Here is a 57,671-nt window from a genome sequence, read left to right on the forward strand (position 1 = left end):
GGCCAGCAGCAGGCCCTGATCAACAGCCTGCTCGTCACGGTCCCCTGCGTCCTGGTGACCCTGGCCCTCGCCGCAATGGCCGCGTTCGCCCTCAGCCGCTACGAACTCCCGTTCCGACGCGCCCTGTTGCTGCTCATGCTCGGCGGCAACCTGCTGCCCCCGCAGATCCTGCTCATCCCCGTCTCCAAGCTCAGCGAGGTGATGGGCGTCTACGACACCCTGCCCGCGCTGATCGGCGTGCAGATCGGGTTCGGGGTCGGCTTCTACGTGTTCGTCCTGCACGGGTTCATGCGGTCCATCCCCGTGGAGATCCAGCAGGCGGCGGTCGTCGACGGAGCCGGGCCCTGGCAGATCTTCTGGCGGATCATCCTCCCGCTGACCCGCCCCGCCCTGGCCGCCCTCAGCGCGCTGTCCTTCACCTGGATCTTCAACGACCTGCTCTGGGCGATCACCGTGCTGCGCAGCGACACCAAGATGCCGATCACCGCCGCCCTCATCGGACTCCAGGGCCAGTACGTGTCGGAGTGGAACGTGATCGCCGCCGGATCGGTCATCGCCGCCGCGCCCACGGTCGCCGTCTTCCTGCGATTCCAGCGGCACTTCGTGGCCGGCCTCAACCTCGGAGCGGTCAAGTGACCTACCAGCGCTGGACCTTGCGGACGGAGCACACCAGCTACACCGTCCGCCTCTCCCCGGACGGGCCGTGGGCCGAACTCGACGCCTGGGGTCCGCTCGGCGTCGAGGACGGGCCCTCCGCCCTGGACTGGTCCCACCGCACCCACTTCATCACGCCCGCCGACGCGGCCCCGGCCGAGTACCTGCCGTCCGGGCTGCGGCCGTTCACCGGGGCCGAGCTCGTGGTCGGCGGTCCGGGCGCGGACCGCGGCGTGTGGTGGGAGTTCGACAGTGCGCAGGAGACGGAGGGATCTCTTCGGCTCGCCTTCGTGGACGAGCTGATCGGCCTGCGCACGGTCCTCTGCTACGAGACCGTCCCCGGCACCGACGTGCTCCTGCGCTGGGCCGAGTTCACCGCCACCACCGAACTCCGCCTGGAACGGCTCGACTCGGCCGCCGTCAACGTCCCCGTCAGCGGCGCGGCCCGGCTGACGTACCTCTCCGGTCAGTGGTCGCAGGAGTTCCAGCACACCCGACTCGACCTCACCAGGGGCACGTTCACCATCGGCAGCACGCAGGGTGTGGCAGGGCACGCGTACGCGCCCTGGCTCGCCGTCCAGGACGGCGACGCCGCCTACGGCGTCGCCCTCGAATGGCCCGGCAACTGGCACATCACGGCGGAGGCCGAGCCGGGCGGTGCGGTACGGGTCCGCGCCGGACGGGTCCCGCACGAGGGCGCCGTGCTCATGGCCGCGGGCCAAACCCTCGCCACTCCCCGCCTCGCCTGCGCGTTCAGCCCGGACGGACTCGACGGCCTGTCCCGGGTCTGGCACCGCTACGAGCGCCGCCTCTCCGGCGACCGGCTGCACCGCACCCGCAAGGTCCTCTACAACTCCTGGGAGGCCACCGGCTTCGACGTCGACGCGGCCGGGCAGCTGGAGCTGGCGAAGGCGGCCGCCGACATCGGGGCCGAGCTGTTCGTCGTGGACGACGGCTGGTTCACCGGCCGCGCCGACGACACCGGCGGCCTCGGCGACTGGTACCCGGACCCGGCGGCGTTCCCGCAGGGCTTCGACAGGTTCGTGGCGGACGTCCGGGCCCTCGGCCTGGACTTCGGCCTGTGGGTGGAGCCGGAAGCGGTCAGCCCCGGCAGCCGCCTGTACGCCGAACACCCCGAGTGGGTCCACCGCATCGAGGGCCGCCCGGCCCGGCTCGTCCGCAACCAGCTCCTCCTCGACCTGGGCCGGACCGACGTCCAGGACTTCGTCGTCGGCACCCTCGACCGGCTGCTCGGCGCCCACGGCATCGGCTACCTGAAGTGGGACATGAACCGCCCGCCCACCGAACGCGGCCGCCCCGGCACCGGCCCCGCCGCCCCGGCCGACCTGGACGCCGAGCACGTCGCCGGCTACCTGCGGGTCCTCGACCACCTGCGCGCCGCCCACCCCGACGTCACCGTCGAGGGCTGCGCCGGCGGCGGCGGACGGATCGAGCACGCCACCATCGCCCGCACCGACGTCGTCTGGCCCAGCGACAACACCGCGCCGATGGACCGGCTGCGCATCCAGCACGGCTTCCTGCACGCCCACGCGCCGCACGTCATGAGCTCCTGGGTCACCGACGCCCCCGGCATCTTCGACCCGCGCCCGCGCAGCCTCGCCTTCCGCTTCGTCAACGCCATGTGCGGAGTCCTCGGCATCGGCGCCGACCTGCGCGCCTGGAGCCCGGAGCAGCGCGCCGAGGCCGCCCGCTGGACCGCCCGGTACAAGGAGGTGCGGGACGTGGTCCACCACGGCGAGGCCCGGCTGCTCGGCACGCCGGACGACCCCACCTGCGGCGTGCAGTACGACGCCGGTGACCGGACCGTCGTCGCCGCGCTCTCCACCGGCCGCCTCGACGGCGCACCGCTGCTGCCCGGCCGCCCCGACCGGCTCCGGCTGCGCGGCCTGGACCCGGCGGCGCGGTACCGGGACACGGCCACCGGAGCGTCGTACAGCGGAGCCCATCTGCTCCACCACGGCCTGCCGTTCGCGTGGAGTGCCGAACACGACGCCGACCTGGTGGTGCTGAGCCGACGGTAGGCCGCATATGTTTCCAGCAGCTCACCCTCTAAGGAGCCCGATGGACCAGTCCGTACGACGGTACGGTGCCCGCTTCACCGGCCGCACCGCCGTGGTGACCGGCGCCGCCTCCGGCATCGGAGCCGCCACCGCCGCACGCCTCGCCGCGGAGGGTGCCGCCGTCGTGCTCGCCGACATCGCCGACGAACGCGGCCAGGCCGTGGTGGACGGGATCGAGAAGGACGGCGGCCGGGCCCGCTACGTGCACGCGGACGTCGCCGCCGAGGACGACTGGGCCCGGATCGTCACCGCCGCCCACGGCTTCGGCCCGGTCGACGTGCTCGTCAGCAACGCCTACACCGTCGAGGTCGTACCGGCCCACGAACTGACCCTGCCGTCCTGGCAGCGGCAGCTCGCCGTCAACCTCACCGGCGGCTTCCTCGGCGTCAAGGCGGTCCTGCCCGACCTGCGCGCCCGCCGCGGCGCCGTCGTCCTCACCTCGTCCGTGCACGCCCACGCGGGCATCCCCGGCCACCCCGCCTACGCCGCGGCCAAGGGCGGCCTGCTCTCCCTGTGCGGGCAGCTCGCCGTCGAGTACGGGCCCGAGGTCCGCGTCAACGCCGTGCTCCCCGGCCCGATCCTGACCGGGGCCTGGGACCGGGTGGAGCCCGCGGAACGGGAACGCAGCATCGCCGGAACGGCCGCCCGCCGCTTCGGCACCCCCGAGGAGGTGGCCGCCGCGATCGCGTTCCTCTGCGCCGAGGAGGCCTCCTACATCACCGGGTCGAGTCTCGTCGTGGACGGCGGCTGGAGCGTCGTGAAGGCCTCCGCATGATGCCCCTGGACCGGAACGTGGAAGAGAAAGGCTGTACGACATGACGCCCTACGCCCGCCGCGGTGTGCACGGCCAGACCGTGGAGGCCCTGGCGCGCCGCATCCTGGGCGGCGAGATCCCGGAAGGGGCCACGCTCGACCTGGTGGCGCTGCAGAGCGAACTCGACGTCAGCCTCACCGCCCTGCGCGAGTCCCTCAAGGTGCTCGCCGCCAAGGGCATGGTCGACGCCCGCCAGAAACGCGGCACCTTCGTACGGGCCCGCGCGGACTGGAACCTGCTCGACGCCGACGTGCTGCGCTGGCAGTTCGAGGGCGGCGGGACGACCGGTGCCGAAGGGTCGCTGCTGCGCAATCTCGCCGAGGTCCGCGCCATCATCGAGCCGGCCGCCGTCCGGCTCGCCGCCGAACGCCGCACCGAGGCCGACCTGCTGCTGCTGGAGACGGCCGTGGAGGCGATGGGACGGGAGGAGGCCGACCCGGGCCACGCCGTCGACGCCGACCTCGCCTTCCACCGCGCCCTGCTCGCCGCCACCCACAACGAGCTGCTCGAACGCATGGAGATGGTGATCGAGTCGGGACTCGCCCACCGCGACCGGATCGTGCACAGCTCCCCGCACAGCGAGGACCCCGTCCCCGCCCACCGCGCCGTCCTGGACGCGGTGCGCGACCGCGACCCGCAGGCGGCCGAGACGGCCATGCGGGCCCTGCTCGACCAGGCGGGCCGTGACCTGGCACGGCTGGACAGCCCCGAAGAGGGGACCGGGAGCAACGACACGGAAGGCAGTGGCGGCCGGTGAAGATCGAGCGGATAGAGACCTTCCTCGTCCCGCCGCGCTGGCTGTTCTGCCGCGTCGAGACCGACGACGGAGTGGTCGGCTGGGGCGAACCCGTCGTCGAGGGGCGCGCCGAGGTCGTCCGCGCGGCCGTGGACGTCCTCGCCGAATACCTGGTGGGGCAGGACCCGCTGCGCATCCAGGACCACTGGCAGGTGCTCACCAAGGGCGGCTTCTACCGGGGCGGCCCGGTGCTGTCGAGCGCCGTCGCGGGCCTCGACCAGGCCCTGTGGGACATCGCGGGCAAGACCTACGGCGCGCCCGTGCACGCCCTGCTGGGCGGTCCGGTGCGCGACCGGGTGCGGGTCTACGCGTGGGTCGGCGGCGACGAACCCGCCCAGCTGACCGAGCAGATAGCCGCCCAGGTGGCGGCGGGCTTCACCGCGGTGAAGATGAACGCCGCCGGGGCCACCTCGCCGCTGGCGACGGCCGCGGAGACGGCGGCCGTGGTGGCCAGGGTGAGCGCCGCCCGGGACGCCCTCGGCCCGGACCGGGACGTCGCCGTCGACTTCCACGGCCGCTTCACCGCCGCCAGCGCCCGCCGCGTCCTCACCGAACTCGCCCCGCTGCACCCGCTGTTCGTGGAGGAACCCGTCGTACCCGAACAGGGCCACCTGCTGCCCGGCCTGGTCACCGCGAGCCCGGTGCCGCTGGCCACCGGCGAACGCCTCTACTCCCGCGCCGAGTTCCTGCCCGTCCTCGCCGCCGGCATCGCGGTCGCCCAGCCGGACCTCTCGCACGCCGGCGGCATCTCCGAGGTGCACCGCATCGCCTCGCTCGCCGAGACCTACGGCGCCCAGCTCGCCCCGCACTGCCCGCTGGGGCCCATCGCCCTCGCGGCCAGCCTCCAAGTCGCCTTCGCCACCCCGAACTTCCTCATCCAGGAGCAGAGCCGGGGCATCCACTACAACAAGGAAGCCGACCTCCTCTCCTACCTCGTCGACCCCGAGCCCTTCCGGTTCGTGGACGGGCACGCGCACCGCGGTGACGCCCCCGGGCTCGGCATCACCCTCGACGAGGCGGCCGTCCGCGCGGCCGACCGCGCCGGGCACCGGTGGCGCAACCCGGTGTGGCGGCACGCCGACGGCTCCTTCGCGGAGTGGTGACCGTGCCCCTCGACGTCGTGACCGACCTCGCGCATGGCGGCCGCTGGACCTCGCTGCGGCACGGCGGCCGGGAATGGCTGTGGCGGCGCGCGAGCCCCGGACGCGACGGTGTCGCACCGGGCGACGCGTTCGTGGACGCGGGCGGGCTGGAGGAGTGCGTCCCGACCGTGCGCGGCACCCCCGACCACGGGGACGCGTGGTCCCGGCCCTGGACGCGCGACGGGGAAGGGGGCGGTGAGACGGTGCGCTGCGACCGCTTCGCCCTGACGCGCACGCTGCGAGGCACGGACGACGGTGTCGAGGCCGCCTACGTGCTCACGGCCGAGCCCGGTTTCCGCTTCCTCTGGGCCGCCCACGCGCTCCTCGACCTCTCCGAGGAGGCCCTCGTACGGGCCCGGGAGGGGGCGCCCACCCGGCTGTTCCCGGAGGCGGCACCCCTGCTGGGCCGGCCCTGGCCGGCCGGTGCCCCCTGGGTGGAGGGCGACTGGCCGGCCCCCGGGGGGCTGCGGCTCGACCGGTTCGGGCCGGACGACGGCACGGCGGTCGGAGCCGTGGTGGCCGGCGGCCGGTGCTGTGTGCACGACGGCGCGGACCGGCTCGGCCTCGCCGTCGAGGCGGCGGGTCAGCCGGTGTCGGTCGCCCTGTGGCGCAACCTCGGCGGCTTCCCCGCCGGCCGGCCCTACCGCAGTACGGGCGTGGAGCCGATGCTCGGCCGCGTCTTCGACCTGGCCGAGGCGGGCCCCGACGACGCCGCCCGCGTCCCCGCCTCGGGCGAGGTCCGCTGGCGGCTCACCGTCGGCGCCTCCTGCCCGTGCCCCCGCTGACCATGGAAGGAGCCCCGCTCGTGGATCTGCGAGCCGCCCTCGCCGCCCGTCGCCTGCTCGCCGTCGTGCGCGGCGGCGACCCGGACGCCGCCCTGCGCACCGTGCTGACCCTGGCCGAGGAGGGCATCGAACTGATCGAGGTGTCGCTCAGCGGCGCCGACGCCCTCGCCGTCATCGCGCGGGCCCACAAGGAACTCGGCCCCGGCCGCCCGTTGGGCGCCGGCACGGTGCTGACCGCCGCCGACGCGCACGCCGCCCACCGCGCGGGCGCCGCCTTCGCCGTCACCCCCGGTCTCGGCGCCGGTGCCGACACCGCGCGGGAGCTCGGCATGCCGGTCCTGGCCGGCGTGCTGACCCCCACCGACGTGATCGCGGCGCAGGCCCGTGACGCGGCCGCCCTGAAGCTCTTCCCGGCCGCCGAGGCCGGGGGAGCGGCGTATCTGAAGGCGCTGCGCGGACCGTTCCCCGACGCGGCGTTCGTCCCGGTCGGCGGCGTCGACGTGCCGGCCGCACGGGCCTACCTGGCCGCCGGGGCCACCGCGGTCGGCGTCGGCTCGCCCCTCGTCGGGGACGCGGCGGACGGCGGCAGCATCAGCGCGCTGCGCGACCGGGCCCGCGCGTTCCGGGCCGTCGTCCGGGAGGAGGGGCCCGCGTGACGGCTGCCTGGCGTCCGGCTCAGGGCCCCGTGGTCTGCCTCGGCGAGACCATGGCCGCCCTCGCCCCCGACCCGCCGCGGTCGCTGGCGGACGCCGGGAGGCTGCGGCTGTCCGTCGCGGGAGCCGAGTCGAACGTGGCCATGTACCTCGCGGACCACGGCGTCCCGGTCCACTGGCTCTCGGCCGTCGGCGACGATCCGCTGGGCCGCCGGGTGTGCGCCGCGGTCGCCGCCGCCGGGGTCGACGTGACGCGGGTGCGCACCGACCCGCACCGGCCCACCGGCCTCCTCCTCAAGGACCCGGGACCGGCCGGAACCCGCGTCCACTACTACCGCGCAGGCTCGGCGGCCTCGGCCCTCGGCCCCGGCCTGCTCGACGGCGAGCCGCTGCGCTCGGCCGCCCTCCTGCACCTCACCGGCATCACCCCCGCCCTCTCCGGCTCCTGCCGCGCCCTGGTGACGCGGGCCCTGGACACCCCCGCCGCCGAACGGCCGTACGCCGTCAGCTTCGACGTCAACCACCGTGCCGCGCTGTGGCCGGACGGCACCGCGCCGACGGTGCTGCGCGACCTCGCCGACCGGGCCGACATCGTCCTCGTGGGCCTGGACGAGGCCCAGCGGCTGTGGGGCGCGGACCTGACCGTCAGGGGCGTGCGGGACCTGCTGCCCGGCCCGCGGATCCTCGTCGTCAAGGACGGTGCCCGAGCCGCGACCGCCCTGACCGGGCAGGGCGCCTGCACGGTGCCCGCGCTGCGGACGGCCGTGGTGGAACCGGTCGGGGCGGGGGACGCCTTCGCGGCGGGCTTCCTGGCCGGGCTGCTGCGCGCGGAGCCGCTGCCCCGCGCCCTCCGGCTCGGTCACCTCACCGCCGTGTCCGCGCTCAGGGTGACGGGGGATCACGGGCCGCTGCCCGAGGCGGCGGACATCGACCGGCTCCTCGAACTCCCGGACCCGGACTGGCAGCGGTACCGGGCACCGAGTGGAAGTTAGTTAATCAAGGCGATGGAATAATCGATGGGCCGTCGCTAGACTCGCCAGCGCGATCGGCGGGTCCAGGGACGGCCCGTCCGGTCCGGCCGGGACGGCGTTTCCAGGACGTGGGGCGTCCGGCCCGGTGCGGTGAGTCTCCCTGCGATGTCGGCGTACGCCGGTGCCCGCGCGAGGATCGCGTTGGCATGAGCGTGTCATTCGCGTGTCATTCGCGCTGTTCGTGCGCCGAGAAGCAAGTGTCCCGCCCCCATCCGGACCGCGAGGCAGCGCGCGACCGTCCGGTCCCGCGCTGCCTCCGTTTCTCGTCAAGAGGTGACACATGCTCCGAAGAATCCGGCGACCCTCGTTCCGGCTCGGCGGCGCGGCCGCCGTCGCCGCCGCCGCGCTGCTCGTCGTTCCCGGCACCGACGGCCGGGCCGCCGCGGCCGGGGCCCATGCCCGGCCGGCCGCCGCGACGGCCGGGGCCACGACGCCGTTCGTGACGGTGGAGGCCGAGACCGGCACGCTCGGCGGCGGCGCGGCCGTCCGTTCCCTCAGGCCGGGGGCGACGGTGCCGTCCGTGGCCACCCTGGAGACCGAGGCCTCCGGGAACGCGCTGGTCGAGCTGAAGAACACCGGTGACGCGGTGACGTTGAACAACGGCTCGGGCAGACCGGCCAACACCCTGGTGGTGCGCGCCTCCATCCCCGACGCGGCGAACGGCGGTGGTATCGACGCGACGCTGGACCTGTACGTGAACGGCGGCTACCGGCAGGCGATCACCCTGAGTTCCAGGCAGGCCTGGAACTACCGCGGCGCGACCACCGACCCGGACGACCCCCACGCGGGCGGGATGCCGTACCGCTTCTACAACGAGTTCCCCGTCCGGGTCACCGGCGCCGCCGTCCCCGCGGGCGCCGCCATCACCCTGCGCAAGGACTCCGCCAACACCGCCGCCGTCTACGACGTCGACTCCGTCGACCTGGAGAACGTCGCAGCCGCCCGGACCCGGCCGGCCGGCTCGCTCTCCGTCGTGGACTACGGCGCGGACCCGGACTTCGGCACCGATTCGACGGCCGCCATCCAGAACACGGTCAACGCGGCCAGGGCGCAGGGCAGGCCGGTGTGGATCCCGCCGGGCAAGTACCTGACGAACAGCCTGTCGGGCGCCACCCTCGACTTCACCGGCGTGACGGTGGACGGGGCCGGCATGTGGTATACGACGATCTACCGCAAGCCGCCGCTGCCGGCCACCTGGCGCTCGCAGATCCTGGTGGGTTCGGGCACCACGCTGCGGGACGTCCAGATCGACACCAATGCCGTCTGGCGGGGCGTCGGCGGCTCCGGCGGCGCGGACTACGGCATCAACGCAAGCGGCGCCGGCGGCTGGCTGGTCGAGCGGATCTGGACCCGGCACACCGACGCCAACTGGCTCTCCGGCTCCGACGGAACCGTCCGGGACAGCCGGACCGCCGACTCCTACGGCGACGGCTTCAACATCAACAACAGCAACACGCCGAACCCGGACAAGCTCGGTTACCACATCACGGTCCAGAACAACTTCGCCCGGGGCACCGGCGACGACTCCTTCGCGACCTACTCCGACGCCGGCGCGAGCGGCACCAACGGCCAGGTCGACGGTGCGAAGATCACCGGCAACACCGCCGTCGCGCCCTGGTGGGCCAACGGGCTGCGGATCGCCGGCGGGCGCAACGTCGAGATGACGAACAACCTGGTCAACAGCGTCTCCTCCAACAGCGCCCTGGACATCGGCGTGTTCGGCGACACCGGTCACCCCCTGGAGTCCGCCACCGTCAGCGGCAACGTCCTGATCGGCGGCGGGGGTTGGAACGGCGTCCGGCACGGGGTGCGGATCAGCTCGCCGGCCGCGACCTCGCTCTATCCGGACGCCTGCACGAACGTCACCCTGAGCGGCAACACGATGCGCGGCGCCTTCCGGGCGGGTCTCTACATCGACCGCAAGAACGTCGACGTGACGCTGACCGGCAACACGATCGACGGTCCGGCCGGCCAGGGGATCTGGATCACCTCGGGGGTCACCGGGACCGGGACCTTCTCCGGCAACACCATCCAGAACCTGCGGCCGGGCCAGGCCGCGACCCAGAACGACTCGCCGTCCACCTTCACCGTCACCGGCTGACCGGCGCCCGGCTCCACCCGCGACCGTGTGCACGGGCGACGCCCCGGCCGTGCGCACGGTCCGGTACGGGCGGGCGTCGCCCGGGGTTCGTAAAACGTATTGACAAACCGTGGAGGCGTTCATAGGTTCACATCGCCCCGCCCGACCCGCCCTTTCGACACCGATCGCCGCGCGCACCCGTGCGGCGCCGATGGGAGCGTGCGATCACCTTGACCACCGACCTCCGGCGGGCGCCGGCCGTCCGCGGCGGCCGGGCCGGGCAGCAGCCCGCGCATCAGTCCGTGCCGACCGGCGACGGCCACGCCACCACCGCCTTCCCGTGCGGCGACCCCGACATGCCCGGAGCACGTACGCCGCCCGAAGGGCCACCGCTGTGGGCGGGCCGCTGAACCCCTTGAACACAGGCACCGCTCCACCGACCCTCCCCCGCAACAGGAGACCCCCTTCATGCACGACGACCGGAACCTGGTCGAGGCACGTCTGGCGCGCGTCCTCAGGGAGCGCATCCGTCCCGCCGTCCACCCCGTCACCACACCGCTGAACGTGGAGATCTGGTCCACCCCGGGCGAACCCGTCCCGGTGGCCGAGGGGCTGGCCGCCCCGACCCGCCCCATCGCCCCGGGCACCCCGTGGGGCATGCCGTGGGGAACCAGCTGGTTCAAGGTCACCGGCACCGTCCCCGCCGAGTGGGCCGGCCGGACCGTCGAGGCCGTCCTCGACCTCGGCTTCACCCCGCGCACCCCGGGCTTCCAGTGCGAGGGCCTGGTCCACCTGCCCGACGGCACCCCGGTGAAGGGCCTGCACCCTCGCAACGCCCACGTCCGCGTCGGCTCGCCGGTGGCCGGCGGGGAACAGGTCCACTGGCGCATCGAGGCCGCCTCCAACCCCGACCTCGACGCGAGCGGCGTACCGTTCCGGCCCACCCCGATGGGCGACCGGACGACCGCAGGCGACGCGCCCCAGTACGTGCTGGGCGAGATGCGGCTGGCCGTCTTCGACGAGACCGTGTGGAACCTGGTCATGGACCTGGAGGTGCTCGGCGAGCTGATGGCGGAGCTGCCCGTCGACGGGGCGCGCCGCTGGGAGATCCTGCGCGCGGTCGGCCGGGCCCTGGACGCCGTCGACCTCCAGGACGTGAACGGCACGGCCGCCCGCGCCCGTTCGTGTCTGGCGGAGGTCCTCGCCGCCCCCGCCGCCCCGGCCGCGCACCGGATCAGTGCGGTCGGGCACGCGCACATCGACTCGGCGTGGCTGTGGCCGCTGCGCGAGACGGTCCGCAAGGTGGCCCGGACGGCGTCCAACATGACGGCCCTCCTGGCGGAGGAGCCCGAGTTCGTCTTCACCATGTCCCAGGCCCAGCAGTTCGCCTGGATCAAGGAGCACCGGCCCGAGGTGTACGCGAAGGTGAAGAAGGCGGTCGCGGACGGGCGGTTCGTGCCGGCCGGCGGGATGTGGGTGGAGTCGGACACCAACATGCCGGGCTCGGAGGCGATGGCCCGTCAGTTCGTGCACGGCAAGCGGTTCTTCCTCGACGAGTTCGGCATCGAGAACGACGAGGCGTGGCTGCCCGACACCTTCGGCTTCGCGGCCGGGCTCCCGCAGATCATCAGGGCGGCCGGCTCGACCCGCCTCCTCACCCAGAAGATCTCCTGGAGCCGGACCAACAGCTTCCCGCACCACACCTTCCAGTGGGAGGGCATCGACGGCACCCGGATCTTCACCCACTTCCCGCCCGTCGACTCCTACAACTGCGAGATGACGGGACGTCAGATCGCGCACGCGGCCCGCAACTTCAAGGAGAAGGGGGTCGCCACCCGCTCCCTCGCGCCGACCGGCTACGGCGACGGAGGCGGCGGCACCACCCGGGAGATGGTCGCCAAGGCGGCCCGGCTGCGCAGCCTGGAGGGCTCGGCCACCGTCGCATGGGAGGCGCCCGCCGACTTCTTCGCCAAGGCCGAGGCCGAGTACCCCGACCCGCCCGTCTGGGTCGGCGAGCTCTACCTCGAACTGCACCGCGCCACCCTCACCAGCCAGGCACAGACCAAACGCGGCAACCGGCGCAGCGAACACCTGTTGCGCGAGGCCGAACTCTGGGCCGCGACGGCCGCAGTGCGCACCGGGTTCCGCTACCCCTACGAGGAGCTGGACCGGATCTGGAAGACGGTCCTGCTCCACCAGTTCCACGACATCCTGCCCGGCTCGTCCATCGCCTGGGTGCACCGCGAGGCCCGCGCGACCTACGCACGGCTGGCCGCGGAGCTGGCGGACGTCATCGATGCGGCGCAGCGGGCCCTGGCGGGGGAGGGGACACACGAGCTGGTGTTCAACTCCGCCCCGCACCCCCGCGCCGCGGTCCCGGCCGGAGGCGCCGCGTCCCCGGCCGGCCGGGGCGGCACCGCGACCCCCGTCCCGCGCGAGGGCGGCGGCTACGTGCTCGACAACCACCTGCTGCGGGTCGAGATCGACGGCCGGGGACTGGTGGTCTCGGCGTACGACCGGGCCGCGGACCGGGAGGCGATCGCACCGGGACAGGCCGCCAACCTGCTCCAGCTGCACCCGGACTTCCCCAACCAGTGGGACGCGTGGGACGTCGACGCCTTCTACCGCAACGTCGGCACCGACCTCACCGAAGTGACCGCGCTGGCGGCCGAGGGCGGTGCGGTGCGGGTCGAGCGGACCTTCGGCGGCTCCCGCGTCACCCAGCTGCTGTCCGTCCCCGCGGACGCCAAGCGCCTCGACATCGACACCGAGGTGGACTGGCACGAGACCGAGCGCTTCCTGAAGCTAGCCTTCCCGCTCGACGTCAAGGCCGACCGGTACGCCTCCGAGACCCAGTTCGGGCACGTCCACCGGCCCACCCACCAGAACACCAGCTGGGAGTGGGCCAAGTTCGAGGCCTGCAACCACCGTTTCGTGCACCTCGACGAACCGGGCTGGGGCGTCGCCGTCGTCAACGACGCGACCTACGGCCACGACGTGACCCGCGCTGTCCGCACCGGCACCGACGCGGGCACGACCACCACCGTACGGGCGTCGCTGCTGCGCGCGCCCCGCTACCCGGACCCGGAGACCGACCAGGGGGTGCACCGCTTCCATCACGCCCTGGTGCCCGGCGCGACGATCGGCGACGCCGTCCGCGAGGGGTACCGGGCCAACCTTCCCGAGCGCCGGGTCACCGGAGCCGGGGCCGCGGTGACACCCCTGGTGACCGTGGACAACGAGGCGGTCGTCGTCAGCGCCGTGAAACTGGCCGACGACCGCAGCGGCGACCTCGTGGTCCGCCTCTACGAGGCGCACGGAGGCCGGGCCCGCGCCACCGTCCGCGGCAGCGGCTTCGCCGCGGACCGGGCCGTCCGCACGGACCTCCTGGAGCGCCCGCTCGCGGACTGCGAACCGCTCGCCACGGCGGACGGCGCCGTCGTCCTCGCTCTGCGCCCGTTCCAGCTGGTGACACTCCGGCTGCCGCGCGCGTGACCCGCCGGTGCGCCGCTCCGGGCCCGGAGCCGCAGCGGTATCCGCTTCCGTACGGACCGAAAGGGGACCCGGCACCATGTCCGTCCCGTCCGACCGGCCCACGGCCGTGTGCGTCATGGACCCCGCCGTCGCCGACCAGGTGCTTCCCGCGCAGCTGCGCGACCGGCTCGCCGGGCACGTCCGGCTCGACCCGGGCCCGGTGGGAGCGGTGTTCCCCGCCGCGCTGGCCGAGGCGGAGGTGCTGATCAGCGGCTGGGGCTGCCCGCGCCTGACCGCCGGGGTACTGGCAGGGGCACCCCGGCTGCGGGCCGTGATGCACGCCGCCGGAACCGTCAAGGGGCTGGTGACCGACGCGGTCTGGGAGCGCGGCATCGTGGTGTCGTCGGCGGCCGACGCCAACGCCGGCCCCGTCGCCGCCTACACCCTGGCCCTCGTCACGCTCGCAGCCCGGCGCACGCTGACCATGGCGGCCGGCTACGGCGCCGGATGGCCGGCCTTCGGGAGCCGTACCGGCGCCGACGGCAGCACGGTGGGCATCGTGGGCGCCTCCCGCATCGGGCGTGCGGTGCTGGCCGGGCTGCGCCGGTCCGACGCGGGCCACCGGCTGCTGCTCAGCGACCCGTACGTCACGGACGAGCAGGCGGCCCGGCTGGGCGCGGAGCGGGTCGGACTGGCCGAGCTGTGCCGCCGTTCGGCGGTGGTGAGCGTGCACGCGCCGCTGCTGCCGGAGACGACCGGTCTGCTGGACGCCGGGATGCTCGCCCTGATCCCGGACGGCGGCGTGCTCGTCAACACGGCCCGCGGCGCCGTCGTCGACACCGAGGCGCTGACCCGTGAGTGCGCGTCCGGCCGGCTGGAGGCGTACCTGGACGTGACGGAGCCCGAGCCGCTGCCGCCGGGACATCCGCTGCTGGCCCTGCCCAACGTGCTGGTCACCCCGCACATCGCCGGCGCCCAGGGCAGCGAGGTGGGCCGGCTGGGCCGGTACGCGGTCGCGGAGGTCGAGCGCTGGGCGGCCGGCGAGCCACTGCTCGGGGAGGTGACCCGGGAGGCGCTGCACCGACTGGCCTGACCGGGTCCGCGCCGGGCGCGACCGCCGTGACGGCCTCAGTCCTCCGCCACCCGGATGATGGTCCGGCCGGGCGTGCGCTTGTCCGGGGTGAACGCGGCGATCGCCTCGGCCAGCGGCCGGACCGCGCCGACGACCGGCCTGAGGCGCCCGTCCCGCACCCGTGCGGCGAGGTCGGCGAGGCGCGCGCGGTCGGGTTCGACGACGAAGAAGACCGCCCGTCCGTCCGCGGGGTGCACGGTGACCGGGTGGGCGATGGTCACCAGCGTGCCGCCGGGACGGACCAGCGCCGTGGAGCGGTCGAGGATCTCGCCGCCGATCACGTCGAACACCACGTCGACCTCGCCGACGTCCTCCAGCCGCTCGGCCTGGAGGTCCACGAAGGTGCCCACGCCCAGGTCCCGGGCGAGGTCCCGGTCGGCCGCCCGCCCGGTGCCGATCACCCGCGCGCCCGCCTCCCGCGCCAGCTGCACGGCGACGGACCCGACCCCGCCCGCGGCCCCGTGGACCAGCACGGTCTGCCCGGTGGTCAGGCGGCCGTGGTCGAAGAGGCCCTGCCAGGCGGTGAGCCCGGAGACCGGCAGGGCGGCGGCCGTGACGTGGTCGACGTCGGCCGGGAGCGGGGCGAGGTTGCGGGCCTCGACGGCGGTGTACTCGGCGAGCGTGCCGTCGCGGGCCCAGTCGGCGAGGCCGAACACCCGCTGGCCGACGGTCAGTCCGGTGGTGCCGTAGCCCAGCCCGGTGACCACGCCGGACAGCTCGTGGCCGGGCACGCTCGGCGTGCGGTCGTGGCCGGCCCGGTCGGTCCAGGTGGCGGGCCAGGTCAGCTCGCCGGGCGTGAACCCGGCGGCGTGCACGCGCACGATCACGTCGTTCTCGGCGGCGTGCGGATGCGGCAGGTCGGTGAGGGCCAGGCCGCCGACTCCGGCGTCGCGGTCCTTGACGGTGATGGCTCGCATGAGGGGTTCCTCGGGGAGGGTCGTGGGAGGTTCCTCGGGGTGAGTCACGGGAGGTTCCTCGGGGAGGGTGGGGGCATCGCGGCGGCGAACCGGGCCCGCCCGGCGGCGGCCGTTCGTCGTGACCCATCTCAGCGCCCGGCGGCGGGCCCTGCCACCGCGGACTGCGGGGGGCCGAGGGGAGCGGTGGGCGCCGCTGTCGTCACGTTCCCGACCCTATGCCGGAACCGGCCCGGACCACTGGGCCACTTTCCGTCCGATGGCGCGGGCCACTTCACCCCACGTCTCCCGCGACGTCTCACACGTCCCCGCGCCTCGGCGGTCTTCTCCCGACCGCCCCGCTTCGTCGGCAAGCGCTTCTTCCGTCAGCCGCAGACCCGCCCGCGAATTTACCCGGCGGAAGCATTGACGTTAGCCCATCGATTGGATTTACATACTCGTGCCGGTCCGGGGTGGCCGGAACACGCCCGCCTCACGTCTCTCGGCGAAAGGGCTCGCTCGTCATGACAACTCTGCACCAACCGGTCGCCCGTCCGGCAGAGGAGGGCGGGCCACCGGGCAGAGGCCGCCCGGGGCCGAGCCGGCCACGGCGCCGCCGCGACCTGGGCCTGTTCTGGTTCCTCACACCGGGTCTCGTGGTCCTCCTGCTGTTCCACTACATCCCGCTGCTCGGCAACGTCATCGCGTTCCAGGACTACCAGCCGTACATCGGCATCATGCACAGCCCGTGGAGCGGGCTGAAGAACTTCGACGTGCTGTTCAACGGCGACGACCAGTTCCTGCACGCGCTGGTCAACACCCTCGAACTGACCCTGATCCAGGTCGTGTTCGTCTTCCCCGCGCCGATCCTCCTGGCGCTCGCCCTCAACAGCCTGGTCAGCGAACGCGTCAAGAAATGGGTGCAGAACGTCCTGTACCTGCCGCACTTCCTGTCCTGGGTGGTCGTCGTCTCCCTGTTCCAGCAGCTGCTGGGCGGCAGCGGCATGGTCAACCTGTTCCTCCAGGCCCACGACATGGGCACCTGGAACATCATCGGCAACCCCGACCTGTTCAAGACCCTGCTCACCTCCCAGGTGATCTGGAAGGACACCGGCTGGGGCACGATCCTCTTCCTCGCCGCCCTCTCCCGGGTCGACAACAACCTCTACGAGGCGGCCGCCATGGACGGCGCCAGTCGCATCCGGCAGACCTGGCACGTCACCCTGCCAGCCCTGCGCGGCCTGGTGATCCTGCTGCTGATCCTCCGGCTCGGCGACGCGCTGTCCGTCGGCTTCGAGCAGATCCTGCTCCAGCAGACCGGCGTCGGCCTGGACAGCAGCGAGGTACTCGACACCTACGTCTACAACCACGGCCTGATCGCCGGCGACTGGGGCGTCAGCGCCGCCGTCGGCCTGGTCAAGGGCCTGGTCGGCGTGGTCCTCGTGCTCGGCGCCAACAAGATCGCCCACCTCTTCGGGGAAGAAGGTGTCTACCGGTCATGACAACGCTGTCACCGACCCGTCCCGTGCGCCGCAGGCCGCAGCGCTCCTACAGCGCCGTCCCCGGCGAGACCCCGGGCACCCTGCCCTGGCGCACCGCCAAGTCGCTGATCCTGCTGGTCTGCGTGGTCCTGGTGGTGCTGCCCTTCGTGGCGATCGTCTCGACCTCGCTCGCGGACACCGCGCAGGTCACCAAGGCGGGCGGCTACGTCCTGTGGCCCCACCATCCCACCCTCCTCGCCTACCGTGCCCTCCTCAACGGCGGGATCGTCTCCAGGGCCATACTCGTCAGCGTCGGCGTCACCGTCGTCGGCACGGCCCTCAGCCTGGTCTCGTCCGTCTTCCTGGCGTACGGGCTCAGCCGCCCCGGGTCCTTCGGGCACAAGCCGGTGCTGCTCCTGCTGCTGATGTCGATGCTGTTCGTGCCGGGAGTCATCCCCAGCTACCTGATGGTCAAGCAGCTCGGCCTGATCAACAGCTACTGGTCGCTGATCCTGCCCTCCATGATCAACGCGTTCAACGTGATCGTGCTGCGCTCCTTCTTCATGAGCCTGCCCACCGAGCTCGTCGACGCGGCCCGCATCGACGGCGCCTCCGAGTGGAAGATCCTCACCCGGCTCGTCCTGCCGCTGTCCAAGGCGTCGGTCGCCGTCATCGGCCTGTTCTACGCGGTGACGTACTGGAACGCCTTCTTCAACGCCCTGCTGTACATGAACGACGCCTCGAAGTGGCCCATGCAGCTGGTGCTGCGCACCTACGTCGTCAACAACGCGGCACTCGGCGGCGGGCAGGTGGACGTCGCGGCCGGGGCGCCGCTGCCGCCGACCCAGTCGCTGCAGGCGGCGATCCTGGTTCTGTCGATCGTGCCCATCGTGGTCATCTACCCCTTCCTGCAACGGCACATGAACAAGGGCGTGATGGTCGGGGCGGTGAAGGGATGAACACCCCCGTGAACACAGCCGTGACCACGCCCGTGACCATGCCCGGGAACACAGCCGTGCACCGCGGCTCGCTGAGCCGGCGCGGCTTCCTCGCCTCCGCCGCCGGGGTCACCGCGGGCCTGACCCTGGCCGGCTGCGGGGACTACCGCCCGGCCACCGCCCGGGAGGCCAACACCCAGGTCCGGCTGCCGACGTACATCCCGTTCCAGGGCGTGCCGACATCCATGCCGGCCACCGCGGACGGCGTCGCACCCGGCCACCTGGACTACCCCGCCGATCCCGTCAAGGCCTTCCCGGACGGCCCGCCCGCCAAGGGCCCCGCCATCGACATCATGACGCTGATCTTCAACCCGGTGCCGCCGCCCGAGGGGCGCAACGTCCTGTGGCAGAACCTGAACAGAAGCGTCGGCTGCGACCTCGACTTCGGGATCACGCCGGTCGGCGACTACCCGGCCAAGTTCGCCGTGACCATCGCGGGCGGCGATCTGCCCGACGCGATGCTGATGCTGCGGCCGGACCAGAACTCCGCGGCCACCCCGGACATGCTGGACGCCCTCTTCGAGGACCTCACCCCGCACCTGTCCGGCGACAACGTCCGGGACTACCCCTACCTCGCCAACATCCCCACCGCCTCCTGGGCGCCCTGCGTGCGCAACGGCGGCATCTACGCGCTGCCGATGCCCCGCCCGCTCTCCGGCGGCCCCACCTACACCCGGCTCGACCTGATCAGGAAGCGCGGACTCGACCCGAACCCGAGGAACTGGACCGAGTTCGTCCAGCTCTGCAAGGACGTCACGGACCCGAAGCACAACCAGTACGCCCTCGGCGACAGCATCACGGCCTGGAACCTCGTCATGCAGATGCTGAAGGCCCCCAACAACTGGCGTGAGCAGAACGGCAGGTTCACCTGGTACTACGAGACCGAGGAGGCCAAGCAGGCACTGGACGCGGTCCGCGGGCTCACCAGGGCCGGGTACATGCACCCGGACACGTACAGCGTGCTCAACAAGGCCAAGGACTGGTTCGGCGGCGGACAGACCGTCATGAACCCCGACGCGCCCGCCGCGTGGAACGACTACTACACCAACTACGCCCCGGCCACACCGGGCTTCGAACTCGGCTACCTGACGGCACCCGGCTACGACGGCGGCGCGGGCGGCCAGTGGCAGGGCTCCGCCAACTACGCCACCCTCATCCTCAAGAAGGCGCCCAGGTCCCGCATCCAGCAGATCCTGCGCGCCATGAACGCCCTCGCGGCCCCCTTCGGCACCGACGCCTACCTGCTGCGCAAGTACGGGGTCCGCGGCCCGGACCACACCCTCAAGGGCACCGACCCGGTCCTCACCCCGCAGGGCCAGGCCGAGGCCACGCTGCCCACCATCTTCGCGACGGACGCGCCGTTCACGCTGTACTACCCGGCCAGGCCGGACATCGTGCCCGAGCAGTACGCCTTCCAGAAGGAAGCCGTCAAGGCGCTGATCCCCAACCCCGCCGAGCCGCTGTACTCACCGACCGACTCGAAGAAGTCCAAGCTCTTCGGCACCCTCCTGGACGACACCCGCAAGGGCGTCATGCAGGGCCGGCTCCCGCTGAAGGCGTGGGACGACGCGATGCGGAACTGGCGCAAGGAGGCCGGCGACCAGATCCGCGCCGAGTTCGAACAGGCATGGGAGACCCGGAACTCATGAACCGCACACCAGCCGAGGACCGCGCCCACTGGGAGTCGACGGCGGACCGGATGCTGCTCGCCGTCCGGCCGTACGCCACCGAGGACCACGCGCTGGTCCGGCTCCCCGGTACGGCCAGCGCCAACGGCGCACTCAGCGACGGCCTGGAGGGCTTCGCCCGTACGTTCCTGCTGGCCGGTCTCCGGCTGGCGGGGGCGGGCGGGGCCGACCCGCACGACCTGGCCGGCTGGTACGCGGCCGGGCTGGCCGCCGGCACCGACCCGGACCGTCCGGACCGCTGGCCCACCTTCGCCGAGCGCAACCAGGCCAAGGTCGAGGCCGCCTCCGTCGCCCTCGCCCTGCACGAGACCCGGCCCTGGATCTGGGACCGCCTCGACGACCGGGTCAGGCAGCGGATCCTCGACTGGCTCGCGCCGATGGCCGGTGACGCCATGCCCGGCAACAACTGGATCTGGTTCCAGGGCGTCACCGAGGCCTTCGCCCGCACGGTCGGCGGCGAGTGGCGCCAGCAGGACCTGGACCGGGTCATCGCGCTCACCGACGGCTGGTACGCGGGCGACGGCTGGTACTCCGACGGCCTCACCGGCGGCGAGCGGCGCAACTTCGACCACTACAACGGCTGGGCCATGCACCTCTACCCGCTCTGGTTCTGCCGCATCCTCGGCGCCGCCGCGCCCGCCGGACTCCTGGACCGCTACCGGGCCCGGCTGCGGCGCTTCCTGGGCGACCAGCGGCACCTGGTCGGCGCCAACGGCTCGCCGCTGATCCAGGGCCGCTCGCTCACCTACCGGCACGCGGCGCTCGCCCCGCTGTGGACCGGCGCCCTGTTCGACGCCACCCCGCTGGCGCCGGGGGAGACCCGGGCGATCGCCAACCGCATGCTCGGCCACTTCGGCACCGACGCCGACGGCCTGCTCACCCTCGGCTGGCGGCGCCCGTTCCGCGGCATCCTCCAGGCGTACTCCGGCCCCGCCTCCCCGTACTGGGCGTCGAAGGGCTTCATCGGCCTCCTGCTCCCGCCGGACCACCCGGTGTGGACCGAGCCGGAGCAACGACTCCCCGTGGAGCAAGGGGACTTCACACGCCCCCTGGCCGCCCCCGGCTGGCTGGTCTCCGGCACCGCCGCCGACGGCGTCGTACGCGTCGTCAACCACGGCGGCGACCACGCCGACCCGTCCCGCCCGCACGCGGACGATCCCTGCTACGCGCGGTTCGCCTACTCGACGCACACCGCGCCCGAGACACCCGGCGACCCGACCCTCCCCGGCGGGAGTGCCGACGCCGACCCGCTCGACAACGCGGTGGTGCTGCTGGACGCCGCGGGCCGCGCCTCGCACCGCCGTCCGGCCACCAGGGTGTCCCTCGACGGCGCCACGGCCGTCTCCCGCTCCCGCGCGCACTGGCCCGCGGACGCGACCTGGGACCCGTTCGGCGGGCCCGACACCCGCTACACCCCCGGCCCCTGGATCACCGTCGGATCCGCGCTGCGCGGCTCGGTCGAGGTACGGGCCGTGCGCGTCGACGGCGACCCCGGCGACGGACACGTGCTGCGGATCGGCGGCTGGGCCCTGGCCGGCCGGGCGGACGGCGGCCCCACCAGGACCGCCTTCGACGGGGCGGACGGCGGCCTCGCCAGGACTCCCTTCGGCGGGGCGGACGGCGGCCTCGCCAGGACTCCCTTCGGCGGGGCGGGCGGCGGCTCCGCCAGGACTCCCTTGGGCGGGGCGGGCGGCGGCTCCGCCAGGACTCCCTTGGGCGGGGCGGACGGCGGCCTCGCCAGGACCGCCTTCGACGGGGCGGACGGCGACTCCGCCAGGGCTCCCTTGGGCGGGGCGGACGGCGGCCTCGCCAGGACTCCCTTCGGCGGGGCGGACGGCGGCTCCGTCACGGGCACCGGAGGCGGCCAGGGCGCTGCCGGCGAGGGCGTCGGCGCAGCCGCCCGGGTCGTCGGCGGCGACGGGCTGGTCTCGCTCGTCGTCGGCGAACGGGGCCTGCCGCGGGCCGCCGTGGCCGCCGGCACCGACAGCAACGCCCTCGGCTCCCCGTCCGCCACCCCCTTCGCGCAGACCGCGGGACCCGTCGCCCACGGCACCCTGCACATCGCCCTGGTCCACCTCGGCGGCGCCGACCCCGCCGCCCTGCCCGAGGTCACCGCCCGTGCCGAGGGCAGCACCCTGCTCGCGGACGTGACCTGGCCGGACGGCACCCGGGACACGCTCCGGCTGCCCCACCCCGACCACGACGTCCGGAAGGACCCGCACCGTGCATGACGACCGCCGGATCACCGAGACCCGGATCCGCAAGCTGCTGGACCGGGTCGTCCGCCCCGCCCTGTACAGCGCCGTACGCCCCTTCGAGCTGAGCGCCTGGTTCGTGGACGGCGAACCGGTCCCCGTCGCCGGCGCGCTGCGCGCCGACTACACGCCCTTCACCCTCGGTTCCGCCTGGGGCGGCCCCTGGGCGACGACCTGGCTGCGGGCGGCCGCGGAGATCCCCGCGGAGTGGGCGGGGCGGCGCGTCGAGGCCGTCTTCGACCTGGACTTCGACCTGACCAAGGGACCCGGCGGCCAGGCGGAGGGCCTGGTCCACGACGCTCAGGGGACGCCGGTCCAGGGCCTGCACCCGTACCACCGAACGGTGCTGCTGGCCGGTTCCGCCACCGGGGGCGACCGGGTCGACCTGCTGGTCGAGCTGGCCGCCAACCCGCCGATCGTCGCCAGCGCGAGCGTGGGCGTGCACTACGGCTCGCCCGGCACCGCGGGCAGCGTGCCCCTCTACCGGCTCGTCCAGGCCGAGATCGCGGTGCGCGAGGACGAGGTGTGGCACCTCGTCCACGACATCGAGGTCCTCGACGAGCTGATGCACGAACTGCCGGCCGGATCCAGCCGGCGGCACGAGATCCTGCACGCACTGCGCCGGGCCGCCGACGCCGTCGACCCGGCCGACGTGGCGCGGACGGCCCCCGCGGCCCGGGAGCGGCTGGCCGACGCGCTGTCCCGGCCCGCGCACGCCTCCGCGCACACCGTCGCCGCGGTCGGCCACGCCCACATCGACTCGGCGTGGCTGTGGCCGGTCCGCGAGACCGTGCGCAAGTGCGCCCGCACCTTCACCAACATGACCACGCTGGCCGAGGAGTACCCCGAGCTGGTCTTCGCCTGCTCCTCGGCGCAGCAGTACGCGTGGATGAAGGAGCAGCGCCCGGAGATCTTCGCCCGGATGAAGAAGGCCGCGGCCGACGGGAACTGGGTGCCGGTCGGCGGCATGTGGGTGGAGGCGGACGGCAATCTGCCCGGCGGCGAGGCACTCGCCCGCCAACTCGTGTACGGGCGGCGGTTCTTCGCGGAGGAGTTCGGCGTCGAGCAGCACGGCGTGTGGCTGCCCGACTCGTTCGGCTACACCGCCGCCTACCCCCAGCTCGCCAAGCTGGCCGGCGCCCGGTGGTTCCTCACCCAGAAGCTCTCCTGGAACGAGACGAACAGGCTGCCGCACCACACCTTCGACTGGGAGGGCATCGACGGAACCCGGATCTTCACCCACTTCCCGCCCGTCGACAGCTACGTCGCCTCCCTCACGGCGGGCGAACTCGCCCACGCCGAAAGCAACTTCGCCGACAAGGGGGCGGCCACCCGCTCGCTGGCCCCGTTCGGCCACGGCGACGGCGGGGGCGGTCCCACCCGCTCGATGCTGGAGAAGGCCCGCCGGCTGCGCGACCTGGAAGGCTCCCCGAAGGTCGTCATCGAGTCGCCGGACACGTTCTTCGCGGCGGCCCGCGCCGAGTACAAGGACCGACTCCCCGTGTGGCGAGGGGAGTTGTACCTGGAGAACCATCGCGGCAGCTACACCAGCCAGGCCCGCACCAAGCGCGGCAACCGGCGCAGCGAGGCGCTGCTGCGCGAGGCCGAGCTGTGGGCCGCCACCGCCGCCGTCCGGGCCGGGGCGCCGTACCCGTACGAGCGGCTGGAGTCGCTGTGGCGGCGGGTGCTGCTCAACCAGTTCCACGACATCCTCCCCGGCACCTCCATCGCCTGGGTGCACCGGCAGGCCGAGCGGGAGTACGCCGGGATCCACGCGGAACTGGAGACGCTGATCGCCGGGGCCGTGGCCCGGCTGCCCGGCCCGCCGGCCCTCCTCAACGCCGGACCGTACCCGCGCCGCGAGGTCGTGGCCGTCCCCGGGGCCGCCGGTGGCCAGCGCCTGTCGGACGGCCGTACCGCCGTCCTCGCCGAGGCCGGCGCGCTCGCCTCCGGCTCCCCGGTCGACGGGCCCCACGGCCGGGTCACCGCCACGGCCCGCGACGGCGGCTTCGTCCTCGGCAACGGGGTGCTGACCGTCGTCGTCGACAGCCGCGGCCTGCTCACCTCGGTGTACGACCACGCGGCGCAGCGCGAGGCGATCGCCCCCGGAGCCGCCGGCAACCTCCTCCAACTCCACCCGGACGACCCCAACCTGTGGTCCGCGTGGAACCTCGACCCCTACTACCGGGACACCGTGCGCGACCTGGACGAGGCCGAGTCGGTGACACTCGTGGACGCGGGGCCGCTGCTCGCGTCGGTGCGGGTCGAGCGCGTCCACGGCTCCTCGCGGTTCGTGCAGTACGTCGAGCTGGCCGCCGAGAGCCGTCGGGTGACCGTCCGCAACGACATCGACTGGCAGGAGCGGGACACCGTGCTCAAGGCGGCCTGGCCGCTGGACGTGCACGCGGACCAGGAGAGCGCCGAGATCCAGTTCGGGCACGTCCGGCGGCCCACCCACGAGAACACCGGCTGGGACGCGGCCCGCTTCGAACTGTGGGCGCACCGCTGGGTGCACGTGGGCGAACGCCACTGGGGCGCCGCCCTGCTCACCGACTCCACCTACGGCCACGACGTCCGCCGCGACACCCGCGACGACGGGGGTACGACCACCACCCTCCGGCTCTCCCTGCTGCGGGCCCCGCACAGCCCCGACCCGCAGGCCGACCGCGGCCGGCACAGCTTCGGCTACGCGCTGCTCACCGGCGCCGGCGTCGAGGAGGCCGTGGCCGGCGGCTACGCCCTGAACCTGCCGCTGCGGCCCGCGCCGGCCGCGGCCCGCGCGCTGGTCGCCCTGGACACCACCGACGTCGTGGTGGAGTCGGTGAAGCTCGCCGACGACCGCAGCGGTGACGTCGTCGTCCGCCTGTACGAGGCCTGCGGGGGAGCGGTCCGGGCACGCCTCACGGCGGGCTTCGCGACCGCCGCCGTCCACGACTGCGACCTGCTGGAGCGGCCGGAACAGGAGCTGGTGCCGGTCTCCGGCGAGGCGGCCGTCGACCTCGGGTTCCGGCCGTTCCAGATCCGGACCCTGCGGCTGCGCCCGGCCGGCGGACCCCCCGGAGGAGCCTGACGTGTACGCGCAAAGGCGATCCGGGGCCGAGGGGCCGTGCCCTACCATTCCACCAACCGAATGCGTCGGAGGGGCGGGCGCGGGGTGCCGCCGGCCGAGGCAGGGAGAAGCACGTTGACCAGCACGACGGGGAGCACGGCGAGCACCGCGCAGCCCACCATCCGGCGCGGCACCAACCTGCCGCGCCTCGGCGACTTCAACGAGTCCGTGATCCTGGACGCGATCCGCCGGCACCCCACGGGCCTGAGCCGGGTGGAACTCGCCCAGGCCACCGGCCTGTCCGCGCAGACCGTCTCGAACATCACGCGCCGGCTGCTCGACGGGGGCGTCGCCAGGGAGTCGGGCAAGCAGAGCACCGGCAGCGGGAAGCCCCGCACCCTGCTGGAGATCGTGCCCGCCGCCCGCTACGCGGTGGGGGTGCACCTCGACCCCGCGGTCATCACCTGCGTCCTGGTCGACCTGCTCGGCACCGTGGTGGCCCAGCGCAGCGTGGTGACACCGAGCGGCGGTGACACCGACGCGATCGCCGCGGACATGGCGGCCTCGGTGTCCGCGATCGTCGCGGAGTCGGGCGCCGACCGGGAGCGGGTCCTCGGCCTCGGCATCGCCGCCCCCGGCCCCATCGACGCGGCCGCCGGCTGGGTCGTGGACCCGCCCGAGCTGCCCGGCTGGGGCCGCTACCCGCTGCGCGACCGGCTCAGCGAGGCGACCGGCCTCCCGGCGCTGCTCGACAAGGACGTCACGGCCGCCGTCGTCGCCGAGCGCTGGACCGGAGCGGCCACCGACAGCCGCAACCTGCTCTTCTTCTACCTCGGCACCGGATCGGGCATGGGCCTGGTGGTGGAGGACACCGTGCTGCGCGGGGTCTCCGGGAACGCAGGCGAGGTCGGTGGCCTCGGCGCCGCCTCCTCGACGAAGACGCTCGTCGAGGAGGGCGTCGCCCTGGGCGTGCTCGGCGCCGAGTACACGGTGACGAACCCGGCCGACGCCCAGCGCGGTCTGGAGCGGCTGGTGGAACTCGCCGCCGCGGGCGAGGCGCAGGCGGACGGCATCATCGAGCGCCTCGCGATCCGGATCGGCCGGGGCGTCTGCGCGGCGGCGACCCTCCTGGACGTCGACACCATCGTGTTCGGCGGACCGACCTGGAAGCTGCTCGCCGACCGGCTGCTGCCCGTCATCGAACGCATGGTCGCCCGCTCCCCGTTCGTGAAGCCGACCCACCCGACGGCCGTCGTCTCCACCACCCTCGGCGAGAACGTCGCCGCCGTGGGCGCCGCCTCCCTCGTCCTCGACCAGGCGCTCTCCGCCCAGCCGAGGTCCCTGCTGCTGGGCTGAGCCCCGGTCGAGAGCGTGTTCGCTCCGTAGCCGTCGGTGAAAAAACACGTGGACCGAGGGACCGTCGTCGCGGGACACTTCCCTTTCCTGACCTGCCGATTCCAGGCCGCCGCGGACCATGCGGCGGTCGGCTCGGCATGCCGCGCGACGACTACACAGGGTTGAGATGACATCCTCTGTCGATTTACCTGCGACGGGACCGCGCAAGGGCGCCGTGCTGCTCGCGCTTCGCCACTACGGACGTGAGCTGGCCCGGCTCAAGTGGCTCACGCTGCCCGGGATGCTGCTGCCGGCGCTCGGCAACATCGGAATCAACTACCTGGCCCCGCTGGTCGTGGCCAAGCTGATCGGCCGGATCGCCGACAGCCACGGCCTGGGCCTCGGCGCCACACTGCCCTACGTCCTCGGCTTCGCCGGTGTCCTGCTGCTGGCGGAGACGCTCTGGCGGGTCGGTCTGCACTGCCTGAACCGTCTGGACGCCCTCGGCATCGAGCACCTGTACGTCATCGGCATGGACGAACTGTTCGCGAAGGACGCCGCGTTCTTCCACGACAACTTCGCGGGCTCGCTCACCAAGCGGGTGCTGAGCTTCGCCACCCGCTTCGAGGAGTTCGGCGACACGCTGACCTTCAACATCGTCGGCAGCTTCGTGCCGCTGGCGTTCGGCTCGGTGATCCTGTGGCGGTACCAGCCGCTGCTCGTCGTCGCGCTCCTCGCGATGATCGCGGTGACGGCGGTGTGCGTGTTCCCGCTGATCCGCCGCCGCCAGCGGCTCGTCGACCAGCGCGAGGAGGCGATCGCCCGGGTGTCCGGGCACGTCGCCGACAGCCTGATGAACATGGACACCGTCCGGGCGTTCGCCGCCGAGAAGCGGGAGGCCGCCGAACACCGGTCGCGGGTCGCCGAGTCCAGGCGGCGCACCCTGCGCTCCTGGGACTACGGCAACCTGCGCATCGACACCTTCGTCGCGCCGATGTCCGTGGCGACCAACGCGGTGGGCCTGCTGCTCGCGGTGGCGCTGGCGGGCGGCGGGCACAGCGTGGAGGCGGTCGTGGTCGCCTTCACCTACTACACCAACGCGACCCGGATCATGTTCGAGTTCAACCAGATCTACCGGCGCATGGAGAGCTCCATGACGGAGGCGGCCCAGTTCACCGAACTGCTCCTCGAACCACCGACCGTCACCGACCCCCCGGCCCCGGAGCCGCTCGCGCCCCGGGCCGCCGACGTCCGCTTCGAGAAGGTCTCCTTCACCCACGCGGGCGCCAAACCACTGTTCGAGGGGCTGGAGCTGGACGTGCCCAGCGGGTCGAAGTTCGGGTTCGTCGGCCGGTCGGGCGGCGGCAAGACCACGCTGACCCGGCTGCTGCTGCGGATGACCGACATCGACGCCGGCCGGATCACGATCGGCGGCCAGGACATCAGCCGGCTGCGCCAGGCCGACCTGCGCAGCCAGATCGCCTACGTCCCGCAGGACCCGGCGATGTTCCACCGCACCCTGCGGGAGAACATCTCCTTCGCCCGGCCGGACGCCACCGACACCGAGATCCGGGTGGCGGCCGAGGCCGCGCACGTCACGGAGTTCGCCGACGCGCTGCCCGACGGGTTCGACACGATGGTGGGGGAGCGCGGCGTCAAGCTCTCCGGCGGCCAGCGCCAGCGGGTCGCCCTGGCCAGGGCGATCCTCAGGAACGCCCCGATCCTGCTCCTCGACGAGGCGACCAGCGCGCTGGACTCCGAGAGCGAGATCCTCGTCCAGGAAGCGCTGTGGCGGCTCATGGAGGGCCGCACGGCACTGGTGGTGGCGCACCGGCTGAGCACGGTCGCCTCCATGGACCGGCTGGTGGTCCTCGACCGCGGTCGGATCGTAGAGCAGGGCACGCACCACGAACTGCTCGACGCACAGGGCGCCTACGCCAAGCTGTGGCAGCACCAGTCGGGCGGATTCCTGGACGAGGGGCCGCGACCTGCCGAGGTGCACTAGGCGCTGTCGCGGGCGGTGGTAGACAGGTGACCATGAGACACCTGAACGCCACCGCCCGTGCCGGCGGTCCCCGATGACCGCCGGGATCGACACCCCCGACCGCCGGGGCCGTACCGGTCTCGACCGGACCGGGCTGGAGCTGACCGGGAACCCGCGGGTGAAGGTCCGGGAGGTGCGGCTCCTGTCCAGTCACTGGTATGTCGAGCGGGCCACCACCTTCGACCTCCAGCACGCCGACGGCACCTGGCACACCGAGGAGCGCGAGACCCACGACCGGGGCAACGGCGCCACGCTGCTCCTGTACGACGCCGAGCGGGAGACCGTCCTGCTCACGCGCCAGTTCCGGTTCCCGGTGTACGTCAACGGCCACCCCGACGGGATGCTGGTCGAGACCCCGGCGGGCCTCCTGGACGACGAGGCCGAGCATCCGGAGCACGCGGTCCGCCGCGAGGTCGTCGAGGAGACCGGCCACACCGTCGGCGAGGTCGAGCACGTCTTCGACGTCTACATGAGCCCGGGTTCGGTCACCGAACGGATCTCCTTCTACGCGGCCTCCTACGGCCCCTCGACCCGTACCCACGAGGGCGGCGGCCTGGACGAGGAGGGCGAGGACATCGAGATCCTCGAACTCCCCTTCCGGCGTGCCCTGGAGATGATCCGGACCGGCGAGATCGCCGACGCCAAGACGATCATGCTGCTGCAGTGGGCGGCCCTGGACGGACCGTTCGCCCGGCGCCCTTGACTTCGGGTGCACTTCAAGCCGGAGACTCACCACCGCGCACCCGGACCCCCGGGTGCGCGGACGGAGGAGACGGCATGAAGTACCGCACCATCGGCACCGCCCCGGGCACCCGCCGCGAGGTGAGCGTCCTCGCGCTCGGCGCCATGCTGTTCGGGTCCCGCACCGACGAGCAGACCTCCTTCGCCGTCCTCGACCGCTATGTCGAGGCCGGCGGGAACTTCGTCGACACGTCCGACAACTACGCCTTCTGGGAGGACGGCGGCCAGGGCGGCCAGAGCGAGGAACTGCTCGGCCGCTGGCGGCGCAGCCGCGGGATCGGGGCCGAGGTCGTCATCGCCACCAAGCTCGGCGCCCGCCCCCTCGCCCCCGGCACGAGCTACACCGACAACCCCGAGGGGCTGTCCGCGAAGGTGATCCGGGAGTCGGCCGAGCGCAGTCGCGAACGCCTCGGCGTCGAGCGGCTCGACCTGCTGTACGCCCACATAGAGGACCCCGCCGTCCCGCTCCGCGAGACCGTCGAGGGGTTCGCCGCACTCGTCGCGGAGGGCACCGTCGGCCTGCTCGGCGCCAGCAACCACGCCGTCTGGCGGCTGGAGCGGGCGCGCGCCCTGGCCGCGGCGGAAGGCCTGCCCGGCTACGAGGTGCTCCAGTACCAGCACAGCCACCTGCGCCCGCGCACCGACATCCCCGACGACCTGTTCCCGGACGGCAGCCTCGGCTCCGCCGACGCCCAGCTGCGCAGCTACCTGCGCGCCGAGCCGGGCCTCACCCTGGTCGCCTACTCACCGCTGCTCAAGGGCGCCTACACCCGGCCCGGCAAGCGGCTGCCCGCCGACTACGACCACCCCGGCACCCCGGCCCGGCTCGCCGCGCTGGACGAGGTGGCCCGGGAGACCGGGGCGACCCGGAACCAGGTGGTGCTGGCCTGGCTGCTGGGCGGGCCGCTGCCGGTCGTCCCGCTGGCCGGGGTGTCGTCCGTGGCCCAGCTGGAGGAGAACCTCGCCGCCGTGGACCTGGAGCTCACGCCCGGCCAGCGCGCCCGCCTGGACGCGGCTCACTGACCGCGCGGCTCCCGCACGACGGCGACCTCGCCGGGCGCCACGGTGACCGTGCCGTCGGCCGGCTTGCCGGACAGCAGCTCCACCGAGCCTGCCGCGACCGGGACTTCCGCGCCCTCGCCGGTGTGGTCGATCACGAACACGTAGTCCGCGTCCGCACCGCGCCGCACGGCGACCTCCACACCGGCCGGGGCGGTGCGGCCCGCGGCCACGCCCGCCTCCGCGCGGATCCGGCCGAGCAGCCCCGCCAGGGTGTCCGCGTCCGGCAGCGTCGCCACGTACCAGGCGGTGCCCGACCCGTAGCCGTGCCGGGTCACCGCAGGCACCCCGGCGAGCGAAGCGCGATGGGGGTACCCCCGGCCGGAGGCTGGGGGAGGGCCGTCGGCGTAGGACGTGACCGCCGCCGCGCCCGCGAGCCGTACCCGCTCCGACCAGAGCGAGCCCGTGCCGCCCTCGCTCAGCGCCACCCGCTCCTCGGGCAGCAGCGGGAACAGCTCGTCCGTGGACACGCCCAGCAGCTCCCGGAAGGCGCCCGGGTAACCGCCGAGCCGGACATGGCAGTTCTCGTCCACCGCGCCGCTGTGGAAGCCGACGGCGAGGGTGCCGCCGGCCTCCGCGAAGGCGGTGAGGTTCGCGGTGCCCGTGTCGTCCACCAGGTAGAGACTCGGCGCGAGCACCACCTTGTACGCCGACAGGTCGGCGTCCGGGCGGACGAAGTCCACCGCCACGCCCGCCCGCCACAGCGGCTCGTACCAGGCGCGGACGACGTCCAGGTAGCGCAGCTTCTCGGACGGCTGGGAGGGCAGCTCCACGGCCCAGCGGGCGTCCCAGTCCCAGACGACGGCCACCTCGGCGGTGCCGGTGCTGCCGCGCACCTCGGCGAGCGCCTGCAGGTCGGCGCCCAGCCGGACCACGTCCCGCCAGATCTGGCTGTCGGTCCCGGCGTGCGGCAGCATCGCCGAGTGCCACTGCTCGGCGCCCGCCTTCGCCGCCCGCCACTGGAAGTAGCAGATGCCGTCGGCGCCGTGCGCCACGTGCGCGAGCGCGTTGCGGCGCAGCTCACCGGCCGTCTTCGCCCGGTTGACGGGCTGCCAGTTGACCGCGCCCGTCGAGTGCTCCATCAGCAGCCACGGACCGCCCGCCAGCGACCGCATCAGATCGCCGCTCAGCGCGATGTCGATCTGCGACTCCGGGTCGGCGGACATCAGGTAGTGGTCGTTGGCCACCACGTCCAGCTCCGGGGCCCAGCGCCAGTAGTCGAGGGCGTCGAAGTTGTACATCACCATGAAGTTGGTGGTGGCGGGGATCGCCGGGGCCGCCGCCCTGAGGACGTCGCGCTCCGCCTTGTACAGCGACAGCAGTTCGTCCGAGCAGAAGCGGCGCCAGTCCAGCTGGTGGGTCGGGTTGGGGACGGCGCCGGTCGCGCGGGGCGGCAGGACCTCGTCCCAGTCGTAGTACCACTGGCTCCAGAAGGTGGTGCCCCAGGCGTCGTTGAGGGCCGCCAGGTCGTCGCCGTACCGGGCCCGCAGCCAGCGGCGGAAGGACTCCGCGCTGGTGTCGCAGTAACAGGCCGCGTTGTGGCAGCCGTACTCGTTGTGGACGTGCCACATCTGCACGGCCGGGTGGCTCGCGTACCGGTCGGCGAGCGCGCCCGCGATGCGCAGCGCGGCCGCACGGTAGGCGGGGCTGCTCGGGCAGAACGTCTGGCGGCTGCCGTACGACAGGGTGCGGCCGTCGTGGTCCACCGGGAGCGCCTCGGGGTGGGCGCGGAAGAACCAGGCCGGCGGGGCGGCCGTGGGGGTGGCGAGGTCGGCGGCGATGCCGTTCTCGTGCAGCAGGTCGAGGATCTTGTCCATGCGCGAGAAGTCGTAGACGCCCTCGGCGGGTTCCATGAGCGCCCACGAGAAGATGCCGACGCTGACCATGTTCACGCCCGCCTCGCGCATCAGGCGGACGTCCTCGTGCCACACCTCCTCGGGCCACTGCTCGGGGTTGTAGTCGCCGCCGTAGGCGATGCCGGGGACGGAGAGGGTGCGGTCGTTCATCGGTTGGCTCCGGTAACTCCGGTGAGAAGGCGGCGGGTTGTCTCCACGCCCCACTGGTCGAGGGAGAGCAGCCGGTCGCTGGAGGCGACCAGGCCGCCGACGGCCTCCACATGGGCCGCCCAGCGTGCCCGGGTCTCCACGGCGGGGCGGGCCATCAGGCAGTCGGGGTCGTTGACCCAGAGGCGGCCGTGCTGCCACTGGCGGCCGACGCCGGTGAACTCGGCCGGGTCCTGGCCGGGTTGGCTGAAGTCGTCGGCCTCGGGGCGGCGGTGCGGAGCCGTGTCCGGGCTGACCCGCATGGCGTCGAAGAGGCCGATCGAGGGCAGCATCGGCGCGCCGCAGCCCAGCAGGTAGGCGTCCGCGCCGATCGCCTCCCGGATCAGGCCGATGCCGCGCCGGTAGGCGGTGAGCGCGTCGGCGCCCGAGTGCCGTACGCCGTCCAGGGCGCCCGCGTAGAGGAAGTCGGTCTTGAAGTAGTCGTAGCCCTCGGCGCGCAGCGTCGCGAAGACGTCGGTGAGGTAGGCCGCGGCGGCCGGGTGGGTGGTGTCCAGGACGTACAGCACGTGACCCCAGTTGCGGCCCGCGCGCAGCGGCCGGCCGTCGGGGTCGCGGACCAGCCAGTCCGGGTAGGTCTCGGCGAGGTCGCTCGCCGGGTCGACCAGGAAGGGTGCCGTCCAGATGCCCGCCCGGCGGCCTCGGGCGCGGATGGCGTCCGCGATGCCCCGCCGGGAGCGGAAGCGGCCGGAGAGGTTCAGCCAGTCGCCGAGTGCGCTCTGGTAGCCGTCGTCGATCTGCACCACGCCGATCGGCAGGTCGAGGGTGTCCATCGCCCGCAGGTTCTCGTGGATGTCGTCCTCGGTGACGGACGTGAAGTACTCGTACCAGGAGCACCAGACGGTGGGCGCCGGGCGGGGTGCCGGCACGGCCAGGGCGCCGGCCCAGTCGGCCAGCACGGACTGGATGCCCGTGCCGGTCCACTCCTTGACCGGGCCGTCGGCCTCGACCTCGGCGACCCCGGCCGCGACGGTCAGCCGGACCGAGGGAACCTCGTGCAGCGGGTCGGCCGCGGCCCAGAGCCGGACCGGGGAGCCGTCGCCCGGGTCGAGCGCCAGCAGGCCCTCGCCCTGGAAGGCCCCGGCGGGGACGGCACGGCCGGGGCGGTAGCAGACGGTCGCCCAGTTGGCGTTCGCCGGGCGGTACGGGGCCGTGCCGAGGGCGTAGGAGCCGCTGGGCGACCAGGACTGCCAGCCCTCCTCGTGGACGCGGGCGGTGCGCGTGTCCACGGGCACCGAGGCGACCGGGGTGAACGGGTTGTGCACGAGGTTCTCTTTCGGACGGGGCCGGATCAGCCCTTGGCGGAGCCCAGGGTCAGACCGCTGACGAACTGCTTCTGGAGCGCGAAGTACACGAGCAGCGTCGGGATCGCGGTCAGCAGGGAACCGGCGGCGACCAGGTTCGGGTCGGTGAAGTACTGGCCGGAGAGGTTGTTCAGCGCCGACGTGATCGGCATGTTCTCACCGGTCGAGATCAGCACCAGGGCCCAGAAGAAGTCGTTGTAGATCCAGATCGACAACAGGGTCGCCAGCGCCGCCATCGCGGGCTTGCACAGCGGCAGCGTGATCTGCCAGTACAGCCGCCACACCGACGCGCCGTCCACCAGCGCGGCCTCGGTCAGCTCGTGCGGCAGCGAACGCATGTAGTTCGACAGCACGAAGGCGCAGAACCCGGACTGGAACGCCACGTGGATCAGCACCAGGCCGAGCGCCGAGTCGTACAGCTTGCCGCTCTGCGTGATCCCCGGCAGGTTCGTCAGCAGGTACATCCGGTACAGCGGGGTGATGATGACCTGCTGCGGCAGCAGGTTGCCGGCCGTGAAGACCAGCAGCAGGAACAGGTTGACCCGGAAGTCGAAACGGGCGACGTAGAACGCGACCATCGACGACAGGAACAGCGTGAGCAGCACGGCCGGGACCGCGATGACCAGCGTGTTCATGAAGTAGTGGGTCATGTCCGACTGCTCGAACGCGTTCTTGAAGTTGTCGAAGTTCAGCGTGTGCGGCCAGGACACGTAGCCGCGGTCGCTGGTCTCGCTGTACGGGCGCAGCGCCGAGAAGATCGCCCACAGCAGCGGAGCGAGCCACGCCAGGGCCGTGACGGCCAGGAACACGTGCAGCAGCACGCGGGCCGGGCGGATCGGGTTGCGCTGCTTGGGCAGTGCGCTGCTCACGGTGCTCATGCGCGGCGCTCCTTCCGGAAGGTCGCGATCAGGTAGGGAATGATCACGATCAGGGAGATGAACAGCAGCACCACCGCGATCGCCGAGCCGTAACCGATGCGGCTGGACTCGCCGATGATGTTGTTGGTCACCAGGATGGAGAGCAACTCGGTGCCCTGGGCGCCCTTGTTGAAGACGAAGACCAGGTCGAAGGCGCGCAGTGCCTCGATGATGGTCACGACCAGGACGATGGTGTTGGTCGGCCGCAGCGTCGGGAAGATGACGTTCTTGAACGTCTGCCACTCGTTGGCGCCGTCCAGGGCCGAGGCCTCCCGCAGCGACGGGTCGACGCTCTTCAGGCCGGCCAGGTACAGGATCATCATGTAGCCGGTGTGCCGCCAGGACGCGGCGACCAGGACCGCCCACAGGTTGAGGTTCGGGTCACCGATCCAGTCGATGTAGTGGCCCGGCTTGTTGGCGCCGATGATGCTGTTGATCAGGCCCGTGTCCGGGTTGTAGATCAGCTGCCAGACGAACCCGATGCAGGCCAGGGAGATGACGACCGGGAGGAAGAACGCCGTCTGGTAGACCCGGCTGAACCGGATCTTCTTGTCCAGCTGCACGGCCAGGAACAGGCCGAACGGCGTCGGGATCAGGATGAGCACCACGAACCAGATGACGTTGTGCTCGACGGCCGGCCAGAACTGCGGGTTGTCGGTGAAGAGTTGGTGGAAGTTGTCGAACCCGACCCACTTGATGGAGTCGAAGCCGATGCCGTCCCAGGAGGTGAAGGCCAGCAGGATCGAGGCCAGGGCGGTCACCCAGACCAGGAGGACATGGAGGATCGTCGGCACGCCCGCCATGAAGGCGAGGGTGATCCGGTCACGGCGGGTCAGCAGGCGCTTGTGGCCCCGCTGGATCCGCTTCTTGTCGGACGCGCGCCCAGGAGGCGGCACGGCGGCCGCCTCCTGGGACTTCGTGGGGGTGTCAGTCGACATTCGGGAGCTCACTCGGACGCGAAGATCGTCTTCTTCTGGCGCTCGATGGACGAGAGCAGACTGTCGATCCCCTTCGGGTTCTGCAGGAACTTCTGCAGGGAGGGCTGCATCACCGTGGAGGTGAAGTCCGGCCGGGAGTCGCGGTCCATGAACTGGGTGAGGGACTTGGCCGCGCCGATCATGTCGAACGCCTTCTTCTGCAGCGCCGAGTACGCGGAGGTGGAAGCCTTGTTGGAGGCGGCCACCACGCTCGGGTCGGTCTTGAGGTACGTCTCCTCGGCGGCGGGGGTGCCGAGGTACTCCAGGAGCTTCACGACACCGTCGTGGTTCTTCGGGGACTTGCTGACCATGAAGCCGTCGGTGGGCGCCTCGACGGTGTCCTGGCCGTACGCGGAGTTGATCTCCGGGAACGGGAAGAAGTCGAGGTCCTCGAGGTCCGAGGCGTTGGTGAACTGCTGGGCCACGAAGGAGCCGAGGAGGTACATGCCGGACTTCTTCGAGACCAGGCCCTGGGCGGCGTCCTGCCAGGTGCGGCCCATGAAGCCGTCCTGGTGGTAGGGGAGCAGCTCGGCCCAGTGGTCGAAGACGGCCTTGACCTTGGCGTCGGTCCACGCCGCCTTGCCCGCCATCAGCTGGACGTGGAAGTCGTAGCCGTTGAGGCGGAAGTTGATCTGGTCGAAGGTGCCCATCGCCGGCCAGGCGTCCTTGTCGCCGAAGGCGATCGGGACCAGGCCGTCCTTCTTCATCTGCTTGCACAGCGCCACGAGTTCGTCCCACGTGGTCGGGACGGTGTAGCCCTTCGCCTGGAAGACGCTCTTGCGGTAGAAGACCGCCCAGGGGTACGTGGTCAGCGGCACGAAGTAGTACTTGCCGTCCTCGCCCTTGCTGAGCTTCTTCATCGCGTCGGGGAAGTTGTCCCCGATCTTCTCCCACACGTCGTCGATCGGGGAGGCGAGGCCCTTCTGCGCGAAGAACTGCATCCGGTAGCCGGCGAACCAGTTGAACACGTCGTCCGGCGTGCCCTGCAGGTAGGAGTTGATCTGCTCCTGGAAGGTGTTGTGGTCCTTGGTGTTCACCTTGACGGTGACGCCGGACGACTTCTTGAAGGCGTCGTAGACCGACTGGTACGCCTTCTTCGGCACGGCGTCGGACGCGTTGGAGCCGAGGCTGACCGTCTTCGGGTCGGACGAGGACCCGCTGCCGCCGCAGGCGGAGAGCAGGGGTATGCCGGCGCCCGCGAGGAGGGCGGCCGAACCGGCACCGCGCAGGACGTTACGGCGGCTCGGACCCGGCACGTGAAGACCGGACGGGGAGATGCGCATGGCGGCTCCTGAGTAACAGGGTTCGGCAAGGGGAAGAGTTGATCTTCGAAAGGTCCCGAAACCGATCAGAAACCAACTCGGCCGAACATCGTGGGCGCAATAACAGCCGCTTGTCCGGTCATGCGTCAATAGCCTGCGGCTCTCTCGCCCGTCTCTTGCCCGAAACGTAATCGACATGGTTGCCTGCCGGTTTGTTGAACAAAGCGGTACGACGGAGCCCCCACCGGACAAACTCCGTGGGGGCTCGTGTGCGGGCGTGTTGGTTTCGGCTGTCGGGACCAGCACCTAAACCCGCGGCAACCGGCCCGGCACCTCATGTTCTACGGCCGTACCAGCAGTTGGAAGTCGAAGGCGTACCGGGACGCCCGGTAGACGTGGCTGCCGTACTCCACCGGCCGCCCGGTGTCGTCGTACGCGGTCCGCTGCATGGTCAGCAGCGCGGCGCCCTCCTTCTCGTCGAGCCGGACGGCCTCCTCGGCGGTGGCGCTGCGGGCGCCCACCGTCTGCCGGGCGCTGTGCAGGGTGATGCCGGCCGTGCGCATCATCCGGTACAGACCGGTCGACTCCAGCCGCGCCGTGTCGAGTTCGAGCAGGGCGGCGGGCAGGTAGTTGCACAGGTACGCCACCGGCTGGCCGTGCGTGCAGCGCAGCCGCTCCAGGACGACCACCTCCGCGCCCTCCGCGATGCCGAGCGCGGCGGCCACCTCGGCACTCGCCGGGATGCGCTCGTTGCGCAGCACCCGGGTGGTCGGGCCCTGCCCGGCCGACTCCAGGTCGTCGTAGAGGCTGCTCAGCTCCAGCGGCCGCTTGACCTGGCTGTGCACCACCTGGGTGCCCACACCCCGGCGGCGCACGAGGAGGCCCTTGTCGACGAGCGACTGGATGGCCTGGCGGACCGTGGGCCGGGACAGCCCGAGCCGCACCGACAGGTCGATCTCGTTGCCCAGGAGGTTCCCCGGGGCGAGCACCCCGTGCTCTATGGCCTGCTCCAGCTGCTGGGCGAGCTGGTAGTAGAGCGGAACCGGACTGCCGCGGTCCAGGGCGAAGTCCAGGGTGTCGAGCGCCGAGACGGTCGCGCTGCGGGCGGAACCACCGGTACGGGCCACCGGGACGCCTCCTTCCGGGGTTCGGGGGTCACAGGTGCCGGCGGCGGTCGGCGACCTGCCGGTCGTACTCCTCGCGGGCGTGCACGGCGGCCTCGCGGGCGGCGGTCTCGGCGACCGGCACGTCCCACCAGGCCTCGGCCCCGGGGGCGGTCGGCGCCGGGTCCGTCTCCACGTACACGCAGGTCGGCCGGTCGCTCGCGCGGGCCGCGGCAAGGGCCTCGCGCAGCTCCCGCACGGTCTTGGCGCGCAGCACCTCCATGCCGAGGCTGGCCGCGTTGGCGGCGAGGTCCACCGGCAGCGGGGCGCCGGAGAAGGTGCCGTCGGCGGAGCGGAAGCGGTAGGCGGTGCCGAACCGCTCGCCGCCGACCGTCTCCGAGAGGCCGCCGATGGAGGCGTACCCGTGGTTCTGGATGAGGACCAGGTTGACCGGCAGGCCCTCCTGGACCGCGGTGACGAGCTCGGTCGGCATCATCAGGTAGGTGCCGTCGCCGACCAGCGACCAGACCACCGCGTCCGGGGCCGCCTGCTGGACGCCGATCCCGGCCGGGATCTCGTAGCCCATGCAGGAGTAGCCGTACTCCAGGTGGTACTGGCGCGGCGAGCGGGCCCGCCACAGCTTGTGCAGGTCGCCCGGGAGCGAGCCGGCCGCGTTGATGACAACGTCGTCATCGCCCACGACGGCGTCCAGGGCCCCGAGCACCTGGGTCTGGGTGGGCACGGCGTCCTCGTCGTCGGCCCGGTAGGCGGCCTCCACGACCGCGTCCCAGCGCTCCTTGCCGGCCCGGTACCCGGCCTCGTACGCGCCGTCCACGCGGTACCCGGACAGCGCCCCCGCGAGCGCCTCCAGGGCCGTCCGCGCGTCCGCCACGACCGTGTGCGCGGCCAGCTTGTGGGCGTCGAAGCCGGTGATGTTCAGGTTCAGGAAGCGGACGTCCGGGTTCTGGAAGAGGGTGCCGGAGGCCGTGGTGAAGTCGGTGTACCGGGTGCCGACACCGATGACCAGGTCGGCGGTGCGGGCCAGGCCGTCGGCGACGGCGGTCCCGGTGTGCCCGATCCCGCCCAGGTCGGCCGGGTGGTCGTGGCGCAGCGAGCCCTTGCCCGCCTGGGTGGAGGCGACGGGGATGCCCGTGGCCTCCACAAGGGCCCGCAGAGCGTCCTCGGCGCGGCTGTGGTGGACTCCGCCGCCCGCCACGATCAACGGCCGCCGGGCGGCCCGTACGGCGTCCACGGCGGCCGTCAGCTCGACGGGGTCGGGGGCCGGCCTGCGGACCCGCCACACGCGCTCCGCGAAGAACTCCTCCGGCCAGTCGTACGCCTCCGCCTGGACGTCCTGGGGGAGGGCCAGGGTCACCGCGCCGGTCTCGGCCGGGTCGGCGAGCACCCGCATGGCGTTCAGCGCGGACGGGACCAGCGCCTCGGGACGGGTGATCCGGTCGAAGTAGCGGGACACCGGGCGCAGGGTGTCGTTGACGGAGACGTCGAACTCCGTCGGGTGCTCCAGCTGCTGCAGCAGCGGGTCCGGCGCGTGGCTCGCGAAGTAGTCGCCCGGGAGGAGGAGGACCGGCAGCCGGTTGATGGTGGCGAGCGCGGCGCCGGTCACCAGGTTGGTGGCACCCGGCCCGATGGACGTGGTGACCGCCTGCGCGGAGAGCCGGTCCAGCTGCCGGGCGTGCCCGACCGCCGCGTGCACCATCGCCTGCTCGTTGCGGCCCTGGTGGTACGGCATGACGTCGCTGTACTCCAGGAGCGCCTGGCCGATGCCCGCCACGTTGCCGTGGCCGAAGATGCCCCAGGTGCCGGCGATCAGCCGGTGCCGGACACCGTCGCGCTCGGTGTACTGGGCGGACAGGAACCGCACCAGCGCCTGGGCGACGGTCAGGCGGGTGGTCGGCTGGCTCATGGGGGACCTCATTCGGACGGGGCGTGTCGTGTGGCGGAGCGGGCGCCGGCGGGCCGGGTCAGGGGTACGTACGGCGGGAGCGGGTAAGCACGTGGGCGGATGCCTCTCAGGTGTAGATCGGGGCGGGTCACGCTGTCAATGGTTTGTACTTACATTCGGACCTGTATGTGAAATGATGTCTTAACAAAGTATTGACAGCGGGCCTCACAGGGACTTGTATCCCGTCCCAACGCACAGCAGTGACCCGGACCACCTCCGTCGGCCCGGGCCCGGGGATCCGCCGGATCCCTGCCTTCTTCCGGTCGCACAGTGAGGTGCAGGATGGACCGCTCTTCCCACTCCCGTTCGCGCAGGCTGGCCCCGATCGTGGCCGTCGCCGCGGCGGCAGCCCTGACCCTCGCAGGCTGCTCCAGCAGCTCCGGCGGAAAGAAGTCCGAAGAGGGAGGTGCGGCGGCCTCCGCGGGCAAGGCGTCCACCCCCCGCATGACGGTCGCGCTGGTCACCCACCAGGCGCCGGGCGACACCTTCTGGGACATCGTCCGCAAGGGAGCCCAGGCGGCCGCCGACAAGGACAACGTCAAGCTGGTCTACTCCGCCGACCCGAACGCGGGCAACCAGGCCAACCTGGTGCAGAACGCGATCGACCAGAAGGTCGACGGGATCGCCGTCACCCTCGCCAAGCCGGACGCCATGAAGGACGTCGTCGCCAAGGCCACCGCCGCCAAGATCCCGGTCGTCGGCCTCAACTCCGGCCTGAGCGACTGGAAGAAGCTCGGGCTGCTGGAGTTCTTCGGCCAGGACGAGACGGTCGCGGGCGAGGCGCTCGGCAACCGGCTGAACACGGAGGGCGCCAAGAAGGTCGTCTGTGTCATCCAGGAGCAGGGCAACGTCGGCCTCACCCAGCGCTGCGACGGTGTGAAGAAGACGTTCTCGGGAACGACGGAGACCCTGTACGTCGACGGCACCTCCCCGACCGCGGTCAAGTCGACGATCACCGCCAAGCTCACGCAGGACAAGGCCATCGACCACGTGGTCACGCTCGGTGCCCCGATCGCGCTGATCGCCGTCCAGTCGGTGTCCGACGCGGGCAGCCAGGCGAAGGTCGCCACCTTCGACCTCAACAAGGACCTGACCACGGCGATCAGCAAGGGGACCATCGAGTTCGCCGTGGACCAGCAGCCCTACCTCCAGGGCTACCTGGCGATCGACTCGCTGTGGCTCTACAAGAACAACGGCAACTACAGCGGCGGCGGTGAGCAGCCGGTGCTGACCGGGCCGGCCTTCGTCGACAAGTCCAACGTCGACAAGGTCGCCGAGTTCGCCGCGAAGGGTACCCGGTGATCGGTATGAGTCAGCAGGCACAGCCGGCGGTGGCGACGCCGCCGGCCCCCGGCCCCAAGGAGAAGGACGGGCGGACCGCCCAGCGCCCCCTGGCGCTGCGGATCCTGGCCCGGCCGGACGTCGGCGTCTTCCTCGGCGCGGTCGCGGTCTACGTCTTCTTCCTGGTCGCGGCACCGCCGGTGCGCGAGGCCAGCTCGATGGCGAACATCCTCTACCAGTCCTCGACCATCGGCATCATGGCGCTGCCGGTGGCCCTGCTGATGATCGGCGGCGAGTTCGACCTCTCCGCCGGCGTCGCGGTGGTCAGCTCGGCCCTCACCGCCGCCATGCTCAGCTACCAGCTGACCCTCAACGTCTGGGCGGGCGTGATCGTCGCGCTCGTCGTGTCGCTGGGCATCGGCTTCCTGAACGGCTGGCTGGTCGTCAAGACCGGACTGCCGAGCTTCCTCATCACGCTGGGCAGCTTCCTGATCCTCCAGGGCGTGAACCTCGCGGTGACCAAGCTGGTCACCGGCAACGTCGCCACCGACGACATCAGCAACATGGACGGTTTCGGACAGGTCAAGGCGGTCTTCGCGTCGTCCTTCGACATCGGCGGCGTCCAGGTGAAGATCACCATCTTCTGGTGGCTGTTCTTCGCCGCCATCGCCACCTGGGTGCTGCTGCGCACCAAGTACGGCAACTGGATCTTCGCGGTCGGCGGCAACAAGGAGAGCGCCCGCGCGGTCGGCGTCCCGGTCAACTTCACCAAGATCTCGCTGTTCATGCTGGTCGGCTTCGGCGCCTGGTTCGTCGGCATGCACCAGCTGTTCTCCTTCAACACCGTGCAGTCCGGCGAGGGCGTGGGCCAGGAGCTGATCTACATCTCCGCCGCGGTCATCGGCGGCTGCCTGCTGACCGGCGGTGCCGGCTCGGCGATCGGCCCGGTCTTCGGTGCCTTCATGTTCGGCATGGTCCAGCAGGGCATCGTCTACGCGGGCTGGAACCCCGACTGGTTCAAGGCCTTCCTCGGCGTGATGCTCCTCGGCGCCGTGATGATCAACCTGTGGGTCCAGCGGACCGCGACCAGGAGGTGACCCGATGACAGACAACACCACCGGAACCCACGGGGCCGTCCTCCAGGACGACGCGCCGACCGACGGCGGCCCGATCGTCGAACTGCGCGGCGCGGGCAAGTCCTACGGCAACATCCGCGCCCTGCACGGCGTCGACCTCAAGGTCTTCCCGAACCGGGTGACCTGCGTGCTCGGCGACAACGGCGCCGGCAAGTCCACCCTCATCAAGATCATCTCGGGGCTGCACCAGCACACCGAGGGCGACTTCCTCGTCGACGGCACCCCGGTCCGCTTCTCCACCCCGCGCGAAGCCCTCGACAGGGGCATCGCCACCGTCTACCAGGACCTCGCCACGGTTCCGCTGATGCCGGTGTGGCGGAACTTCTTCCTCGGCTCCGAGATGACCAAGGGCCCCTGGCCCGTGCGCCGTCTCGACATCGCCAGGATGAAGGAGACCGCCGACCGCGAACTGCGCAACATGGGCATCGTCCTGGACGACCTCGACCAGCCCATCGGCACCCTCTCCGGCGGCCAGCGCCAGTGCGTGGCCATCGCCCGCGCCGTCTACTTCGGCGCCCGCGTCCTCATCCTGGACGAGCCGACCGCCGCCCTCGGCGTCAAGCAGTCCGGCGTGGTCCTGAAGTACATCGCCGCCGCCCGCGAACGCGGCCTCGGCGTCATCTTCATCACCCACAACCCGCACCACGCCTACATGGTCGGCGACCACTTCAGCGTCCTGCGCCTCGGCACCCTCGAACTCTCCGCCGAGCGCAGCGACATCACCCTGGAGGAACTCACCAACCACATGGCCGGCGGCGCCGAGCTCGCGGCCCTCAAGCACGAGCTGTCCCAGGTCCGCGGGGTCGACACCGAGGAGCTTCCGGAGGCGGACGACCTCACCGCTCCCGCCGCGACCGGTCCGGAAGGGAAGTCGTGACCCCATGACCACCCCTCTCGACCGCATCCGGGTCGGCTCGGCCCCCGACTCCTGGGGCGTCTGGTTCCCCGACGACCCCCGGCAGGTCCCCTGGGAACGCTTCCTCGACGAGGTCGCCGAGGCCGGCTACTCCTGGATCGAACTCGGCCCCTACGGCTACCTCCCCACCGACCCGGCCCGCCTCACCGACGAGATCGCCAAGCGGGACCTGAAGGTCTCGGCGGGCACGGTCTTCACGGGCCTGCACCGCGGCCCGGCCGTCTGGGAGTCCACCTGGGAGCACGTCAGCCAGGTCGCCGCGCTCACCCAGGCGATGGGGGCGAAGCACCTGGTGGTCATCCCGTCCTTCTGGCGGGACGACAAGACCGCCGAGATCCTGGAGCCGCCGGAGCTGACCGGCGAGCAGTGGGCCCACCTGACCAAGGGCATGGAACGGCTCGGCCACGAGGTGAAGGAGACGTACGGCCTGGACCTCGTCGTCCACCCGCACGCCGACACCCACCTCGACACCGAGGACCACGTCGAGCACTTCCTCGACTCGACCGACACCGACCTGGTCAACCTCTGCCTGGACACCGGTCACTACGCCTACTGCGGCGGCGACAGCGTCAAGCTGATCGAGACCTACGGCGAGCGGATCGGCTACCTCCACCTCAAGCAGGTGGACCCGGCGGTCCTGGCCGACGTCCGGGCCAAGGGCACCCCGTTCGGGCCGGCCGTGGCGCAGGGCGTGATGTGCGAACCGCCCGCCGGCGTGCCGGAGCTGGGGCCGGTGCTGGCGGCGGCGCAGCGGCTGGGCGTCGACCTGTTCGCGATCGTCGAGCAGGACATGTACCCCTGCGAGCCGGACAGGCCGCTGCCCGTCGCGGTGCGCACCCGGAGGTTCCTGCGGTCCTGCGGCGCCTGACAGCCGCTTCCCCGGGCCCGTGGACCACTCCACGGGCCCCGCGCGCCCCGGCGGGTTCGGGAACACCCGCCGGGGCGCGCGCGTTCGCCTGATGAGGGGTGACACCCGCTACGACGGGGAGGACGAACATGAGCCACGAGGAGACCGCGGCCGAGGCCGTGACACGCAAGGAGCGGTTCGGCGCGCTGCCGGAGCGGATCCGCCCCGAGGACATGGTGGAGACCAGGCCGGCCGTCCGGCACGACCCCGACCGGGACGCCTACGACCCGGACGAGTTCGCGGTGCGCTACGGCCTCTGAGCCGCCACCGGGACGCGGACCGCGCCGTGGGCCAGCAGGCTCTCGGCGCAGTCCAGCACCGTCTGCCGGGCCGGGCGCGGCCGCCAGTCCAGCAGCCGCGCCGCCTTCTCGGTGCTGTGGCGGTTGCGCCGGCCCAGCGCCGGGGTGATCTCCCGCAGCCCGGGGTCCCGGAAGCGGGCCGCGAGGCGCACGGCGAAGTCGGGCAGCGGGCGGGTGGAGACCTGCCGTCCGCGCTCGCCGAGGCCGTCCCGCAGCACCCGCGCCAGGTCCGCCATCCACACGAACTCGCCGGTGCCGAGGAAGCGTTCGCCCGCCGCGGCCGGTGCGGTCATCGCTCTGAGGTGGAGGTCGACCAGGTCCCGGACGTCCACCACCTCGAGACCGATCCGCGGCACCCCGGGCATCGCCCCGGACAGCATCCGGGCGACGATCCCGACGGAACCGGCGGTGTCCGCCGTCAGCACCGGCCCGAACACCGCGCCGGGCAGCACGGTGGTCAGCTCGGTCGGACCGTCGTTCCCCCGCATGAACTCCCAGGCGGCCAGCTCGGCGAGGGTCTTCGACCGGCGGTAGGGGATCAGCGTCGGATCCTCCGGATCGGTCCACAGCGTCTCGTCGGTGACGCCCTCCGAGGCGTACGACGACGGGCTCGCGGCGTTCGCGGCCGAGGTCATCACCACCCGCCGTACCCCTGCCGCGGTGGCCGCCCGCAGCACGCGCAGCGTGCCGTCCCGTGCCGGGGTGACCAGGTCGGGGGTGCCCGCGGTCACGCCCAGCGGCGAGGCCACGTGCAGCACCCGGTCGACGCCCTTCATCGCGGCGTCCCAGCCGGCGTCGGCGGTGAGGTCGGCCACGGCGAAGCCCAGCCGCCCGCCGGGGTCGGCGACGGCCGAGACCGCGTCGGCGACCGCCTGCTCCCGGCCCGGCGCGCGCACCGTGGTCCGGACGTCGTGGCCGCGCCGCAGCAGCTCGGCGACGCACCAGCCGGCGATGTACCCGGTGCCCCCGGTGACCAGGACGAGTTCGGGCATGACTGACCTCCACGCATGCGACGGGATGTGTGCCAGAATCGGCAATGAAACGGAGGCCCCTCCGCTACGTCTCCCAACGTACCGGAGGGGTCTCCGGATGGCAATCCACACCGGACGGACCACAGACACCGTGAACCCGCAGCCCTCGAAACCGACCCGGAGGGACGCCCGCGACAACCGGGACCGGATCCTCTCCGTGGCCCGCGCGGAGCTCGCCGCCTCCACCACGGCCTCGCTCTCCGCGATCGCCCGCAAGGCCGGCGTCGGCATCGGCACGCTCTACCGGCACTTCCCGACCCGGGAGGCGCTGATCATGGAGCTGTACCGGCACGACCTCCAGCACCTGATCGACCTCGCACCGGAACTGCTCGGCACGCATCCGCCGCTGGCGGCGCTGCGCCGCTGGTTCGACGAGGTCGCCCGCTACGGCCGGCTCAAGTTCGGCGTCTCCGAGGTCGTGCACGCGGCGACCGGGGGCGCGGCCGAGGACCCGATGTACGACCCGTTCGTGGACGCCATCGGCGTCCTGCTGGCCGCCGGTGCGGCGGACGGCAGCCTCAAGGCCGGCATCGACCCGGAGGACGTGCTCCTCCAGCTCAGCGTCCTGTGGCGGATCGACCCGGCACGCGGCGACGCCGAGGCGCGGGCGGCGCGGATCCTGACGCTGGTCGTGGACGGGCTGCGGGCCTGACGGGAAGGACGGACGGCGGGGCGGGGACCGTCCTCCGGTCCCCGCCCCGCCGTCGTGCGAGTGTCCGAGGGTGTCAGGCCCCGCGGACCTCCGCGATCGTCACCGGCCGGTGCTCGTGCAGGGACAGCGTGCAGGCGTCGGCGATCCAGCCGGCCTCCAGCGCGTCCTCGACCGTGCACGGGGAGGGCCGGGTACCGGCCACGACCTCGGTGAACGCGGTGAGCTCGGCGCGGTAGGCCGCCGTGAACCGGTCCATGAAGAAGTCGTGCGGGGTGCCCGCCGGGAAGGTCACGCCGGGCTCCACCGAGCGCAGCGGGAGCTTGTCCTCCAGGCCGACCGCGATCGAGTCCGCGAAGCCGTGCAGCTCCATGCGGACGTCGTAACCCCGGGCGTTGTGACGGGAGTTGGAGACCACCGCGATGGTGCCGTCGTCCAGGGTGAGGATCGCGCCGGTGGTGTCGGCGTCCCCGGCCTCCTTGATGTAGTCGGCGCCCCGGTTGCCGCCGACCGCGTACACCTCGGTGACCTCGCGGCCGGTCACCCAGCGGATGATGTCGAAGTCGTGCACGGAGCAGTCCCGGAAGATCCCGCCGGACGCGGCGATGTACGCGGCCGGCGGCGGGGCCGGGTCCAGGGTGGTGGAGCGCACGGTGTGCAGCTTGCCGAGCTCGCCCGCCCGGACGGCGGCACGGGCGGCGACGAAGCCCGCGTCGAAGCGCCGGTTGTAGCCGATCTGGATCGGCACCCCCCTGCCCTGAACGGCCTTGAGGACCTCGACGCCCTCGGCCATCGTCTTCGCGACCGGCTTCTCGCAGAAGACCGGCACACCGGCCTCCACGCCGGCCAGGATCAGGGCCGGGTGGGCGTCGGTGGCGGCGGCCACGACGATGCCGTCCACACCGGCGGCCAGCAGCGCCTCGGGCGAGTCCACGACCTCGGCCCCGAACTTCTCCGCGGCGGCCTTGGCCGCGTCCGCGAACGGATCGGTGAGGACGAGCGACTCGACGACGTCGAGCCCGGAGAGGGTCTCGGTATGAAAAGCACCGATACGGCCGAGACCGAGGATTCCGATACGCATTGAGTGTTGCTCCTTGATGTTGAAATGTTCGGTGCTGTCGGGCGCCCCGCAAGGGGCGCGGGGCGGTATCGACATGCGGCTGCCGCCGCGCGGGCGCGACCAGCCACCACGAACCCGCGGACGACCTCCGGCCTGTCGGCCCCTAGCTCTCCCGGCGAGCCGCTGCGGCCCGCAACCCGTCCCGCAGCACCCGCGGCGCCCACCCCTCCCGCAGTGCCCGCCGCACGAGGTCCGCCTGCGAGGGCGGGGCCATGCCGTCGACCGGCGGGTCGCTGTCGAGGTTGGTAGGGAACGGGTAGCCCTCGGCGCTCGCGGCGATGACGTGCTCCAGCCACGCCTCGCCCGCCCCCTCCGCCAGGCGCCGGCGCAGCACCGGGTAGACCGCGTTGGCCACCGCCTCCCGGTCCACGCTCTCCATGGCCCGCCCGAACGCCGAGGACACCTGCAGCAGGTTGGCCGTCCGGCGCACGTCGAGGGTCCGGTTGGTGCCGGCCGCGTGGAACACCGCCGGGTTGAAGAACACCGCGTCGCCCTTCGCGAGCGGCAGCTGCACGTGGCGGGCCCTGAAGTACTCCTGGAACTCCGGCCGCCGCCAGGCCAGGTAGCCGGGCTCGTAGGTCTGCGAGTACGGCAGGTACATCGTCGGCCCCGACTCCACCGGCATGTCGCAGTGCGCGACCGCGCCCTGGAGGGTGAGCACGGGGGAGAGGCGGTGCACATGGGCCGGGTAGGCCCCGGCCTGCTCGTCGGAGAGGAAGCCGAGGTGGTAGTCGCGGTGCGCGGTCTGCGCCGCGCCGCCCGGGTTGACCACGTTGACCTGCGAGGTGATCTGGTAGCCGGGGCCCAGCCAGGCCCGGGAGACCAGGGCCACGACGTCGTTGGCGTAGTAGTCGGCGAACGCCTCCGGGTCGTAGAGCGCCGCTTTCTCCAGGGCGTTCCACACCCGTTCGTTGGCGCCGGGCGTCGCGAAGTGGTCGCCGGCCCCCGCACCGGACTCGTGCTGCTCCGAGATGAGCGCCTCGAAGACCGCGGTGGCCCGGTCGACCACCGCCGGGTCCGGGAACGCGCCCCTGAAGACGGCGACGCCGGGACCGTCGGCCAGGGCGCGGACGAGCTCGGTCCGTACCTCGCGGCCCGCGCCCGTGGCGCGCAGCCGTTCGCTGTCGTAGACGAGGACGTTGTCCTCGACGGCCGAGGCGTGCGGATAGGAGGCCGGGTCCGTGGTCCGCTCGACCAGGGCACGGAAGGCGTCGAGGTCGCAGTCCTGCGGCGAGAGCCAGGCACGGCCCTGTTCGGCGGCGAGGGACATCGATGTCCTGCTTTCGGTCACGGCCATGGTCTCGGCCACGGCGGGGCTCTGCCATTCTTGTCAGCACAAACCCGTCGAACAACCAGCAGCGACCCGTCAAAAACCCCTCATGGAGGCAGCCCGTGGGCCACCCCTTCCCCATCCGTGAGATCGCCCGGCAGGCCGGGCTCAGCGAGGCCACCGTGGACCGGGTGCTGAACGACAGGGGCGGGGTCCGGGAGAGCACCGCCCGCGAGGTGGAGCGGGCCATCGCCGATCTGGACCGGCAGCGCACCCAGGTCCGGCTGGTCGGCCGCACCTTCATGGTCGACATCGTGATGCAGGCGCCGGAGCGGTTCACCACGGCCGTGCGGGGCGCGCTGGAGGCCGAGCTGCCGGCCCTGCACCCGGCGGTGGTGCGCTCCCGGTTCCACTTCCGGGAGACCGGGCCGGTGAAGGAGCTGGTGCGGACCCTGGACCGGATAGCCCGCCGCGGCTCGCAGGGCGTGATCCTCAAGGCGCCCGACGTCCCCGAGATCACCGCCGCCGTCGGGCGGCTCAGGTCGGCCGGCATCCCGGTCGTCACCCTCGTCACCGACCTGCCCGCCAGCGGCCGGCTGGCCTACGTCGGCAGTGACAACCGGGCCGCCGGCGCCACCGCCGCCTACCTGACGGGCCAGTGGCTCGGCGACCGGCCCGGCAACGTCCTCACCAGCCTGAGCAGCGGCTTCTTCCGCAACGAGGAGGAGCGCGAGATGGGCTTCCGCAGCGCCATGCGGGCCCGGCACCCCGAGCGCACCCTGGTGGAGATCGCCGAGGGGCAGGGGCTCGACGCCACCCAGTACGACCTGGTCCGCGCCGCCCTGGAGCGCGACCCGGAGATCCGCGCCGTCTACTCGATCGGCGGCGGCAACATCGCCACCCTGCGCGCCTTCGCCGATCTGGACCGCGAGTGCGCCGTGTTCATCGCCCACGACCTCGACCACGACAACACCCGGCTGCTGCGCGAACACCGGCTGTCCGCCGTCCTCCACCACGACCTGCGCCAGGACATGCGCGAGGCCTGCCACCTGGTGATGCGCGCCCAGGGCGCACTGCCCCCGGCCGGCCCGACCCTGCCGTCGGCGATCCAGGTGGTCACGCCCTACAACATGCCGGCCGCCACGAGTCGCTGAGCGCGCTCACGACGCGCCGACGGCGCTCACAGGCTGATCGCGTACGCCTTGCGCAGCGTCTGGTGCACCGTCCAGGTGGTGCGGTCGCCCGCGCGCAGTACGGCCATGTCGCCGGGGCCCACGGTGAACGTCGCCCCGCCCTCGACCTCGATGGTCGCCGAGCCGCTGACCACCACGAACAGCTCGTCCGCCTCGGTGTCGGTGACCACCCCCGGGGTGATCTGCCAGATCCCGCGGACCTGCTTCCCGTCGGCCGACTCCCAGACCACCCTGCCGGTGACCTCGGGGGTGCCGGAGACGATCTGCGCCGGGTCGAGCGGGTCGGGTTCGAGTACGGCGTCGGGGATGTGCAGGGCGAAACTGTGCGTCGTCATACGGCGACCCTAGCGAGCCCACCGGTGTCCCGGGCGTGGACAGGATGTGCGGCATCCGGCCTGGTGGGAGGACACTTCGTCGGGCCGGTGCCCGGTGGCGGCCGGGTCCGGCCCGGGTGATCGTGGAGGACATGGCTGACTCCACGGCGGCCGCGCCGGAGCCGCGCGCGCACGACACCCGCGAGGCGGTCCTGTTCGGCGGGGTCTACGGCGCCGTGCTGGCCTGCTCGATGGTGGCCGCGCTCACCCAGTACGGGCACACCTCCGCGGCCAGCCGCCGCTACGACGCCCTGTGGCTCCTGGTCACCGCCTGCGCCTCCGCCCTGGCGCACGGCTACGCCCACTACATCGCCGAGCGGGCCCCGCACCGGCGCTGGGACGCGCTGCACACCCTCGCCGACGAGTGGCCGCTGGTCACGGCCGTGCTGCCCACGGTCTTCCTGCTCGCGGGCGCCGGCTGGGGCTGGTGGCCGCCGAAGGGCGTCGAGTACCCGGCGTTCGTCCTGAACATCGTCATCCTGTTCGGCCTCGGCCTCGTCACCGCCCGCTCGTCGCACCGGAGCTGGCCGGCGGCCGTGCTGATCGGCACGCTGGACGCGCTGCTCGGAGTGATCGTGGTGGTGGCCAACGCGCTCATCAAGTAGACGCGCGCGTGGATACGGTTCCTTGAACGGTGAACGGGTTTACGATCACTCAAAGTCACTGTTCCTCCGGGCAAGGAGCCGGCATGACCACCGAAGACGCGGTCACCGCGGAGGCCGTGGACAGCCTGCGGGGCACCGACGACCCCCGGCTGCGCGAGCTGCTCGTCGCGCTGATCCGCCAGCTGCACGCCTTCACGCGCGAGACCCGGCTGACCCGGCGCGAGTGGGAGGCGGCGATCGCGTTCCTCACCGAGGCCGGGCGGACCTGCACGGACACCCGGCAGGAGTTCATCCTGCTCTCCGACGTCCTGGGCCTGTCGATGCTGGTCGAGACGGTCAACGGACACAGCGACCCCGGTAGCACCGAGTCGACCGTCCTCGGCCCCTTCCACATGACGGAGTCCCCGGTCCGCGAACTCGGCGCCGGCATCGACCTGGTGGGGGTTGGTGAACCCTGCGTGATCAGCGGCGTCGTCCGCTCCGCCGACGGCACCCCGCTGCCGGGCGCGGTCCTGGACGTGTGGCAGGCCGACCCGCACGGCTTCTACGACGTGCAGCAGCCCGACGTCCAGCCGGCGGGCAACGGCCGCGGCCTGTTCACCGCCGACGGCGAGGGCCGCTTCCGGTTCCGCACCTGTGTGCCGAGCGCCTACCCGATCCCGACGGACGGCCCGGTCGGCGCTCTCCTCAAGGCCTCCGGACGGCACCCCTACCGCCCCGCCCACATCCACTTCATCGTCTCGGCCGCGGGGCACGCGCCGGTCACCACGCATGTCTTCGTCGCGGGCGGGGAGTACCTGGACTCCGACGCGGTGTTCGCCGTCAAGGAGAGCCTCGTCAAGGACTTCACCCCGGCCGACGACCCCGCCCTGGCCGCGGAGTACGGCGTGCCGAACCCGTTCCGGCACGCCCGCTTCGACCTCGTCCTGGAGCGCTCGTGAACCTCTTGGACTTCGCGTACGAGACCCGTCCCTCCCGCGTGGTGTTCCGGCCCGGGGCCGCGTTCACCGCACCGGCAGAGGAGGCCCGGCACCTCGGTCTGCGGCGGCTCCTCGTGCTCAGCGGCGAGCGGGGCGCGGCGGCGGCGCGGGCGGTCGCCGACTCGCTGGGGGACGCCTGCGCGGGCCTCCGCACGGGTGCCCGGATGCACGTCCCCGTGGAGGTCGCCGACCCGGGGGGTCGAGGCGGCCCGGGCCGCGGGCGCCGACGGTTGCGTGGCCGTCGGCGGCGGCTCGGCCATCGGCCTCGGCAAGGCCGTCGCGCTGCGCACCGGACTCCCGCTGATCGCCGTGCCCTCCACCTACGCGGGCTCCGAGATGACCCCGGCCTGGGGCCTGACCGAGCACGGCGTCAAACGCACCGGCCGCGACCCCGTCGTGCTGCCGCGCAGCGTCGTCCACGACCCCGAACTCACCCACTCCCTGCCCGTCCGGCTCTCGGTGGTGAGCGGGATCAACGCCGTCGCCCACGCCGTCGAGGCGCTGTACGCTCCCGACGGCTCGCCGCTCGTCGCGCTCATGGCAGAGGAGGGCGTGCGGGCGCTGGCCGGCGCGCTGCCGGAGATCGCCGCGGCCCCGGACGCCGTACCGGCCCGCTCCCGTGCCCTGTACGGCGCCTGGCTGTGCGGGGCCTGCCTCGGCGCCACCACCAGGGGCCTGCACCACAAGCTGTGCCATGTCCTCGGCGGCACCTTCGGCCTGCCGCACGCCGAGACCCACACCGTCGTCCTGCCGTACGCCCTCGCCTTCAACGCGCCCGCCGCCCCGGACGCGGTCGCCGCCGTCGCCCGGGCCCTCGGCGCGGACGGCGCCCCGGCGGCCCTCAGGGAACTCGCGGCCCGGCTGGGCGCACCCGGCTCCCTCGCCGAACTTGGCCTGAAGGAAGCGGACTTGGCGGTCGTCGCCGCCCAGGTCGCCGGGCAGCCGTACGCCAACCCGAGGCCGGTCACGACCGACGACGCGCGCACCGTGCTGCGGGCGGCGTACGAGGGCGGCGCGCCGGCCCGGGCGTGACGGCGCTCCTCGGAGCCGGAGCCGGAGCCGGAGCCGGAGCCGGAGCTGGAGGCGGCGGTCAGCCGCGGCCGCTCGTGGACATCGGCGCAGCGGACGCGTCGGCCTGGCGCAGTTCGGCGAGGAGGACGTTCTGCCCGTCGAGGAGTTCGGTGAGGATACGACGGGCCGCGCGCAGGAGTTCGGCGACGTCCCCGCCGGCCAGTGCGTAGCGGACGGTGGAGCCCTCCCGGGTGGAGACCACGATGCCGGAGCGGCGCAGCACGGCCAGTTGCTGGGAGAGGCTGGACGGCTCGATCTCGATGTCGGCGAGCAGGTCCCGTACCGGAACGGGCCCGTGCTGGAGCAGTTCCAGGACCCTGATCCGTACGGGGTGCCCGAGCATGCGGAAGAAGTCCGCCTTGGCCTGGTAGAGGGGGACTTGCATGACCGCTCGCTCTCTGCCGGGACGGGTGGGGGCGCCGAGGTGCGGCGGCGCCTTGCGACACCGCCGCACTGGCCCTGTGCGGCCGATCCTTGCCGTCCGGGGCCGTGCGCAGACATGAGTTGGGATCATGCTGATGTGGTCACTTGAAGAAGTTTTCACATCATGGGCGCACGAAGTCCCGGAACCCGGGGAATCGCTAGACCTCGAGTTCTTCCTCGACCCGCTTCAGCTGGTGACGGGCCATGGCGAGGTTCGAGCGCCCCTTGTCGAGCACCAGGTAGAGGAACAGGCCGTTCCCGCTGCGGCCGGTGATCAGACGGATGAGGTGATACTGCTTCTCCAGTGTGATCAGGATGTCCTCGATCCGGCTCTTGAGGCCCAGCTCGCCCATCGTGCGCACCTTGGCCCGGATGACGTCCGTGTTCCCGGCCGCCGCGACGGTCAGATCGAGGTCCTTGCCCCCGCCCAGTGTCCCCAGGGCCATGCCGCTGGTGTAGTCGACGACCGCGGCTCCCAGCGCCCCCTCCACCCCGGCCATCATCTCCTTCAGCGACACTTCCACGCTCGCCATACTGGCGCCTCCCCTTCGCATGCGGATGGCGACGGACCAGCGGTCGCCGGCCCGCCCGATGCAGGGACCGTAGGTGGGCGGAAGCGGCGCCGGGACGGCGTTCTCCGGGTCTGACGCATGCTGGCCGATCAGCTGCGCCGTCAGATCGTTTGAGCGACGGAAACTGGTTCGATCAGGAGCGAAGTTGACTCTGCGCCCCGTGCGGCTGTTGCCGCAACGGCGCATACGGGACTCGCGAGTTGGGCAGAGGTGCCACGGTGAGAGCCGAGACGATCCGCGTTCGGTCCGGGTCCCGGATTCGGGGAGGCTGGGCGCGATGTCCGGTGCGGACCCGATCGGGGCCGTCCTCGGCGTGCGCTCGTGCCGGGAGAGGTGTGAAGATCCCTTCCCGGGTGCCGTCGTCCGCCTGCCGCACCGCCGCCGACCGGTGCTCAACCGACAGGAATCCGCCGAAGAGGCCGCGAAAGCAGGCCAGTTGGCCGGGCCGGGGCGCTTCGGGTTTTCCGCCGGTACCGGTGGCCGGAGAACTCCCGTCTTCGCAGGTCACGCGGAACGTCGCCGGTCGCCGAGGTGCCCGTGGTCAGTCGCATGTCCGTTGACCCGTCTTCAAATAGCGAGCACAAATTCCACACAGCCCTCTCTTCAGACGGGCCCGGATGGTCTAGATTGACCGTGCTTCGCATGCTGGGACACGGGGCGACAAATGATGATCTATGGGTCAGGCGATACGTGCGGCCGGTGGCCGCGTGCGTGCCGCCGGACGCGGCGGTGATCAACTCCTGGGGCCCGGGAGGGACTTCGAGTGCGGGGAGCACTCGCGGTTCCGACGGCTTCCCATGCGCCTCGCAAGCCCGGCAGGGCAGGCAGGTCCGCCGCGGCACGGGCGGGTCGTACAAGCAGCGCTGAAGTAGCCGGGATGTCATACGCGGAGGGCGGGGGCCGTCCGTCGGAGGAACAGCGCGGCGCGGGGAGCCGGGGGGCCTCCCGGGGGCGGAAGCGTACGGGAGGCGGGGGCCTCCCGGGGGGAGGAACGGTGTCAGGGCACCATGTCGAACCACTGGGGACCGGGGGGTTTCTGTGCGGCAGGGGGGACTAGTCGGCCCGTTCCCGCCGGCGCGCAGGCGTCCGGCGGACGGGCCGGTCAACAGACCGGCGATCGAATGGGAACAGCGGTACCGACGTACCGTGATCATCAGCGATACCGTCGCCACGGCCATCGTGGTGGCGGGCATCGGAGAGTTCTTCGGGGGCCGGGACGCGGCCAACTGGCATGAGAAATGGGGGATTCTCGCCTTCGGCACCGAACTGCTGGTGCTGTCGGCTCTCGTGGTCGGCCGCTCGTGGGCACCGGCCGTGCTCGGCCAGGGCGCCGAGGAATTCCGCCGGCTCGGACGCTCGCTGTTCGCGGCGACCGTCGTCCTGGCGCTCGGCGGGATCGCCCTCACCTCACGCAACATCAAACTCTGGATCTTCGTCGCGATTCCCGCGATCGGGCTCGTCACGATGACCGCCCGGTACCTGCTCCGTCTCGATCTGCACAGACGGCGCAAGGACGGGCGGTGCCTGAGACCGGTGCTCGCCGCCGGCAGCCCGGCCACCGTGGGCGACCTGATCACCCGGACCCGCAAGTTCCCGCACATCGGCTGGCGGGTGCAGGCGGTGTGCACCACGGACGGCCGCGGACTCGACGGTGACGAACTGGACGGCGTGCCGGTGGTCGGCGGACTGGCGGACGTCGCCAAGCACGTCCGCCACGACGGCTACCGGGTCGTCGCGGTCACCCCGGACCCGTACTGGACTCCGGACCGGCTGCAGCGGCTGGCCTGGAACCTCGAAGGCAGCGACGCCGAAATGGTCGTGGCCCCGGTGCTGATGGAGGTGGCCGGCCCACGGCTGCACGTCGACGCGGTGCTCGGGATACCGCTGCTGCGGGTCAGCCTGCCGACCTTCACCGGAGGCCGCCGGGCCATCAAGGAAGTCGTCGACCGGGTGGGCGCGGCGGTCCTGCTGATGCTGTTCGCGCCGCTGATGGCGTCCGTCGCACTGCTCGTGCTGGCCGACAGCCGGGGCGGGGCCTTCTACCGCCAGCGCCGGGTCGGCAAGGACGGCCGCGAGTTCACGATTCTCAAGTTCCGCACCATGGTCGTCGGGGCGCACCGGGCCCGCGCCGAGTTGGCCGACCGCGACGAGGGCGCGGGGCTGCTGTTCAAGGTCCGCCGGGACCCGCGGGTGACCCGGGTCGGAGCCGTACTGCGCCGGTACTCGATCGACGAACTCCCGCAGCTCTTCAACGTGCTCACCGGAGCGATGTCGCTCGTCGGCCCGCGGCCCCCGCTGCCGGAGGAGTGTGCCGCGTACGACCCGGACATCCGGCGGCGGTTGCTGGTGAAGCCCGGACTCACCGGCCTGTGGCAGATCAGCGGACGCAGCGACCTGCCGTGGGAGGAGGCGGTCCGCCTCGACCTGCGCTACGTGGAGGACTGGTCGCTCGCCCTCGACACGGTGATCTTGTGGAAGACGATGCGGGCGGTGCTCCACGGGCAGGGGGCCTACTGATGCGCGGGGGGCGTCGGCAGGCCGACGCGCGGACCGCAGGCCACAAGGGCCTGCCTGGGGGGAGGGACCAGACATGAGAGTCAGCGTCTTCGGGCTCGGCTACGTGGGCTGCGTATCAGCCGCGTGCCTGGCCGGCATGGGCCACGAGGTCATCGGGGTGGACGTCAACCAGGTGAAGGTCGACCTGGTCAACGACGGCAAGGCTCCGGTGGTGGAGGAACGTATCGGCGAACTCCTCGCCGAGGCCGTGCGGACCGGGGCCCTGCGCGCCACCGGCGACGTCCGCGAGGCGATCATGAACAGCGATGTCTCGCTGGTGTGCGTGGGCACGCCGTCGGAGCCCAACGGCAGCCTGTGCACCACGTACCTGGAACGGGTCACCGAGCAGATCGGCGCCGCGCTGGCCGAGCGGGGCGGGTGGCAGACCGTCGTCTTCCGCAGCACCATGCTCCCGGGCACCTGCCTGAACCTGCTGGTGCCGATCCTGGAGAAGCACACCGGCGGCACGGCCGGGGTCGACTTCGGGGTCGCCGTCAACCCGGAGTTCCTGCGCGAGGGCACGAGCGTGCGGGACTTCTTCGACCCGCCCAAGACCGTCGTCGGCGAACTGGATCCGGCCAGCGGCGACGCGGTCCTTGAGCTGTACCAGGGCCTGCCCGGCGAGGTGTTCCGGGTGCCGGTGCCGACGGCCGAGGCGATCAAGTACGCGGACAACGCGTTCCACGGCCTCAAGATCGGCTTCGCCAACGAGCTGGGCGCGGTCTGCCAGGCGCTCGGGGTGGACTCGCACCAGGTGATGGACGTGTTCCTGGCCGACCGCAAGCTGAACATCAGCCCCGCCTACCTGCGCCCCGGCTTCGCCTTCGGTGGCTCCTGCCTGCCCAAGGACCTGCGCAGCCTGGTCCACGCGGCCCAGCGGGCCGACGTCTCGGTCCCCATCCTCGCCCACGTGCTGACCTCCAACTCCGACCACCTGCAGCGCGCGGTGGACCTGGTCGAACGCACCGGGAAACGCCGGGTGGGGATGTTCGGGCTGTCCTTCAAACCCGGCACCGACGACCTCCGTGAAAGCCCGCTCGTCGAGCTGGCGGAGCGGCTCTTCGGCAAGGGCTACGACATCAGGATCTACGACGCCAACGTGAGCCTGTCCCGGCTGATCGGCGCGAACCGCGAGTACATCGAGACCCGGCTGCCGCACCTCGCGCAGCTGCTCGCGGACTCCGTCGAGGAGGTGCTCGACCACGCCGAGGTCTGCCTGGTCGGGACCAGGGAGCCCGCCGTGACGGCGGCGCTGCCGCACGGCGAAGGACCCGTGATCGTCGACCTCGTCCGCCTTCCCGACGCCGAGACGCGCCGGACCGAACCGGGGTACGTGGGCCTTGCCTGGTAACGCAACCGGCGCCGCCGGCTCCGGCCGGCGCGCGCTGATCCTCGTGGAGAACCTGTCGGTGCCGTTCGACCGGCGGGTGTGGCAGGAGTGCACGACGCTGCGCGACGCGGGCTGGACGGTGCACGTCATCTGTCCGCAGGGCAGCAAGCGCGACACCGAACCGGAG

The 57,671-nt window shown here is 72.5% G+C and carries 47 protein-coding genes and 1 pseudogene (2 of these 48 running past the window's edge); 34 read left to right on the forward strand and 14 right to left on the reverse strand.

The genetic code is table 11. From position 1 onward, the window contains the following. From ACIQVL_RS40965 to ACIQVL_RS41020, 12 genes are all read left to right on the forward strand, one after another. A protein-coding gene (locus ACIQVL_RS40965) for a carbohydrate ABC transporter permease (protein WP_403435778.1) crosses the window boundary here: on the forward strand, positions 1-636 show its 3' portion. 213 nt of this gene lie to the left of the window's left edge; only the last 636 of its 849 coding nucleotides appear in the window; its start codon lies beyond the left edge, outside the window; its stop codon occupies positions 634-636. Beyond that, positions 633-2,696 carry an alpha-galactosidase gene (locus tag ACIQVL_RS40970; RefSeq protein ID WP_403477984.1) on the forward strand — a complete coding sequence of 688 codons (2,064 nt, stop codon included), beginning with the start codon at positions 633-635 and terminating at the stop codon, positions 2,694-2,696. Before ACIQVL_RS40965 ends, ACIQVL_RS40970 begins: the two co-directional genes overlap by 4 nt. A 40-nt stretch (positions 2,697-2,736) precedes the next feature. Continuing rightward, entirely contained in the window at positions 2,737-3,510 is a 774-nt protein-coding gene (locus tag ACIQVL_RS40975; RefSeq protein WP_403435781.1) for an SDR family NAD(P)-dependent oxidoreductase, read from the forward strand. 40 nt (positions 3,511-3,550) lie between these two features. Then, a complete protein-coding gene (locus ACIQVL_RS40980) occupies positions 3,551-4,306 on the forward strand; it encodes a FadR/GntR family transcriptional regulator (protein ID WP_403435782.1) in 756 nt (251 codons plus the stop codon). Next, a complete protein-coding gene (gene dgoD, locus ACIQVL_RS40985) occupies positions 4,303-5,448 on the forward strand; it encodes a galactonate dehydratase (protein WP_403477985.1) in 1,146 nt (381 codons plus the stop codon). The genes ACIQVL_RS40980 and dgoD overlap by 4 nt, the downstream gene beginning before the upstream one ends. Then, positions 5,445-6,272, forward strand: coding sequence for a hypothetical protein (locus ACIQVL_RS40990; RefSeq protein ID WP_403477986.1), 828 nt, complete (start codon positions 5,445-5,447; stop codon positions 6,270-6,272). The genes dgoD and ACIQVL_RS40990 overlap by 4 nt, the downstream gene beginning before the upstream one ends. Before the next feature lie 20 nt (positions 6,273-6,292). Continuing rightward, positions 6,293-6,928: a bifunctional 4-hydroxy-2-oxoglutarate aldolase/2-dehydro-3-deoxy-phosphogluconate aldolase gene (locus tag ACIQVL_RS40995; RefSeq protein ID WP_403477987.1), complete on the forward strand. Its 636-nt coding sequence runs from the start codon at positions 6,293-6,295 to the stop codon at positions 6,926-6,928. Beyond that, complete coding sequence (locus tag ACIQVL_RS41000; RefSeq protein ID WP_403477988.1) at positions 6,925-7,917, forward strand: sugar kinase; 993 nt, start codon at positions 6,925-6,927, stop codon at positions 7,915-7,917. The genes ACIQVL_RS40995 and ACIQVL_RS41000 overlap by 4 nt, the downstream gene beginning before the upstream one ends. A 319-nt stretch (positions 7,918-8,236) precedes the next feature. Further along, positions 8,237-10,057: a glycosyl hydrolase family 28-related protein gene (locus ACIQVL_RS41005; RefSeq protein ID WP_403477989.1), complete on the forward strand. Its 1,821-nt coding sequence runs from the start codon at positions 8,237-8,239 to the stop codon at positions 10,055-10,057. A 209-nt stretch (positions 10,058-10,266) separates the two neighbouring features. Then, on the forward strand, positions 10,267-10,446 hold the full coding sequence (locus ACIQVL_RS41010) for a hypothetical protein (protein ID WP_403435794.1): 180 nt from the start codon (positions 10,267-10,269) through the stop codon (positions 10,444-10,446). Between the two features lie 58 nt (positions 10,447-10,504). After that, entirely contained in the window at positions 10,505-13,531 is a 3,027-nt protein-coding gene (locus ACIQVL_RS41015) for an alpha-mannosidase (RefSeq protein ID WP_403435796.1), read from the forward strand. A gap of 76 nt (positions 13,532-13,607) precedes the next feature. Then, the gene (locus ACIQVL_RS41020) at positions 13,608-14,603 is read left to right on the forward strand and encodes a hydroxyacid dehydrogenase (protein ID WP_403477990.1); all 996 of its coding nucleotides are present in this window, start codon (positions 13,608-13,610) and stop codon (positions 14,601-14,603) included. A 35-nt stretch (positions 14,604-14,638) separates the two neighbouring features. Here ACIQVL_RS41020 and ACIQVL_RS41025 read toward each other — a convergent pair whose 3' ends face one another. Then, positions 14,639-15,559: an NADP-dependent oxidoreductase gene (locus ACIQVL_RS41025; RefSeq protein ID WP_403435799.1), complete on the reverse strand. Its 921-nt coding sequence runs from the start codon at positions 15,557-15,559 to the stop codon at positions 14,639-14,641. A gap of 500 nt (positions 15,560-16,059) precedes the next feature. On the opposite strand from ACIQVL_RS41025, the gene ACIQVL_RS41030 reads away from it, so the two are divergent. The 9 genes from ACIQVL_RS41030 to ACIQVL_RS41070 all read left to right on the forward strand — a co-directional run bounded on the left by ACIQVL_RS41030 (position 16,060) and on the right by ACIQVL_RS41070 (position 30,149). Next, complete coding sequence (locus ACIQVL_RS41030) at positions 16,060-17,037, forward strand: ABC transporter permease (protein WP_403477991.1); 978 nt, start codon at positions 16,060-16,062, stop codon at positions 17,035-17,037. After that, complete coding sequence (locus ACIQVL_RS41035; RefSeq protein WP_403477992.1) at positions 17,034-17,975, forward strand: carbohydrate ABC transporter permease; 942 nt, start codon at positions 17,034-17,036, stop codon at positions 17,973-17,975. The genes ACIQVL_RS41030 and ACIQVL_RS41035 overlap by 4 nt, the downstream gene beginning before the upstream one ends. A gap of 8 nt (positions 17,976-17,983) precedes the next feature. Next, positions 17,984-19,663: an ABC transporter substrate-binding protein gene (locus tag ACIQVL_RS41040; protein ID WP_403477993.1), complete on the forward strand. Its 1,680-nt coding sequence runs from the start codon at positions 17,984-17,986 to the stop codon at positions 19,661-19,663. Further along, the gene (locus ACIQVL_RS41045) at positions 19,660-21,933 is read left to right on the forward strand and encodes a DUF2264 domain-containing protein (protein ID WP_403477994.1); all 2,274 of its coding nucleotides are present in this window, start codon (positions 19,660-19,662) and stop codon (positions 21,931-21,933) included. The genes ACIQVL_RS41040 and ACIQVL_RS41045 overlap by 4 nt, the downstream gene beginning before the upstream one ends. After that, on the forward strand, positions 21,926-25,027 hold the full coding sequence (locus ACIQVL_RS41050; RefSeq protein ID WP_403477995.1) for an alpha-mannosidase: 3,102 nt from the start codon (positions 21,926-21,928) through the stop codon (positions 25,025-25,027). Before ACIQVL_RS41045 ends, ACIQVL_RS41050 begins: the two co-directional genes overlap by 8 nt. Positions 25,028-25,141: 114 nt before the next feature. Next, positions 25,142-26,362: an ROK family transcriptional regulator gene (locus tag ACIQVL_RS41055; protein ID WP_403435810.1), complete on the forward strand. Its 1,221-nt coding sequence runs from the start codon at positions 25,142-25,144 to the stop codon at positions 26,360-26,362. A gap of 166 nt (positions 26,363-26,528) precedes the next feature. Beyond that, on the forward strand, positions 26,529-28,346 hold the full coding sequence (locus ACIQVL_RS41060) for an ABC transporter ATP-binding protein (protein WP_403477996.1): 1,818 nt from the start codon (positions 26,529-26,531) through the stop codon (positions 28,344-28,346). 73 nt (positions 28,347-28,419) lie between these two features. Then, the gene (locus ACIQVL_RS41065) at positions 28,420-29,088 is read left to right on the forward strand and encodes an NUDIX domain-containing protein (protein ID WP_362579368.1); all 669 of its coding nucleotides are present in this window, start codon (positions 28,420-28,422) and stop codon (positions 29,086-29,088) included. Positions 29,089-29,162: 74 nt separating this feature from the next. After that, positions 29,163-30,149, forward strand: coding sequence for an aldo/keto reductase (locus tag ACIQVL_RS41070; RefSeq protein WP_403435814.1), 987 nt, complete (start codon positions 29,163-29,165; stop codon positions 30,147-30,149). Here ACIQVL_RS41070 and ACIQVL_RS41075 read toward each other — a convergent pair. The 7 genes from ACIQVL_RS41075 to iolD all read right to left on the reverse strand — a co-directional run bounded on the left by ACIQVL_RS41075 (position 30,143) and on the right by iolD (position 39,732). After that, on the reverse strand, positions 30,143-32,191 hold the full coding sequence (locus tag ACIQVL_RS41075) for a beta-galactosidase (RefSeq protein ID WP_403477997.1): 2,049 nt from the start codon (positions 32,189-32,191) through the stop codon (positions 30,143-30,145). The genes ACIQVL_RS41070 and ACIQVL_RS41075 overlap by 7 nt on opposite strands. Next, complete coding sequence (locus tag ACIQVL_RS41080) at positions 32,188-33,510, reverse strand: glycoside hydrolase family 36 protein (protein WP_403477998.1); 1,323 nt, start codon at positions 33,508-33,510, stop codon at positions 32,188-32,190. Before ACIQVL_RS41080 ends, ACIQVL_RS41075 begins: the two co-directional genes overlap by 4 nt. Positions 33,511-33,536: 26 nt before the next feature. Continuing rightward, on the reverse strand, positions 33,537-34,427 hold the full coding sequence (locus tag ACIQVL_RS41085) for a carbohydrate ABC transporter permease (RefSeq protein WP_403435819.1): 891 nt from the start codon (positions 34,425-34,427) through the stop codon (positions 33,537-33,539). Beyond that, the gene (locus tag ACIQVL_RS41090; RefSeq protein WP_403435821.1) at positions 34,424-35,404 is read right to left on the reverse strand and encodes a carbohydrate ABC transporter permease; all 981 of its coding nucleotides are present in this window, start codon (positions 35,402-35,404) and stop codon (positions 34,424-34,426) included. The genes ACIQVL_RS41085 and ACIQVL_RS41090 overlap by 4 nt, the downstream gene beginning before the upstream one ends. 8 nt (positions 35,405-35,412) lie before the next feature. Beyond that, positions 35,413-36,726, reverse strand: a complete 1,314-nt coding sequence (locus ACIQVL_RS41095) for an ABC transporter substrate-binding protein (RefSeq protein WP_403435822.1) — start codon at positions 36,724-36,726, stop codon at positions 35,413-35,415. A 320-nt stretch (positions 36,727-37,046) separates the two neighbouring features. Continuing rightward, on the reverse strand, positions 37,047-37,832 hold the full coding sequence (locus tag ACIQVL_RS41100; protein ID WP_403477999.1) for a GntR family transcriptional regulator: 786 nt from the start codon (positions 37,830-37,832) through the stop codon (positions 37,047-37,049). 28 nt (positions 37,833-37,860) lie between these two features. After that, positions 37,861-39,732: a 3D-(3,5/4)-trihydroxycyclohexane-1,2-dione acylhydrolase (decyclizing) gene (iolD, locus tag ACIQVL_RS41105; protein WP_403435826.1), complete on the reverse strand. Its 1,872-nt coding sequence runs from the start codon at positions 39,730-39,732 to the stop codon at positions 37,861-37,863. Positions 39,733-40,053: 321 nt separating this feature from the next. On the opposite strand from iolD, the gene ACIQVL_RS41110 reads away from it, so the two are divergent. The 5 genes from ACIQVL_RS41110 to ACIQVL_RS41130 all read left to right on the forward strand — a co-directional run bounded on the left by ACIQVL_RS41110 (position 40,054) and on the right by ACIQVL_RS41130 (position 44,271). After that, the gene (locus ACIQVL_RS41110) at positions 40,054-41,073 is read left to right on the forward strand and encodes a sugar ABC transporter substrate-binding protein (protein WP_403478000.1); all 1,020 of its coding nucleotides are present in this window, start codon (positions 40,054-40,056) and stop codon (positions 41,071-41,073) included. A gap of 5 nt (positions 41,074-41,078) precedes the next feature. After that, positions 41,079-42,149 carry an ABC transporter permease gene (locus tag ACIQVL_RS41115; protein ID WP_403435829.1) on the forward strand — a complete coding sequence of 357 codons (1,071 nt, stop codon included), beginning with the start codon at positions 41,079-41,081 and terminating at the stop codon, positions 42,147-42,149. 4 nt (positions 42,150-42,153) lie between these two features. Next, on the forward strand, positions 42,154-43,065 hold the full coding sequence (locus ACIQVL_RS41120) for an ATP-binding cassette domain-containing protein (protein WP_403478001.1): 912 nt from the start codon (positions 42,154-42,156) through the stop codon (positions 43,063-43,065). A 4-nt stretch (positions 43,066-43,069) separates the two neighbouring features. Beyond that, on the forward strand, positions 43,070-43,972 hold the full coding sequence (locus tag ACIQVL_RS41125; RefSeq protein WP_403435833.1) for a sugar phosphate isomerase/epimerase family protein: 903 nt from the start codon (positions 43,070-43,072) through the stop codon (positions 43,970-43,972). A 128-nt stretch (positions 43,973-44,100) separates the two neighbouring features. Next, complete coding sequence (locus ACIQVL_RS41130) at positions 44,101-44,271, forward strand: hypothetical protein (protein WP_403478002.1); 171 nt, start codon at positions 44,101-44,103, stop codon at positions 44,269-44,271. On the opposite strand, the gene ACIQVL_RS41135 is transcribed toward ACIQVL_RS41130, so the two are convergent. Next, positions 44,259-45,302 (reverse strand): NAD-dependent epimerase/dehydratase family protein, encoded by a 1,044-nt coding sequence (locus ACIQVL_RS41135; protein ID WP_403478003.1) that lies wholly within the window; start codon positions 45,300-45,302, stop codon positions 44,259-44,261. The two genes, ACIQVL_RS41130 and ACIQVL_RS41135, sit on opposite strands and share 13 nt — an antisense overlap. Positions 45,303-45,432: 130 nt before the next feature. Between ACIQVL_RS41135 and ACIQVL_RS41140 the strand changes: the two genes are divergently transcribed. Next, positions 45,433-45,993, forward strand: coding sequence for a TetR/AcrR family transcriptional regulator (locus ACIQVL_RS41140; RefSeq protein WP_403436036.1), 561 nt, complete (start codon positions 45,433-45,435; stop codon positions 45,991-45,993). Positions 45,994-46,066: 73 nt separating this feature from the next. Here ACIQVL_RS41140 and ACIQVL_RS41145 read toward each other — a convergent pair whose 3' ends face one another. Both ACIQVL_RS41145 and ACIQVL_RS41150 read right to left on the reverse strand, forming a co-directional pair. Beyond that, positions 46,067-47,071: a Gfo/Idh/MocA family oxidoreductase gene (locus tag ACIQVL_RS41145; protein ID WP_403478004.1), complete on the reverse strand. Its 1,005-nt coding sequence runs from the start codon at positions 47,069-47,071 to the stop codon at positions 46,067-46,069. Positions 47,072-47,213: 142 nt separating this feature from the next. Continuing rightward, positions 47,214-48,380 (reverse strand): phytanoyl-CoA dioxygenase family protein, encoded by a 1,167-nt coding sequence (locus ACIQVL_RS41150; protein ID WP_403478065.1) that lies wholly within the window; start codon positions 48,378-48,380, stop codon positions 47,214-47,216. A 122-nt stretch (positions 48,381-48,502) separates the two neighbouring features. Between ACIQVL_RS41150 and ACIQVL_RS41155 the strand changes: the two genes are divergently transcribed. Continuing rightward, the gene (locus tag ACIQVL_RS41155; protein WP_403478005.1) at positions 48,503-49,534 is read left to right on the forward strand and encodes a LacI family DNA-binding transcriptional regulator; all 1,032 of its coding nucleotides are present in this window, start codon (positions 48,503-48,505) and stop codon (positions 49,532-49,534) included. 26 nt (positions 49,535-49,560) lie between these two features. On the opposite strand, the gene ACIQVL_RS41160 is transcribed toward ACIQVL_RS41155, so the two are convergent. Next, positions 49,561-49,908 carry a cupin domain-containing protein gene (locus ACIQVL_RS41160; RefSeq protein WP_403435840.1) on the reverse strand — a complete coding sequence of 116 codons (348 nt, stop codon included), beginning with the start codon at positions 49,906-49,908 and terminating at the stop codon, positions 49,561-49,563. 131 nt (positions 49,909-50,039) lie between these two features. On the opposite strand from ACIQVL_RS41160, the gene ACIQVL_RS41165 reads away from it, so the two are divergent. From ACIQVL_RS41165 to ACIQVL_RS41175, 3 genes and pseudogenes are all read left to right on the forward strand, one after another. Next, positions 50,040-50,552: a hypothetical protein gene (locus ACIQVL_RS41165; RefSeq protein WP_403435841.1), complete on the forward strand. Its 513-nt coding sequence runs from the start codon at positions 50,040-50,042 to the stop codon at positions 50,550-50,552. 83 nt (positions 50,553-50,635) lie between these two features. Continuing rightward, on the forward strand, positions 50,636-51,493 hold the full coding sequence (locus tag ACIQVL_RS41170) for a dioxygenase (protein ID WP_403478006.1): 858 nt from the start codon (positions 50,636-50,638) through the stop codon (positions 51,491-51,493). A gap of 5 nt (positions 51,494-51,498) precedes the next feature. After that, positions 51,499-52,564: pseudogene (locus ACIQVL_RS41175) on the forward strand (maleylacetate reductase). A 58-nt stretch (positions 52,565-52,622) separates the two neighbouring features. Here the strand turns inward: ACIQVL_RS41175 and ACIQVL_RS41180 are convergent. Continuing rightward, positions 52,623-52,988 carry an ArsR/SmtB family transcription factor gene (locus ACIQVL_RS41180; protein ID WP_403435845.1) on the reverse strand — a complete coding sequence of 122 codons (366 nt, stop codon included), beginning with the start codon at positions 52,986-52,988 and terminating at the stop codon, positions 52,623-52,625. A gap of 196 nt (positions 52,989-53,184) precedes the next feature. Further along, positions 53,185-53,559 carry a hypothetical protein gene (locus tag ACIQVL_RS41185; RefSeq protein WP_351485866.1) on the reverse strand — a complete coding sequence of 125 codons (375 nt, stop codon included), beginning with the start codon at positions 53,557-53,559 and terminating at the stop codon, positions 53,185-53,187. Between the two features lie 1,077 nt (positions 53,560-54,636). On the opposite strand from ACIQVL_RS41185, the gene ACIQVL_RS41190 reads away from it, so the two are divergent. The 3 genes from ACIQVL_RS41190 to ACIQVL_RS41200 form a co-directional block, all read left to right on the forward strand. Further along, a complete protein-coding gene (locus tag ACIQVL_RS41190; RefSeq protein ID WP_403435847.1) occupies positions 54,637-56,115 on the forward strand; it encodes a sugar transferase in 1,479 nt (492 codons plus the stop codon). A 73-nt stretch (positions 56,116-56,188) separates the two neighbouring features. Further along, positions 56,189-57,505, forward strand: a complete 1,317-nt coding sequence (locus ACIQVL_RS41195; protein ID WP_403478007.1) for a nucleotide sugar dehydrogenase — start codon at positions 56,189-56,191, stop codon at positions 57,503-57,505. Next, positions 57,495-57,671, forward strand: partial view of a glycosyltransferase family 4 protein gene (locus ACIQVL_RS41200; RefSeq protein ID WP_403435850.1) — the start only. 1,092 nt of this gene lie beyond the right edge of the window; 177 of the gene's 1,269 nt are visible here — the first part of the coding sequence; its start codon is at positions 57,495-57,497; the stop codon falls past the right edge of the window. Before ACIQVL_RS41195 ends, ACIQVL_RS41200 begins: the two co-directional genes overlap by 11 nt.

Origin of the sequence: Streptomyces sp. NPDC090499 (assembly GCF_044769305.1) — a bacterium.
Classification (GTDB): domain Bacteria; phylum Actinomycetota; class Actinomycetes; order Streptomycetales; family Streptomycetaceae; genus Streptomyces.

What these genes read in the sequence shown, in the direction of transcription:
- ACIQVL_RS40975 (WP_403435781.1), top strand. Translation starts at nt 2,737, where the DNA reads ATGGACCAGTCCGTACGACGGTACGGTGCCCGCTTCACCGGCCGCACC.
- ACIQVL_RS40980 (WP_403435782.1), top strand. Translation starts at nt 3,551, where the DNA reads ATGACGCCCTACGCCCGCCGCGGTGTGCACGGCCAGACCGTGGAGGCC.
- ACIQVL_RS41005 (WP_403477989.1), top strand. Translation starts at nt 8,237, where the DNA reads ATGCTCCGAAGAATCCGGCGACCCTCGTTCCGGCTCGGCGGCGCGGCC.
- ACIQVL_RS41015 (WP_403435796.1), top strand. Translation starts at nt 10,505, where the DNA reads ATGCACGACGACCGGAACCTGGTCGAGGCACGTCTGGCGCGCGTCCTC.
- ACIQVL_RS41020 (WP_403477990.1), top strand. Translation starts at nt 13,608, where the DNA reads ATGTCCGTCCCGTCCGACCGGCCCACGGCCGTGTGCGTCATGGACCCC.
- ACIQVL_RS41025 (WP_403435799.1), bottom strand. Translation starts at nt 15,559, where the DNA reads ATGCGAGCCATCACCGTCAAGGACCGCGACGCCGGAGTCGGCGGCCTG.
- ACIQVL_RS41030 (WP_403477991.1), top strand. Translation starts at nt 16,060, where the DNA reads ATGACAACTCTGCACCAACCGGTCGCCCGTCCGGCAGAGGAGGGCGGG.
- ACIQVL_RS41035 (WP_403477992.1), top strand. Translation starts at nt 17,034, where the DNA reads ATGACAACGCTGTCACCGACCCGTCCCGTGCGCCGCAGGCCGCAGCGC.
- ACIQVL_RS41045 (WP_403477994.1), top strand. Translation starts at nt 19,660, where the DNA reads ATGAACCGCACACCAGCCGAGGACCGCGCCCACTGGGAGTCGACGGCG.
- ACIQVL_RS41060 (WP_403477996.1), top strand. Translation starts at nt 26,529, where the DNA reads ATGACATCCTCTGTCGATTTACCTGCGACGGGACCGCGCAAGGGCGCC.
- ACIQVL_RS41065 (WP_362579368.1), top strand. Translation starts at nt 28,420, where the DNA reads ATGACCGCCGGGATCGACACCCCCGACCGCCGGGGCCGTACCGGTCTC.
- ACIQVL_RS41070 (WP_403435814.1), top strand. Translation starts at nt 29,163, where the DNA reads ATGAAGTACCGCACCATCGGCACCGCCCCGGGCACCCGCCGCGAGGTG.
- ACIQVL_RS41075 (WP_403477997.1), bottom strand. Translation starts at nt 32,191, where the DNA reads ATGAACGACCGCACCCTCTCCGTCCCCGGCATCGCCTACGGCGGCGAC.
- ACIQVL_RS41085 (WP_403435819.1), bottom strand. Translation starts at nt 34,427, where the DNA reads ATGAGCACCGTGAGCAGCGCACTGCCCAAGCAGCGCAACCCGATCCGC.
- ACIQVL_RS41090 (WP_403435821.1), bottom strand. Translation starts at nt 35,404, where the DNA reads ATGTCGACTGACACCCCCACGAAGTCCCAGGAGGCGGCCGCCGTGCCG.
- ACIQVL_RS41095 (WP_403435822.1), bottom strand. Translation starts at nt 36,726, where the DNA reads ATGCGCATCTCCCCGTCCGGTCTTCACGTGCCGGGTCCGAGCCGCCGT.
- iolD (WP_403435826.1), bottom strand. Translation starts at nt 39,732, where the DNA reads ATGAGCCAGCCGACCACCCGCCTGACCGTCGCCCAGGCGCTGGTGCGG.
- ACIQVL_RS41110 (WP_403478000.1), top strand. Translation starts at nt 40,054, where the DNA reads ATGGACCGCTCTTCCCACTCCCGTTCGCGCAGGCTGGCCCCGATCGTG.
- ACIQVL_RS41115 (WP_403435829.1), top strand. Translation starts at nt 41,079, where the DNA reads ATGAGTCAGCAGGCACAGCCGGCGGTGGCGACGCCGCCGGCCCCCGGC.
- ACIQVL_RS41120 (WP_403478001.1), top strand. Translation starts at nt 42,154, where the DNA reads ATGACAGACAACACCACCGGAACCCACGGGGCCGTCCTCCAGGACGAC.
- ACIQVL_RS41125 (WP_403435833.1), top strand. Translation starts at nt 43,070, where the DNA reads ATGACCACCCCTCTCGACCGCATCCGGGTCGGCTCGGCCCCCGACTCC.
- ACIQVL_RS41130 (WP_403478002.1), top strand. Translation starts at nt 44,101, where the DNA reads ATGAGCCACGAGGAGACCGCGGCCGAGGCCGTGACACGCAAGGAGCGG.
- ACIQVL_RS41135 (WP_403478003.1), bottom strand. Translation starts at nt 45,302, where the DNA reads ATGCCCGAACTCGTCCTGGTCACCGGGGGCACCGGGTACATCGCCGGC.
- ACIQVL_RS41145 (WP_403478004.1), bottom strand. Translation starts at nt 47,071, where the DNA reads ATGCGTATCGGAATCCTCGGTCTCGGCCGTATCGGTGCTTTTCATACC.
- ACIQVL_RS41150 (WP_403478065.1), bottom strand. Translation starts at nt 48,380, where the DNA reads ATGTCCCTCGCCGCCGAACAGGGCCGTGCCTGGCTCTCGCCGCAGGAC.
- ACIQVL_RS41160 (WP_403435840.1), bottom strand. Translation starts at nt 49,908, where the DNA reads ATGACGACGCACAGTTTCGCCCTGCACATCCCCGACGCCGTACTCGAA.
- ACIQVL_RS41165 (WP_403435841.1), top strand. Translation starts at nt 50,040, where the DNA reads ATGGCTGACTCCACGGCGGCCGCGCCGGAGCCGCGCGCGCACGACACC.
- ACIQVL_RS41170 (WP_403478006.1), top strand. Translation starts at nt 50,636, where the DNA reads ATGACCACCGAAGACGCGGTCACCGCGGAGGCCGTGGACAGCCTGCGG.
- ACIQVL_RS41180 (WP_403435845.1), bottom strand. Translation starts at nt 52,988, where the DNA reads ATGCAAGTCCCCCTCTACCAGGCCAAGGCGGACTTCTTCCGCATGCTC.
- ACIQVL_RS41185 (WP_351485866.1), bottom strand. Translation starts at nt 53,559, where the DNA reads ATGGCGAGCGTGGAAGTGTCGCTGAAGGAGATGATGGCCGGGGTGGAG.
- ACIQVL_RS41195 (WP_403478007.1), top strand. Translation starts at nt 56,189, where the DNA reads ATGAGAGTCAGCGTCTTCGGGCTCGGCTACGTGGGCTGCGTATCAGCC.